We start from the raw sequence: 57,671 nt of genomic DNA, 5'->3' as shown, positions 1-57,671 counted from the left end.
CTGAATTGGGGCGTCAGCTGTACCAACGGTTTAACGACCAGCTACGGGAACATGGTTTGACGGTCGCCACGGGTGAATTCGGGGCCGACATGCAGGTTGCCCTCGTGAATGATGGTCCGGTCACCATCATGCTGGATACGGAGGCGATGTAGCGTGGACGTGATCTGGGATTTCGACGGTACGTTGTTCGATACGTACCCGGGAATGATGGCCGCCCTGCGTGAGGTGCTCGCCGGTTATGGTGACACCCGTACTGAAAATGAGCTACTGGTTGCGGCCAAAGAGGACTCCGTACGCGCTATCCTGCGCGACTTTACCCAACACCACCCGGAAACTACGCTGGCGGGTTTAGATCAGGCCTATCACGCCAAGGAGCACGCAACCAACTTAAATCCGCAGCCGTACCCGGGAGCGCGGGCAGCACTACTAACCGTGGTGCACCACGGTGGGCGGAACTTTTTGTGGACACACCGGGATGACGTGGCTTGGGGCTTGTTGGACCGCAATAATCTCCGCGGTATGTTCGCCGGGGGCACAACGATTAGCATGCACTTTGCGCGTAAGCCGAATCCGGAATCGTTGTTGTACCTGCAACGTGAATTCGGTTTGGGGACGCATCACACCGTTGTTGTTGGTGATCGGGCACTCGATATCGATGCGGGGCGCGCGGCCGGCTTCGCGACCATCTACATTGATATTGACGGTTTGCATGCGGCACCACAAGCGACGGCGACTGCGGACACCCTGCGCGCGGTGCCGGCGGTGCTTCAGCAAATGGTCGCTGCGGGCATGTGACTGGTCGTCACTGGTCGTCGCGGCCCCGTCCAGTGTAGGCATACAAATAGCGTTACGGGATGTTCAGTTGAACGTCGCGTAACGCTAATTTTTGTCCTATCCGTTTTTTAACCAGGCAGCTAATGCTGAGCACCATTCTCAAAGTACGACCGCAGCCCCTCGACGACGTCCGCGGCGACGCGTTGCTGGTAGGCGGTGGTACGAATCTTGCTAAAGTCGGAGTTGTCGTTAATGTAGCCCATTTCCAGCAGTACGCTCGGCTGTTGGTTGTCCCGCAACACTTCAAAGTCACCAAATTCGATGCCCCGACTCGGCGTGCCCACACCTTTAAGCGCGGTATTCAGGTTGCGCGCAAGGCTGATATCCTTTTTACTACTGTAATAATAAACCGTATGACCACTAGCCTCGTTGGTTTGCGGACTGGAATCAAAGTGGATGGAGATGAACGCGTCCGCTTTGACCTGGTGCGCAATCTTGGGCCGCTTAGCCAAACTGACGAAGGTGTCACTACTTCGCGTCATCACCACGTTGGCGCCAGCCGCCGCGAGGGCCGAGCGAATAGCCTCAGCGGTGCGGAGCGTGTAGGTTTTTTCGTACTTATCACCCGTTGATAAGGCCCCCGTGTCGCTGCCCCCGTGCCCAGGATCCAGGACGATGGTCGCTTCGGATAGGCTGGTGGCCGTGGTGGTGCTGGTCCCGTTGCTTGGTGTAGTCACTACCCAACTGGCGACGTAGCCAGTCGTACCACTATTGGTTTTGACCTCGTACCATTCACCGCTTTCACCGATCACGGCTAACTTGGTGTTCGCCGGTAAATTTTTAGCGACGGAACCGTTGATCCCGGCTGAGTTGCGTAGGTTGGCGTTGCGCTTGGTGGTCACGGATAGGTTGGCCGCTGCGGCGGCACTAGCGTTGGCCAGCGCCTGGTCAGAAGTGGAGACATTGGTGCTGGCACCATCCAGTTTGACGTACTTACTACTGATCCAGGCGGCGGTCCCGTCATAAATGATCTGACTCCAAGCACCTTCTTGGTAGACCACTTTGATCTTGGCGCCAGATTTGAGGGTGCCTAACTTGCGCGCATTCGCGGTAGAGGACGCCCGCACGTTCACGGCGGCGGTGGTGACGCCGGTCTTAGCGTCACCAGTCGTGGCTTCATTATTGTTGACGAGCCAGCTAGCCACCCAACCAACTTTGTTACCTGGGAGGCGCACCCGGTACCAGGAATTCTTTTCACCCAGGATGGCCAGACGGGCACCGTGCGTCACTTGGCCCTCGACCCCGTAAGCCAAGCCGGGCCCACGACGGACGTTGACAACGGTGGCATCCACGTCCACGTTACGGGTATTAGCCAGCAATGCGGTCGTGACAACGGCAATGATTAACAAAGTGGTGGTCAAAATGATTAGCGGCCACCGTTTGAGGTGGGAACGTTCCGCTTGGCATTGTTCCTTACGCATGCTACATCGACACTCCTCGCAATAGTGTGCCCGCCACTGGTGCGTGCGGGTCACGTAAACAAGTCCTAGTATAACAAAGTCGTCCCCGTTAGCGCAGGGGGTGGGCGGCGTTGTCCACCAATTAAACATAATATTTATCGTTTGATTGTGATACCAATCCGGGTCTGGTGGGATGACTGGCCGTATGGTGGCTAGCCAGCATGCCGTTATACCCACCGAGAGTACGGAGTCGCCAAGCTACGCAACTTGGTTGACAGACGAAATGAAAATGGTACTATCATTACTGAATACTTTCGTAGCCAGTGATGGACGAGAAGAGACCGCATGCAGCGACCCGGGACAGTGTAAGCCGGGAATGGTCGACAAGACAATCCTGAGGCTGATATTACTCCGGTCGCCACCGTTATGGCTGAGTGAAACAGTAAGGTGGTACCGTGCACGCACCCTTCGTCAATTGGCGAGGGGTGTTTTTTTTTGGTCCCGACCATTGACATGGCTATTAGCGCCACCGACTACGAGAGCACAACAAATACAACGGTTAATGGCTACACTTGAACATTAACCATGAGGAGAGTAAGCAAATGGCATATCAACGACCAAAGGGGACGGCGGACATCCTGCCCGGAGAAAGTGCAGCTTGGCAGCACGTCGAAAGTGTCGCCAGCGACATTTTCAACCGTTACCGTTACCACGAAATCCGTACCCCTATTTTTGAAAACGCTGATGTTTTTGCCCGTTCATCAGGTGAAACCAGCGATATTGTTTCCAAAGAAATGTACACCTTTAAGGACAAGGGTGACCGGTTGATGGCCCTCCGTCCTGAAGGCACCGCGGGCGTCGTGCGGGCGTACGTGGAAAATAAGCTGTACGGCCCTGAATTTGGCAAGCCGTACAAGGTTTGGTACAAAGGCCCCATGTTCCGCTATGAGCGGCCACAATCTGGCCGGCAACGGCAGTTCCACCAGATTGGTGTTGAGGCCTTTGGCAGTAGTAGTCCCGCGCTGGACGCGGAAACGATTGCGATGGCGCGCGACCTGCTGACGACAATGGGGGTCACCAACCTGAAGTTTGTCATTAATACTCTGGGTGACCCGAAAACCCGCACCGCCTTCCACCAGGCTTTGGTCAATTACCTCACCCCTTACCGTGATGAATTGTCGGATGATTCCAAGGTACGTTTGGCTAAGAACCCACTACGGATCCTGGACAGTAAGGATCATCACGATCAGGAGATTGTCGCCAACGCACCATCCATTCTGGACTACCTGACCGACGCGGCGCGCGACCACTTTGAAGCCGTCAAGCAAAACCTCACCGCCTTGGGCATCGATTACGAAGTTGATAGTACCATGGTGCGGGGGCTTGATTACTACAACCACACGATTTTTGAAGTCATGAGTAGCAGTCCCGTCTTTGGCAGTGGTTACACCACGGTTTTGGCTGGCGGCCGGTACAACGGCCTCGTTGAACAACTGGGCGGTCCCGACACACCGGGTGTGGGTTTTGCCATGGGTGTGGAGCGACTGATGCTGTTACTGGGCGACCAGGCAGTGCCGTCACAGTTGGACACGTACATCGTCACCATCGACGCCGCGGCCCAGGCGACCGCATTGCAGCTAGCAACCGCCATCCGGAAGCAGGGCTTTAGCGCCGATATGGACTTCATGGACCGTAAAGCCAAGGCCCAGTTTAAGTCGGCGAACAAAGCCGGTGCGCGGCTGACCATCACTTTGGGCAGCCAGGAGTTGGCTGATCACACCGCCAGCGTAAAGGTCATGGCAACGGGGCACCAAGAAGTGCTCCCACAGGCGTCCTTGACTGATGACTTTAGCGCCGTGTTAGCACGGCTGACCGCGGCGGATTAGTTGCCACACCGGCACAATAGTTTTAAGGAGAATGAATATGAAGAAACGCACAATGTATGCGGGTGACGTGACCGCGGCCAACTTGGGCCAAACCGTCACCCTAATGGGCTGGGTACGCAAGCGCCGCAGCCTCGGTAACTTGATTTTTGTCGACCTGCGTGACCGTGCAGGGTTGGTGCAACTGGTCTTTTCGGCGGACCTCGATCCTGACGCACTGGCCGTGGCGAACACCCTCCGCAGTGAATACGTCATTGCGGTGACCGGTCAGGTTAAGAGTCGTGGTGAAAAGGAAGTTAACCACAACCTGAAGTCCGGTGAGATCGAAGTTGAAGTTCACGAAATTGAGATTCTCAACAAAGCGAAGACGCCGCCATTCACCATTGAGGACAACGTCGACGCCTCCGAAGAATTGAAGTTGAAGTACCGGTACCTCGACTTGCGTCGGCCGGAAATGCAAAAGGCCATCATGACCCGCTCAAAGATCGTGGCGTCCACCAACCGTTACTTTGAAGATCACGACTTTGTGAACATCGAAACGCCGGATCTGACTAAGAGTACGCCAGAAGGGGCCCGGGATTACCTGGTACCTTCCCGAGTATACCCCGGAACCTTTTACGCTCTGCCACAGTCACCGCAGTTATTCAAGCAACTGCTGATGGGGGCCGGGTTCGACCGTTACTTCCAGATTGCCCGTTGTTTCCGGGATGAAGACCTGCGGGGTGACCGCCAGCCCGAGTTTACCCAGATCGACATGGAGACGTCCTTCCTGAGCGCTGAGGAAATTCAGGACTTGACGGAAGGGCTTATTGCCCAGGTCATGCACGACGTCATGGGTATTGAGGTTCAGCGTCCGTTCCGGCGCATTAAGTGGCAAGACGCCATGGACCGTTACGGCAGTGAGAAGCCCGACCTGCGCTTCGGTATGGAGATTCAGGATGTGTCTGACGTGGTCAAGGACAGCGACTTCAAGGTCTTCAGTGGGGCGGTTGCTAATGGCGGTATGGTGCGCGCCATCGTGGTACCTGGTGGTGCTACCAAGTATTCCCGTAAAGCGATTGACAAGCAGGCCGACTACATCAAGCGTTTTGGTGCCCGCGGTTTGGCCTGGATGAAGGTGACGGACGACGGTATTTCCGGTCCTATCGCCAAGTTCTTTGGTGATGGTCAGGCCTTGACCAGTGCGCTAGGCGCCAAGAGTGGTGACCTCGTGCTCTTTGCCGCCGATAAGTTCAAGGTCGTCGCCGACACCCTTGGCTACCTGCGTTCCTTCTTCGGTAAGGACCTGGGTCTGATCGACGAGCAGCAGTTTGCCTTCTGCTGGGTCGTCGACTGGCCACTGTTTGAATTTGACGAAGGGGACCAGCGCTGGGTACCAGCCCACCACCCATTCACGATGCCAAACGAAGAGGACGTGCACTTGCTGGACACGGATCCACACAGTGCCCACGCCCAAAGTTACGACATTATCCTAAACGGCTACGAGTTGGGTGGCGGTTCCATCCGTATCCACACCCGGGAGATCCAGGAAAAGATGCTCAAGGCGCTAGACTTTACACCAGAACGGGCCAACGCCCAGTTTGGCTTTCTGTTGGATGCTCTGGAGTACGGCTTCCCGCCGCATGGTGGCCTGGCCATCGGTTTGGACCGTTTCGCCATGCTGCTGGCGCACAAGGACAACATCCGTGACGTCATCGCGTTCCCGAAGAACAGTAAGGCTAGCGAACCAATGACTAAAGCCCCGACGGCGGTTGATCCTGACCAGTTAGTACCACTAGGTATTGGCGTGACGGTTGATCCAAGCAAGGAACAGGATGATCCTGAGGCTTAAGTAGCTGCAGCGCGAGCTCAATTATCAATATTTAATCTGCCCGTGCTGCCCGCACGTAGTGATTGCGGACAACATTGAACGAGCCAGGTACCGCGAATTTGCGGTCCCGGCTCGTTTTACGTTGGGAGGGTCCGCCGAGATGGGACGCGTACGCCCGCTCCTGTGGATGCCGTACTGCCACCGTGATGCACCCAGACAACCAGGTTACCTCACTAACTTACGTGGACACGGCAGCTCAACATTGAGTAACCAGAAGATTTACCGATTGGGCCAACGTGGTATACTAAAAACACTAATTATCGTTGGTTCCGAAATGGGGAAGGAAGCATTATGCAAGAGCTTGACCGTTTGATTCGCCGTCATCAAAATTGGAGTCGGTTATCCGCTGCCTTTTTGTACGCCGTCTGTGTGTCTGTCGCACTGAACATGTTCTGGGAACCAGGTGGGGTCTACGCCTCCGGAATCACCGGGGCGGCCCAACTGATTGCGGCTGTGGTGCAACGTTGGTTCAACTTTGCCCTACCAGGTGGTATCAAAATGACGGACGTATTTCCTACCGGGACGTGGCTCTTCCTGCTAAACGTGCCGCTGTTTATCCTGGCTTGGCGCAAAATTGGCCACCGGTTCACGATGTTCACGTTCTTGGCCGTCGTCTTCTCTACCATCATGTTACGGCTGATCCACGTGCCCACGCTGACGACCGATCCCATTATTTGCGGGATCTTCGGGGCCGTGGTCAACGGCTTTGGGACCGGCTTTGCCCTGCGGAACAATATTTCCACTGGGGGTCTGGACATTCTGGGGCTCGTCATCCGTAAACGGACCGGTTCGTCGATTGGTCAGGTCAACATTGCGTTTAACATCATCATCGTGGTGCTGGCAGGGGCCATGTATAGTTGGCCGCACGCACTGATTTCCGCGTTGTCCATCTTCATTAATGGGCGCATCATTGACTCGTTGTACACACGTCAGCAGCGTTTACAGGTCATGATCGTGACCGCCAAACCCCATGAGGTCATTAACACCATCCAGAGTGAGCTACGGCACGGCATTACGATCGTGCATGACGTTGAGGGTGCCTTTAAGCACCAAGAAAAGACGATTCTGTTTACCGTTATCAGTCGCGCGGAAATGAATGATCTGGGTAGTGCCGTTAAAAAGGCGGACCAATACGCCTTTGTGTCCATGACCGAGGCGGTCAAGATTATGGGTCGGTTTTACGAACCGCAAATTCGCTGAGGGTATTTCAAAGGAGCCAGTAACCATCGTGTGGTTGCTGGCTCCTCTATTATTGCTGGTAGTTACTTATTGTTGTCGAACACATCCATCCCCAGGTGCTCCATAATCAGGGTGGCCGTTTCTTCGATTGAACGGTGAGCGGTATTGATTACCATGCATCCGAGCTTGGCGTAGAGCTGGTTAGCATAATCTAGTTCCTGCATGACCTGTTCCCGGGCCGAGTAGGTGGTGTCGGGGCTCAGCCCGTAGGCCAGCATGCGTTGCCGGCGAAATTCCATTAAAATTTGCGGGTCGGTAGTCAAGCCAACAATCTTTTTGGGGTCGACCTGGTAAATTTCGTCCGGAATGGATGACTTGGGCACAATGGGGAGGTTGGCGACCTTGATGTTGCGATTTGCCAAGTACAGGGACAGGGGCGTTTTACTGGTCCGTGAAACCCCGAGTAGCACCAGGTCCGCTTTGAGAAAGCCGGCCGGGTCCTTACCGTCATCGTACGTCACGGCAAACTCAATGGCGTCGATGCGGTCAAAGTACTGTTCATTCAGGTCGTGTACCCCGCCAGAGATGCCACTGGGCTCCTCCGTAAACTTCTGACTAATTCCCCGTACAATTGGGGAGAAGACGTCAAAGTTGAGGACGCCGATTTTTTCGGCGTAAGCCACCGAGTCGGCGGCCAGGTCGGAAGTCGCCAGCGTGTTGATGACGACCCCGTCATCCTCCTTGGCTTTGTCCAATACCTCGTGTAGCTGGTGGTGGGACTTAATGAATGGATAACGGAGGTACCGCGGGGTCAAACGCGGGAACTGGGCGGCAACAGCGTGGGCCAGTTGCATGGCCGTTTCGCCAACCGCATCGGATAAAATATAAAAGTTAATTGTTCGTGCCATGGGCGCATCTGCTCCTTCTGCATGAAAATACGTGCATCTTTGATACCGCTATCATATCATAATGCGTAGGCACACCGAAATAATGCGGACCATCTGGTGTAATTTTCAATTTTTATGCAGGATAACATTGACGATGGGGCCGTGTTTAGCTATAATATTTAAGAATTGTTGGGCCGATTCGTCCGCAATTACACCGATCCGGAGGGAGGGATAGCACATGGCAAAGACAGTTGTTAAGAAAAACGAATCTCTCGACGATGCACTCCGCCGGTTTAAGCGGACGGTTTCTAAGTCTGGCACTCTGGCCGAATACCGCAAGCGTGAATTCTACGAAAAGCCTAGCGTTAAGCGTAAGCTTAAGTCTGAGGCGGCACGTAAGCGCAAGAAGCGTAAGTTCTAATCAAGTTTAGAGTGTACGTCGCAACCACCCACATGATTACATGCGGGTGGTTTTACTTTGCCCACCGCTACCGGTTTTATGCGCCAGGCGCACAACAGTGTTAAAGTAGTGTACGGGTACTAGACGTGGTGCACTCGCACCAAATAAACGTAAGAGGATGGAAACGTAATGGCTCTCAATGATAAGTTGATGGAAGATTTGAAGACCGCAATGAAGGCACACGATAAGGTGGGCCTGAACGTGATCCGCTCACTCAAGAGTGCGTTGACTAACGCCAAGATTCAGGCCGGTCATGATCTCAGTGCTGACGAAGAAATCGCAGTACTGTCGACCCAACTCAAACAGCGTAAGGAATCACTCGATGAATTTACTAAGGGTAACCGCCAGGACCTGGCTGACGAGACCCAGCAAGAAATCAAGATCGTTCAGCGTTACCTACCACAACCGCTGTCAGAACAAGAGGTCAGTGATATTGTGGATGCGGCTATTACCAAAACTGGTGCCACCAGTGCTAAGCAGTTCGGTCTGGTAATGAAGGCCGTCATGCCCCAGGTGAAGGGGAAGGCCGATGGCGCTGTAGTTAGTCGGTTGGTAAAGGCTAAGTTGAACTAGTCGGACCACTAATTTGGCCAACGAAGCGGTTGCATACCAGTGAATGATGGCGCAATGGTGTGGGTTGGCGCACATTTTGTGGCTACCAACGTATCAATTACCGTGGATCAGCATAGTTTGGTGCTGGTCCACGTTTGTATACAATGAGCAAATTGCTGACACGCCCCACTTTTTCGTGGTCGTACCCGTCGGATTGCGGTTTGCCCGTTGTCTTTGTGTGGTAAACTTGAGCTACAAATAAATTCAGGAGGCATGTTCTTGGCAACAGACTCAGTTACGAAAACATTATCTATTGAGTCGGTCGATCAGATGATCAACTTGATCGGCGTAAACAACTCAAACCTCACCGTCATCCAGGAAGGACTGAACGTGGATACCGCCGTGATCGGCCAGGACATCCGCATTACGGGCAGTAGTGCGGACACCAGCGCCGCCTACCAGGTCCTGCAAGCCCTGTTGTCACTGCAACAACAGGGAATTCAGCCGGCCGGCCAGGACGTGGTTAGTGCCGTCAAAATGGCGCAAAAGGGCACCTTGGAATACTTTGCCGATTTGTACTCTGAGTCGTTGATCAAGGACGTCAAGGGTAAAGCCATTCGGGTCAAGACCTTTGGCCAGCGTCAGTACGTGGATGCCATCAAGCACAATGCCGTAACCTTCGGCATCGGCCCGGCGGGGACGGGGAAAACCTTCCTCGCGGTGGTCATGGCCGTCGCCGCACTCAAAGCCGGTGAGGTGGAGCGTATTATCGTCACGCGGCCGGCTGTTGAAGCCGGTGAAAACCTGGGCTTCTTACCGGGGGACCTGAAAGAAAAGGTCGATCCGTACCTGCGGCCGATTTACGACGCGCTCCACGCAGTTTTGGGTACCGAGCACACGAATCGCCTGATGGAGCGCGGTGTGATTGAAATTGCACCATTGGCTTACATGCGGGGCCGCACCCTTGATTCCGCCTTTGCCATTCTGGATGAAGCCCAGAACACCACGCAGATGCAGATGAAGATGTTCCTGACGCGGTTGGGCTTTAATTCCAAGATGATTGTCAACGGTGACGTGTCGCAAATTGACTTGCCTAGCAAGGGTCGGAGCGGCTTAATTCAGGCTGAACAGATTCTGACGCGAGTACCACATATCCGGTTCGTCCACTTTGGCACCGATGACGTGGTTCGCAACCCCGTGGTGGCCGATATCATCGCCGCGTATGACCGGGGTACAAACGGTCCGGGTAGCCGGCAAGCAGCTCGGCAAGCAGAACAACGGGCACAACACCACGAACACAAGGACGAGAATTAAGGAGAAAACATGGACCTGAGCTTTTTTGATGATGACCACTTGTTGGATGATGCCGACGCGCAGTTGGTTCCTAAACTGGTCGACTTTGCGGCCAAACAAATCGGTTCCGCACCGGACACCGAAATGTCGATCACCATTGTCAGCGATGAAGAGATTCGGCGCATTAACCGCGAGTACCGCAACACGGATCGTGTGACCGACGTGATCAGCTTTGCCATTGAGGATGGGGAGCAGGAGGACCTGAGTGGGTTCGAGGGCATTCCGGAAAATATCGGTGACTTGTTCATTGCGCCCGGTAAGGTACGGGCACAGTCCGTGGATTACGGGCACAGTTTCCAACGCGAACTGGGTTACACGGTCGTGCACGGTTTCTTACACTTGAACGGTTACGACCACATCAAACCAGAAGATGAAGCGGTCATGATACCGTTACAAGAAAAAATCCTGTCCGCCTTTGGGCTGGAACGGTAATAGGGGTCACTAAACGATGAATAAGACTGAAATTGAACGATTAGTTGCCGAAGCTAAGGATGCCCGCATCAACGCTTACACCCCGTACTCCCACTTTAACGTGGGTGCGGCCGTCGTCACTGATGGTGGGCAACACTATACGGGGGCTAACATTGAAAATGCTTCGTTTGGCCTGACTATGTGCGCTGAACGCAACGCAATTTTTGCGGCCGCTAGTGCCGGTGTCCGCCACATTCGTGCCATCGCGGTCATTGCGGACACGCCTAACGGGGTGTCACCATGTGGTGCCTGCCGCCAGGTGATGACCGAATTTGCCGACGCGGACACGCCGGTGTACCTCAGTAATCTGCATGGAGAAGTGGACGCCACGACGGTGGGTGAACTGCTGCCAGGATACTTCACCAAGGGGGATATGGACCATGACTGAACATCATTCCGGCTTTGTAGCCATTATTGGGCGGCCTAACGTGGGTAAATCCACGTTTATGAACCGCATTCTGGGTGAAAAGGTGGCCATCATGTCACCCAAAGCGCAGACCACCCGCAACAAAATCAACGGTATTTACACCGCCCCTGACGTGCAAATCGTCTTCGTGGACACCCCGGGGATCCATAAACCCCAGAATGCTCTGGACGATTACATGGATCAGGCGGCGTTGTCGACGCTTAACCAGGTCGACGCGATTCTGTTCATGGTAGCCGCCGACGAACAGCCCGGCAAAGGTGACCAGTGGATCATCAACCAGCTGGCACACGTGACCAAGCCAGTGTACTTGTTGGTCAACAAGATCGACGCGGTACACCCGGATGACTTGTTGCCATTAATTGATAAGTACAACGGTATGTACGACTTTGCCCAAGTATTCCCAATTTCTGCGACCCAGGGCAATAACGTGGATGAACTGTTGCAGCAGTTAACGGCTGAACTGCCCGTGGGCCCGCAGTACTACCCAGATGATGAATTAACCGACCATCCCGAATACTTCGTGGTTGGCGAGCTGATCCGCGAAAAAATTTTGGCCCTAGTACACGACGAGGTGCCCCACGCCACCGCGGTGGTTGTTGAGCGGATGAAGGACTATGCGGGGGGCAAGCTGCAGATTGAAGCGACCATCTTCGTTGAACGTCCGGGACAAAAGGGCATTATTATCGGCAAGGGTGACTCCATGCTCAAGCAGATTGGTATCAAGTCCCGCCAGGATATTGAGGCCTTGCTGGGCGAACCGGTTAATTTAAAGCTGTGGGTCAAGGTCCAAAAGGATTGGCGTGACAACAATGCCTACCTGAAGACTTTGGGTTACAACACAAAGGATTTACGTAACTAGACAGGGTGTACACAGGTACGCTGTTGTTATGGGTGTGCGGACATGCGGCTGAACTAGGAGCGGCAGCCCGGGCACTTTTTTAATTGAGACGTAGGGGGTGGTCAACATGAAGAGTGCGCCACAAAAATTCCGGGGAATCGTGATCAGCCGGCAGGCCTACCGCGAATCTGACTTACTGGTTAAGATACTGACGGACCGCTTTGGCACCAAGATGTTCATGTTCAACCGCGCCCGCAGGCCGGGCTTTAAGTTGGCTGCGGCAATTTTACCGTTCACCAGCGCCGTGTACGAGGGGACCATCCGCGCTGATGGTTTGTCCTACATCCGGCAGGCAGCGGACGTGAGTGCGTGCACGCATATCAGTGCCGATATCGAAACGGATGCATACGCTACGTACATTTTGGCCCTCATTGATATGGCGTACCCCGATGGTGAGCCCATTCCGCAATGGTTCGACTTTGCGGCCACCGCATTGCGGCGGATGGATGCAGGGCTGGATGCGGCCATCTTGACCAACATCGCGGAGGTGCAGCTGCTGGGCGCGTTCGGGGTGGCACCACACTGGCAAGACTGCGTGGTTTGTCACCGTCGTGATTTGCCGCTAGACTTTTCGGAAAAGTATGGTGGGGTGTTATGCCAGGATCACTGGACGCTAGACGGGCGACGGTACCATGCGTCGGCTAAGGCCATTTACCTATTACGGTCGTTTGCCGCGGTCCCGTTGGCCCGACTCGGCAAGGTGCAGGTGGCACCAGCGACCCGGCGGGAATTGCGCGTGTTGCTCGACCGTATCTACGATGACATGGTGGGGGCCACGCCCCGCGCCAAACGCTTCATCGACCAAATGGGTCAGTGGCAACAACACCTACAATAGCGTCATCCTGGTATGGCAAGCTTAATTTGGGCCCGAACGAAACAGCTCAGGCTTTACAGTCTAGCTGACTGTATGCATAGATATGCCGTTTCTTGTTGAAGAACGCGAATCGTGCTATACTTTTACTAACAAAATAGGCGATGAGAAAAAGGGTCATCAGCCGCTGTGGCAGCGAATCCGGGATCGTGGAAGCCGGAACACACAAGCTGATGATTGGCGTTTTTGAGCCACTAACTAAAGAGCATTGGCGCACCATGTCAATGAAATAGGGTGGAACCGCGCGCAAGCGTCCCTATGCCGTTACTGGCATAGGGACGCTTTTTGTCTCGCACCGTCAATTCAAAGGAGTGCATCATGGTCAAAAAGATGAACGTTCAAGAAATGATCCAAACCCTCCAGAACTTCTGGGGGTCCAAGGGTTGCATGCTTATGCAGTCCTACGACGTGGAGAAGGGGGCCGGCACCATGAGCCCGTACACCTTCTTACGCGCGATCGGTCCAGAACCCTGGAACGCAGCCTATGTTGAACCGTCGCGGCGTCCGGCTGACGGTCGTTACGGGGAAAACCCGAACCGGTTGTTCCAGCACCACCAATTTCAGGTGGTCATGAAGCCGTCGCCTGAAAACATTCAGGAGTACTACCTGGACTCATTGCGGGCCCTGAACATCGACCCACTGGAGCACGATATCCGCTTCGTTGAGGATAACTGGGAGAACCCGTCTATGGGTTGTGCCGGTGTTGGTTGGGAAGTATGGCTGGACGGCATGGAAGTCAGCCAGTTTACGTACTTCCAGGTCGTCGGTGGCCTCGAAGTTTCCCCCGTCACTAGCGAAATTACTTACGGGGTTGAGCGTTTGGCATCCTACATCCAGGACGTGAAGTCCGTCTTTGACCTGGAATGGGGTGACGGCGTCAAGTACGGCGATATCTTCAAGGAACCCGAATACGAACACTCCAAGTACGCGTTTGAGGAAAGCAACCAGAACATGCTACTCAACTTCTTTAACGCTTATGAAAAAGAGGCTTGGCGCCTGATGGACCTCGGTCTGGTCCACCCAGCGTACGACTACATCCTGAAGTGCAGCCACACCTTTAATTTACTTGATGCTCGTGGTGCCGTGTCCGTGACGGAACGGGCCGGCTATCTAAGTCGGATTCGCAAGATGGCGCACAAAGTCGCCCGGGCCTTTGTCGATGAGCGCAAGAAGTTGGGCTTCCCACTGCTCGATCACGCGGACGCAGAAACTACGGAGGTAAAGTAACTCATGCAATATTTACTGGAAATTGGTCTGGAAGACATGCCGGCGCACGTGGTGACGCCCAGTTTGCAACAATTCGCCGACAAGACCGCAGCGTTTCTACACGACCAGCAGTTAGCGTTCGATGATATTCAGCAGTACGCGACGCCGCGGCGGTTGGCCTTACTGATCAACGGGCTGGCGGCCCAACAGGCTGACCGGGCTGAGGATTTACGTGGCCCAGCGAAGAAGATTGCCCAGGACGCCGACGGCAACTGGACCAAAGCCGCCATTGGTTTTACTCGCGGTCAAGGAATGACGGTCGATGACATTGAGTTCAAAGAGGTCAAGGGTACGGAATACGTCTTCCTGCACAAAGAAATTGCGGGCAAGCAGGCAGCGGACATTTTGCCCGGCCTGGTGGATGTCATTAAGGGGCTGACATTCCCGACCCGGATGAAGTGGGCCCGGTACGACTTTGAATTTATTCGCCCGATTCACTGGCTGGTGAGCCTGCTGGACGATCAAGTAGTACCCATGCAAATTTTGGACGTGCAGGCTGGCCGCACGACGCAGGGACACCGGTTCCTGGGCCACGCTGTTGAACTGCAGCACGCGGCGGATTACGTCGAGGCCTTGCGGGCGCAACAAGTCATCGTGACTCCAGCAGAACGAAAAGCGATGATTACCGACCAAATCAAAGCCATTGCCGCCCAACATGACTGGCAGGTCGACCCAGATGCAGACCTCCTTGAAGAAGTTAACAACCTGGTCGAGTACCCGACCGCCTTTGCGGGTAGTTTCGACGCCAAGTACTTGGCCATTCCGGAAATCGTGCTGATTACGTCCATGAAGGACAATCAGCGTTACTTTTACGCTCGCGACCGTGGCGGCAAGATGGTCAACGCCTTTATCGGAGTCCGCAATGGTAACGCCGAGCACATAGAAAACGTGATTGCTGGGAACGAAAAGGTCCTCACGGCGCGCCTCGAGGATGCCGCATTCTTCTACCAGGAAGACCAGCAGCACACAATTGCGGATTACGTGGGTCGGTTGAGCAACGTCAGTTTCCACGACAAGTTGGGATCACTGGCCGACAAGATGGCGCGGGTCCAGACAATTGCCGGCGTACTGGCGCAGCACTTTGGTCTGAACGCGCAGGACGCGACGGATCTGCAGCGGGCAGCCGGCATTTACAAGTTCGATCTGGTGACTGGTATGGTCGGCGAGTTTGCCGAACTGCAGGGCACCATGGCGGCCCACTACGCACAGTTGGCGGGCGAAAACGCCAACGTGGTGACGGCGCTAGGCGAACAGTACATGCCGACCTCAGCTGAAGGACCACTCCCCACCAGTCGGGTCGGAATGTTGCTGGCGATGGCGGATAAGCTCGATACATTGATGAGCTTCTTTGCCGTCGACATGATTCCTAGCGGCAGTAATGACCCGTACGCATTGCGGCGCCAGGCATACGGAATTGTGCGGATGTTGGCCACCCACAAGCAGGCGTTGCCACTACGGCAGTTACAAAACGAATTAGTCGCGCAACTGCAAGCAGCAGACCAGTTAGCTGGTCGTGACTACAGCCATAACATCGACGCGGTGAATGACTTCTTCCAGGATCGTATCAAGCAGTTACTCCAGGGTGAACAGGTCAGCTACGACATCATCGATGCCGTGACTGCTACCGCTGACCCTGATGTCAGTGCCGAAATTTCTGCGGCTCAGGTGCTCACGACTGCCGCACAACAAGCGGACTTTAAGGAGCACATGGAAGCCCTGACGCGGGTTATCCGTATTACGAACAAGAACACAATGAGTGGGACGGTTAATCCCGACCTGTTTGAAAATGATAGTGAGCGCGAGTTGCACGCGGCAGTCTCGCAACTGGCTGACTTTGACGGACGGACCACGGCGAACAACTTTGCCCGCCTCACCAACCTCGCACCAGTGATCAACGCCTACTTTGACGCCACGATGGTCATGGCCAAGGACGAGCAGGTGCGCACCAACCGGTTACGTGAACTGAACCAGTTGGCGAGCTACATTAACGTGTTTGGCGACTTAACCCAGGTGCAAACGCAACGGAACTAACTGCCACCACGATTCCTAGTAACTTGAAGGATAATTGCACAGAATAAAGGTAACTTCAACCGCAAGGGCCACGAGGACTTTGTGGTTGAAGTACGTTATACGGTCATTAACGGTCATAAAAAGTTTAAAACTATCATGCGTTATCACTTATCGTTGCTACCGCTTGCGTTTTCAAAACATTCGCGCTACAATATAATTTGCTATTTTTATACCCATGAATGGATCGACCAGTGGAAATGGGGGTGATGATGTTGGCCAGAATGATTCCCGAAGCAACGATTGATGAAGTGCAAAATGCGGTCAACATCGTCGATTATGTTGGTCAGTTTGTACAACTGAAGAAGCAGGGACAGAACATGTTTGGCTTGTGTCCCTTTCACGATGAGAACACGCCCTCGTTCTCGGTAAACGAAGACAAGCAGATTTTTCACTGCTTTTCCTGTGGCCGGGGTGGCAGCGTTTTTAAGTTCGTGATGGATCTGGACGGTGTTAGTTTTCCGGAGGCCGTCGCCAAAGTAGCGGCGTTTGGGCATGTCGACGTGAACATCAACACCACCGACAACCGTCCCCGTGAGTCAGCCACGGTGACGCGGCAAAAGGCGATTCTGGCGCAGGTCCAAAAGCTGTTTAACCACCTGCTGGTCAACACCGCGCAAGGTGAGGCTGCATTGACCTACCTGCACGGCCGTAAGATGACAGACAAAACCATCGAGCACTTCGGCATTGGCTTTGCTCCCGGTGACGACCAAATGTTACGGAAGTACCTGACCAAGGAGGGCGTTTCCTACGAGGAACAGCGGGCTTCCGGCCTGTTCGTGGATCGTGACGGTGGGCAACTAGCGTCGCGCTTTACCAACCGGGTCATGTTCCCGCTCCGTAATGAGCGGGGCGAGACCATTGGCTTTTCCGGACGCGTCATTGGCCACCAGGACGGCGTCGCCAAGTATTTGAACAGTCCGGAAACCGAACTATTTAACAAACGCGACACCCTTTTTAACCTTGATCAGGCCAAGGCAGCCGTTAATCCGGACAAACGTTTTTACTTGTTTGAAGGGTTTATGGATGTCATTACGGCCTACGAGGCAGGTGTTCCCACCGGCATTGCGTCCATGGGGACTAGCCTCACGCGTGAGCAAATTACCATCATTAACCGCGTGGCGAAGGAAATTGTGGTCACCTATGACGGTGACCTGCCGGGGCAGAAGGCGGCTGACCGGGCGCTTGGCATGTTGCAAAACACCCAGCACCTACAATACTCGGTGTGCCTGTTACCAGACGGGATGGATCCTGACGAATTCATCCAAAACCGCGGTGCTGATGCGTTTAAGCAACAATTACAGCACGTGCTCACACCAATCGCCTTTCGCATCATGTTCCTGGCCAATGGCGTGGACATGACCAACGACCACGATAAAATCGCGTACGTTGACGCGGCGCTGACAGAGATTGCTCGTGAAACCGAGGCGGTGCCACGGTCACTGTATCTGGACCAGTTAGCTGAACGGTCCGGGGTACCACGTGATGCCTTGGCCCAGCAATTGGCCAGCACGCAAGCCGGTCCGGCACCGGCAGCGTCGGGACAGGATGACCCCTTTGCGGCGTGGGATGATAACGATATTCCCCCGGCCGCACCTAGTGGTTGGGTCGCTGAGCCGCCGGCAGCGCCAGCGGATTACGGTCCCAGTGCGTCGGTGGCAACGACCCGCATGTCCCGGTTTGAAAAAGCCGAGCGGGCGTTGTTATACTACATGCTCACTGATGCGGAAACGGCCGACCTGGTGGGTGCTGATGCGGTAGAGTTTCCGCACGGGCTTTATCAGGGAATTGCCGACCAGTGGCAAGACTATCGGGCCACCAATAACGATGATTTGAGCAACTTTACCACCCGCCTCACTGATGAGGAGGGGGAAACAGTGGCTGCAATTTTGGCCACGTCCTGGCCGCCAGTCAACACCGACACGACGGAAGGATTGATCAAAGTACTCGGGGGCAATGACCTGCGCACGCAGCTCAGCCACGTCAAAGAACAATTGCAGCAGGCCCAACGCCTGGGTGATCAGGCGGGGCAGACCCGTTTAGCCAACCAATATTTTGAGTTAATGCGCCAATTAAAGGCATAATCACGATTACAAACGGAGGAATGTACATGGCAACTACTAAAAAGACCACGAATACTAAGTACAATGCAGCGGTTAAAGCTTTGATCAAGGAAGCAAAAAAATCCAAGCAGGTAACCGACGCTGAACTGGCCGAAAAGATCGTGAAGCCGTTCGCACTGCAAAGTGATGCCGTGGACGAACTGATGCAAAAGTTCGAAGACTCTGGAATTAGTATCGTTGATGATAAGGGTGAACCGGCTGCTCGGGCCCTGAAGAGTAAAAAGAACGTTGTGACCAAAAAGGAACTGAAGGACATGTCCGCACCAAGTGGGGTGAAGATCAACGACCCCGTACGGATGTACCTGAAGGAAATTGGCCGGGTCAACCTGTTGACCGCCCAGGAAGAAGTTGACCTCGCCCTCAAGATCGAACAGGGTGACCAGGTTGCCAAGCAGCGGTTAGCCGAAGCCAACTTACGGTTGGTGGTTTCCATTGCCAAGCGTTACGTTGGCCGTGGGATGCAATTTCTGGACTTGATCCAGGAAGGTAACATGGGCTTGATGAAGGCCGTCGAGAAGTTTGATTACCGCAAAGGATTCAAGTTCTCGACCTACGCTACTTGGTGGATTCGTCAGGCGATTACGCGTGCCATTGCGGACCAAGCCCGGACGATTCGGATTCCAGTGCACATGGTTGAAACCATTAACAAGCTGATTCGGATTCAGCGGCAATTGCTGCAGGACCTGGGGCGTGAACCAATCCCCGAAGAAATTGGGGCCGAAATGGATATCCCCACGGAAAAGGTACGGGAGATCCTCAAAATCGCTCAAGAACCAGTTTCGTTGGAGACGCCAATTGGGGAAGAGGACGACTCGCACCTTGGTGATTTCATTGAGGACCAGGACGCCACGAGTCCTGAAGACCACGCTAGCTACCAGATGTTGAAGGAACAGCTTGAAAACGTGCTGGACACCCTGACGGAGCGTGAAGAAAACGTCCTGCGCCTGCGCTTTGGGCTGGATGATGGTCGGACCCGAACGCTTGAAGAAGTCGGCAAGGTCTTTGGCGTGACGCGTGAACGTATCCGTCAGATTGAGGCTAAGGCGTTGCGGAAATTGCGTCACCCAAGCCGTTCCAAGCAGTTGAAGGACTTCCTGGAATAATGAGTATGAGGCAGTCATCAAAGTCGGTCAACGGACCGGCTTTTTTGCTACCCTAAATTGGACCGGGTTTGCGCGGGAGCAACCGTGACACCTGCAACAACCCGCAACCTCGTGTATACTGTATAATAAGAGCAATAAGTGAGAGGGGTACCACCATGGAAATAACGTTACGACCATTAACACACGACCAGCTAGGGGCCTTTTGGCAGGTGGCCTTTAGCGATCCCCACGCCGAATGGACCAAGTGGAATGGACCCTACTTTCATGAAGAGACCCCTACGCGGCGCGAATTTTTGGAAGACATTGGTATCAACGAATTTCAGGACAACCCCACGCGTCAGGTGATCTGGCTTGACGACAAGATGATCGGCATGGTGTCGGCGTACTTTGACGATGGTGCATTACTACGCTGGCTGGACGTTGGCATCACCATCTACGACGAGCGGTTATGGCACCAAGGCATTGGTACTGCCGCGTTACGGTTATGGATCACCCATATGTTCAAGGTGATTAACCTACCCCACATTGGTTTAACGACCTGGTCAGGTAACGAACGCATGATGGGGCTGGCAGAAAAGTTGGGCCTACAGATGGAGGCGCGCGTTCGCCAAGTCCGCTACTGGCAGGGACGTTATTGGGATTCGATCCGTTACGGGGTCCTACGTGACGAATGGTTTGCGCGGCACCCAGACACTGAAGGCTAACTGGTAACTGTACCAACGGTCTCCTCCGTGTAGTGTATACTAGGCTTATCTAGTGACACTTCCGGAGGAGATTTTTTTGACTAATCAGACAGTACACCTTAGTAAACGTCTTGCGGCCATCGCCGCGTTTGTGGATTCCGATGCGCGGGTGGCGGATATCGGGACTGACCACGCGTTATTGCCCATCGCGTTGGTGCAGGCCCACCAAGCCAACTTTGTGGTCGCCAGTGATATCGGTGCTGGGCCAGTCGGCATCGCACGCAAAAACGTGGCGGCGCATGGCCTGACGGCACAACAAATTGACGTGCGTCAAGCTGATGGCCTCGCTGGCTTAAGCCTGAATGACGGCCTGGATACCATTATTATTGCCGGAATGGGTGGCGAGTTAATTTGCAAAATCCTCACGGCGGGGCAGACGCACCTGGACGGTACCGAAACGCTGATTCTCAGCCCACACCGTGACGAAAATTTGGTCCGCCAGTGGTTGGCCGACCATCAGTGCGCAATTTTACAGGAGGCCATTTTGACCGACGAGGGCCACACGTATGAAATTATCGTGGCGGGTCAATCACAGCCAGCGGTGCAGTACGATGCCGCCGACATTTTGTGTGGACCATTCTTGCGCCGCGAACGTAACGCTGCATTTGTTGCGAAGTGGACCCGGCGTGAACGTAAGCTCAAGGGCATCATCGCCAGTATGGCCGCCGCCCAACAGCCGGTGGAAACGCAACTAGCCGCTGCCCGTAAGGAACTGCAGATTATTCAGGAGGTGCTCGCATGACCAGTGCGCAGACGATTATTGACCGGTTTGAACAGTTTGCACCGCTGAACCTGGCGCTACCCGATGATCCCAGTGGTTGGCAAATCGGGGACCCACAAGTCGACGTGCAAGGTGTGTTTGTGACGTTGGATGTGCGTCCCGCAACGGTAGCCGCCGCGGTGGCCGCGGGGTGTAACCTGATTGTGGCGCATCACCCGGCCGTCTTCCACGCGCCACACAACTTGGTGTTTACGGATCCGCAGGTTGCTATGTACGGCGACATTATTCGCCATGGTATCACGGTATACGGAGCGCATACGAGTCTGGACAACGCCCACCCCGGCATGAATGACTGGCTGGCCACTGCACTCGGGTTGACGCAGGTCCAGCCGCTACGGCTAGCTGGGGAGTTGGACGGTATGGGTTGTATCGGCCAACTTCCCGCACCAATGAAGCTGGCCGACTTTGTGCGTCAAGCCAAAGGAGCGCTGGAATTCGAGCATGGGCGCTTAATTGCCCGGGACCCACAGCGGACTATTCAAACCGTGGCGGTCCTTGGTGGTAGTGGTAGTGCAGCCGCGGTGGGGACGCAAGCCGCCGGGGCGGATATTCTGGTCACGGGTGACGTAACCTACCATACGGGACACGACATTCTGGCGCGCGACTTTGCCGTCCTGGATGCGGGCCACCACATCGAACACATCATGGCTGCCCGCGTGGCGGACCTGTTGCGGCAGTGGAACGACCAGGCGCGGTGGCACGTAACCGTGCACGCCAACACGATTAGTACGGATCCGTTTACTTTCGTCTAGTGCGTAGGTAAACGCGGCGTGATGCCTGCTTTCCTGCACCAAGGCACGCCGTTGTAACCAAAAAGCCGCCAACTACACGTTGACGGCTTTTATGCACACATTAAACTGGTCAAACTATTTCAGTAGTGGGGCAATCCAGTTCGTCCACGCCCAACTGACGGGCATAGCGAAGACCATTGCCGGAATCATATCGGCGGTCGGGAACATCTTGACTTGCACCATCCGGAAACCGGTGGCCAACATCAGGAAACCACCAGCAGCCTTGAAGTCGGCGATCATTGCTGGGGTGGTCAGTGGGAACACGTAGCCCGCAATCAAGTACAGAATGAACAAGACGATAAATTGCGGGATTGCAATCACTGACACCACGGCACCCAAGTTCGTCGCAAAGATGGCGGCGGTAAAGAAGTCCAGGATAGCCTTGGAAATCAGGATGGACGCATCACCGGTCATCCCTTCAGTCAGGGCACCATAGATCCCGGTACCACTGGCACAGAAGAGCACGATGATGGTCACAACACTGGCCATAAATTCTTCCCGCGACATCTCGCCGTTTTCACTACCGTGGATGAACTTAGAAATACCGCGCTGCATCAACGCCGCACCTTTGTTCACACCGTCACCGAAGTGAATTACTAACCCAAACCCGGTACCGATAATCAAAGCAAAGATAACCGCGGGCATGTTCTTCATTGGGGCGATGGCATAAATCCCCATCCCCATGGAACACGCACCAAAGATCATGTTGATCTGCTTCTTAAAGTTTTCGGACATGTACTTGCCCGCAATGGTACCAAATATACCGCCGACTAAAACCGACAGTGCATCGATAATTACACCAATTGGCATAATTCGAGGCCTCCTTTAAATGTTGAAGTACGCGGCGCGGGGAAGACCTCCCACGTGACCTGTAGGTACGTCGATTCAGAACTCGGCTCGCAACCACGCCTTATGAGTAGTAGTGCTCATACGGTAGACACGGGCCCAGCCCGTGGCAACGTTGAATAGTCTACAATGCGACATAGTTCGGAAACAATTCAGTTTTATGGTAAAGTTATTCGCAAATGGAATACCAGTGACGCATACCACTGGGGAATACTAGATTGAAAGTGAGGGTGTCTATGGACATTCGTAAATTACGGACCTTTGTTAATTTGGCCCACACCTTAAACTATACGGAAACCGCCGCGGCGTTGTTTACCACCCAAGCCACCGTGTCAAAACACATCCTCTCGATGGAAAAAGAATTAGAAACGCAGCTCTTCGTGCGGGCGCACCGCACCATCACGTTGACCCCTGCGGGCACGACGGTATTGCAGTACGCCCGGAACATTTTGAACAATTACGATGAAATGACGCGTCAACTCAACGTGGACCGCGACGTGGCAAATCAAACACTCAACATTCGTGCCATTCCGTCCGTGTCCGATTACCGTGCGCTGGGCATGATTACTGAATTTCAGCGGGCCAACCCTGATATCGAATTACACTTCACGGAGGGGGAAAGTTATGCCCTCTTACCGTCATTAGATGACGGCACGAGTGACATCGTGTTTTTGCGCACCTTTGTGGACCACCAGACGGACTACGCCATGATTACGGGTGAGGTGGACCACTTCGTCGCCGTGGTACCGGATACTAGTGAACTCGCCACGGCTAAGCACATCAGCGTGAGCCAGTTGCGCGGGCAAAATTTTTTGATGCTGGGCAAGGAAACCAACCTCTTTAGCCCGATCATGCGGTTGGTTCGTGACGCCGACTTTAGTCCGACCATTACCTATGAAGGACAACGCATCGACTTGGTCTTGCAACTCGTTAACAAGGGGATGGGGGTATCCATCATGATGAACAAGACCGTGCGAACGGAGGATTATCCGCACGTCGTGAAAATTCCTTTAGATGAAAAAGTTGTCAGTCATTTAGCCTTCGTGCGGCGCCGTGTGGGACCACACTCACAGGCCAGCGACCGGTTTTGGCGTTACGCAGAACAACACCGCCAGGATTACGCTGAGTAACGAGCTACGGCCATTATTCCAATCCGGAATAAGCGGGTTGCCAAGATGAATTGTTCGGTTGATGATGCGGGCAGATAATAACCAGTGCAAACAGCAAAACATTCCATTTTGGAGGCAAAGAGTATGACCACAAAGAAATACGATTTGCGTTCAGCCCTCGAAGAACTGAAGGCCATGCCAGGTCAGTACCTGGAGACCAACAAAGAAATCGACCCTGAAGCGCAACTAGCCGGCGTTTACCGTTATATCGGTGCCGGTGGGACCGTGAAGCGGCCCACTAAGGAAGGTCCAGCCATGATGTTCAACAACGTCAAGGGCTTCCCGCACTCACGGGTGCTCATCGGGGTACTGGCCAGTCGTCGTCGTGTTGGTGCCTTGATGCACCAGGACTGGCACAACTTGGGCCACGTGCTCAACGAAGCTGTCAAGACACCAATTCAGCCCGTGACCGTGGGTAAGGCCGATGCGCCCGCCCAAGAAGTCGTACACCTGGCTACCGACGATGACTTTGACATCCGGACCCTGCTGGCCGCACCGACCAACACACCCGACGATGCCGGCCCATACATCACGATGGGGGTTGTCCGTGGGTCTTCGCCTGATGGTACCCAGCACGACGTGACCATTCACCGGATGGTGCTGGAAGACAAGGACACCATTGGGATGTACATCATGCCGGGTGGCCGTCACATCGGCGCCTTCCTGAAGGAATACGAAGCCAAGAACGAACCAATGCCAATTACTATTTCGATTGGTTTGGACCCAATCGTCCCAATTGCCACGACCTTTGAGCCGCCGACCACACCACTTGGTTACGACGAACTCTCAATTGCCGGTTCGCTGCGTCAGCAGGCTGTCGAACTGGTTGATGGGGTAGCTGTTCACGAACAGGGAATCGCCCGTGCTGAATGGATCGTGGAAGCGGAAATCATGCCTAACACGTCCATGCAGGAAGACATCAACACGAACTCCGGCTTTGCCATGCCAGAATTCCCTGGCTACAACGGTCAGGCTAACCCGGCCGTGCACGTAGTGAAGATCAAGGCCGTGACGCACCGGAAGGACAACCCAATCGTGCAGACCACGATTGGTCCATCCGAGGAACACGTCTCTATGGCCGGGATCCCGACGGAAGCATCCATCCTGAACCTGGTCGACAACGCTATTCCTGGCGTGGTCACGAACGTTTACAACCCGCCAGCTGGTGGTGGTAAGCTGATGACCATCATGCAGATTCACAAGGATAGTGATAACGACGATGGGATTCAACGTCAGGCAGCCCTATTGGCTTTCTCCGCGTTCAAGGAACTCAAGACGGTCATCCTGGTTGATGAAGATGTCGACATCTTTGATTGGAACGACGTTATGTGGACCATCAACACCCGGTTCCAGGCCGACATGGATATCCAGGTATTGACGGGCTTACGGAACCACCCGCTGGACCCATCCGAACGTCCTGAATACGACCCGAAGTCGATCCGGACACGGGGGATGAGCTCCAAGTTGATCCTCGACGGTACCTACCCACACGACATGAAGGACCAGTTCCAGCGGGCACCATTCATGGAAGTGGCCAACTGGGAAGACTGGACCAAAGAATAACTTGACCACGCAACAAATAACCGTTAACAAATGAACGTCGCGCGGCGTGTTGTTTGGTGGCCCCACCTTTGTGGATTCACCAAACAATCGGCAGTGCGCAGAAGCTATTGCTAACCCGAGCGGGTGAGCAGTAGCTTCTTTGCACATGACCGGCACGCTGCGTCTACATAAAATACCGGCGTGCGTTGGGATGACGGTGCTGGTATGATTAAGATAACGAGTGTAGTTGGTCCCACTGCGACCGGTAGCACTCATTCAAAGGAGCGCATCAACATGAAGAAAATCGTTATTGGGGTTTCGGGTGCATCAGGCACCATCTACGCGTTATCATTACTGGCAGCTTTGCACGCCGAACCCGACGTGGAAACCCACCTCGTGATGAGTAAGTGGGCTCGGGAAAACCTGTCCGTCGAGGGTACCGGCTACACGTTGACCGACGTCGAGCAGTTGGCGGATTATACGTACAATCCCAACGACATGGGCGCCACTATTGCCAGCGGCAGTTTTATGCATGACGGCATGGTCATTGTGCCTGCCAGCATGAAGACCATCGCCGCGGTGGCGACCGGGCTGGGTGACAACCTGATTGCTCGGGCGGCTGACGTGACCTTGAAGGAGCGGCGTCAGTTGATTGTTGTGCCGCGTGAATCACCGTTTAACCAGATTCACCTGGAAAACATGCTCAAGTTGAGTCGAATGGGCGTGGAAATTATTCCCCCGATTCCGGCCTTTTACAACCGCCCCAAGACTATTGATGACTTGATCAACCACAACACGATGAAGTTGTTGGACCACCTGCACATCCGTAATGACGCCGGTGACCGGTGGCAGGGGTTAGCTGCAGCTAAGCAAGCCGCAAAAAAGGAGGCCCAGAACCGTGACTAAACTGGGAGAGAGTATTACCTTTAGTGTCACCATGGAAGACTACACGATGTTCGCCGTCGTGGAACGCCAAAGTCAAGACCTGTTGATTCAACTGGTTGGTGGCGATGTGTTGCACTACGGCGTGGTGACCGCCGTCAGCCAGACGCAGGCCCCCCAAGACATCAACATGCCGAGTCGGCCGGGCCACGTCCACCAAGAACGGGTGCTGACCCACGCCCTGGCTAGCGTCATTCGGCCTGTACTGCAAAGTAACGCCTTCATCGTCAGCGGTATGCACGTTAACAGCATCACGCCGGCCCAAATGAAGGTGGCCACCAAAATGGCCCGGACTTTGGGTGAAGAGGTGCGGGACTGGATTGTGGCACATCCAGTCGCGAAGCCAGTGGAAACCTTTGCCCCTGGCCACCATCATGGCGACCACAAGCAATAAGCTGAATATGCCAAAGAAGCCTGAACGGTGTGTGCCGTTCAGGCTTCTTTGATTATTACATCAGTGCTGACGTTACAATTGTGGGTCCACCGTGAAGTTGAGTGGTGCGTCATCCGTGCTGTCACTCAACAGCCCCATAGTTAGGTCCCGCCAAGCGTGTGCCGCCAGTTCTGCGCGTTCCGCATTGCTACGGTTCGCCAGGACCGTCAGCGCGGTGTTGTCGGTGAGTTTGGCCGCAGCCACATCACTGGCGTGCAGGTGGGCAAGTAGCTGGGCCCACACAGTTTCTTGCGTTTTGACCATACGCGAACTGAACCGTTGCCAGTGGGCGTCAACCAATACTCCCGCCAACTTGTACTGCCAATACGCTGAATCCAAACTGGCGGGTAAGGCACCGCGCTGGTAGGAGTCGGGTGTGGTATCGGCACCAGCGTAGAAGGGCACGTACTGACTTTCAGCCGCAACGCCCATCGCCAACCAGTGAATATTCGCCACGGCCGCCGGTAAGTGCTGACGTAACTGCAGGACGTGGCTTTCTTGGGTCTTCGCCAAGCTGATGGGGCGATAGCGGTGTGCGTTCACGGGGTCGGGAATGCGCGCGACCGGGTCAAACGGGGTGTCCTGAAAGTGAGCCGACAAGACAGCCGCCGCATCCTCCACGCGTAGCGGACGGTCCGCTCGCATAATGAAAGGTTGGTCAAAACTTTCAGGATCGGAGCCTACCTGGCTGGGTGTCAGCAAGCGGTGGCCATCCCAGACCCGCGGATTATTGTACATCCGGTCCTGACTTGAACGCGTACCAAAAATTTGCCGCCAGTTAAACGGCGTGCCCGCCGTCCACAAGTGGTTGCTGGTTGCAAAGGCTAGTAAGCTTGCATCCAGAATGAAGTCGTCGCTGTCCGGATCCACGACCTGGATGCTCAGCTGGTTGGATGCTACGGCATAAGCGTCATCAGGAATGCGCTGTGCGAGCCAATGGTGACCGGTCGCAATCTCCATGTACCAGGCTTCATGATTGTCAGCAAATAAAATACCATTAGCTTCACCAGTACCATACTGCTCGATCAAGGCACCCAGCCGCTGCACGCCAGCCCGGGCTGAGTCCACGTATGGCAGGACGATGGTGACCATTGCTTCTTCGTTGATTCCATGCTCAACAAAGGGGTCGTAACTCAACACCCGCGGGTTAGCGTAGGCACTTTCCGTGGCACTCATGGCGACCCCGGCCCCGTTGATGCCGTCCTCCTCAAACAGACCGTACTGGTCAGTCCATTCGGGCGTGGCAGTATACTGTTGGGCTGTCGCTGGCAACGGAATGGTGACCCCAGTCTCCTTAGAAGTGAAGGTGGGGCTATCAGTGCTAGTGCGCGCTGGGTGAACCACAAAGTGTTTGGGCCAAGAGGCCTTCGCATCCTCATTCCGGCCGATCATGACCGACCCGTCGGCGGATGCACCTTTACCAATTAAAATACTGGTACATGATGATCGTGGTTGTAGCATAACTTTACCTCGACTTTGCTGATAGATTAGACTAGATGCCTTTCATTATAGCGCAACGTCCCTAAAATCTGGAAAAGGGTAAAGCGTGTGCGCATAGGTCGCCAATACTAAACCACTTTAGTATAATAGTAGCTGATGTGGGTGTTGTCGCCATGACGATGCCCCAAATATGAGGAAAGTACGCGACGCTACTACGCGTTCGTAAGGGGTTAGGTCATGCCATTAGTACACATTGAGTTGGTTGCTGGTCGTAGCCAGGAACAGTTGAAGCAGTTAGTCCAGGACGTCACGGCCGCCGTAGTCAAAAACACCGGCGCACCGGCTGAACACGTGCACATCATTTTGAACGAAATGGCCAAGGATCGTTATGCGGTCGGTGGCGTGTTGAAGTCGGACGAACAGTAGGCATGGAGTACTGGCCACGATTACAGCGCCTCGTTGCCCGCTATCCTGACGTGACCGCGTTGCAAGCACAGTGGCGCGCGTGTTGCGCTACCCGCGACGCCATCATCCAGCACCAGCTCCCCGCGACGGGGTTGCCGCGTTTGGGGTTAGCCCCGACCGACTGGATGTTTCGCCCAACGTCAAATGCCCGGGAGTTGCGCGCAACCAGCCATTTGTTGACGCATTTTCGGTGGTACATTGCTTACCACTATGGCGTTTGGGCCTTCATTACGGCCGATTTGATGGACGCCTGGGTGCACGAATTTCCGCATTACCGTTACCTGGAAGTCGGGGCGGGTAATGGGCTGATTAGCTTTGGCTTACGGCAGCGGCACGTTCCGGTCATCTGCACTGATACCCTCAGTTGGACCCGGGAAAACGCAACGGGCCGGGCACCGTGGACCAAAGTCGAACCACTTGCTGCCAGTGCGGCCCTGTGGCGCTACGGTGATCAGGTTGACGCCGTCATCATGTCCTGGATGCCCGATAAGGATCCCAACGACGCAGCGTTATTGCGACAAATCCGCACCTATTTTCCCCACCTACACATTTTCTGTGTCGGTGAGCGGGCCGGACTGACAGATAGTCAACTATTTTGGTCGCTGGCGCACCGCACTGCGGATCGGCGCTTGCTCAAGTTGAATCGGTACCACCGGCAATTCGACGGTGTGAACGACAAGATCTATCTAATTTCGTAATTTTAGAACTAACTGACAAGGAGGCGTCGTCTTGCTTAGACACACCGTGGTCAACGTATTGCTCATTCTGCTAGCAGTTGCCGCCGGCTTGGTTTGGAGTGCGCGCGACCAGTCCGAGTACGCCGATATTTTGGACCACGGCGGCTTATCCGCCACGGCCCGTGTTTACCCCACCAAGAGTGGCGCGAAGATTAGTAGCGTGGTTTACGCGTTGGCACATAACCCCAAAATCGATAATATCCAGGTCCAGTTTGGTGTAAATAAAACCACCTCGTACATTTATGAAAAGGGACAGGTACAAAAATTACCATTGGATTCAGGCCAATTCTTTAGTACCGCTGACTACAATTCGACCATTCCCGTGGCCGTAGTTGGACGCACTGCGGCCGAGAACCTGTACGTTGGGAGTAACCAAAAATATTTGCAGGTGAACGGTCAGTACTTATCGGTTATTGGGGTAATTGGCAGTGATGCTAGTCCACGCCTGAACAACCATGTTTTTATCAATGCCTCAGCACGGGGCACGACTTACGACCCTGAACTCAAAAACGTCGAAGTGTTGGTGGATACCGACAATTGGCATAGCGTTAACGCACCGCTCAAGCGTATTTTAGGTGCCACTTCGTACCGGCATCTGTCCGCCGCCAAAACGCAGGTCAATAGTAACCGTGATCGGCATTTGGGCGTGTACCTGACCTACCTGGCGCTGATCACACTTGGTCTGGTTCTGGTCGCAGCGCTCAACGTGTGGTTGACACCGGCCATCAAGGTGGCTGCGGTCGACCGGCCATTGCGCTACCATTATCTCTTTAACATGGTGGGTAGTTACCTTCCCGGTGCCATTTTGGCACTGGCCGTGGGTACCGGAATCGCCTGGTGGCGTTTCTACATCACCAACTACATCCGGTTGGTGGGCAGCGCGCTGGTCATGCTGGCTATCTTCACAATTGCTAACCAGATACTGCTATATTGGCGACTGAAACGAAAGGAGCACACACGTGCAATTACCTGATGGCTTTGCAACTAAATACCGCGCACTTCTTGGTTCGGAGGCCGATGCGTTTCTCGCTACCTTTGACGAGCCTGCCACCACGGGGTTTCGCCTCAACCCGTTACGACCAGATCCCACCAACGTGGCACTGGATCTGCAAGCACCAATCAGTTATTCCCAGTGGGGGTACTACGGCAAAGTTGCTGGCAACGCGATCGACCACGTGAGCGGGTACGTGTACAGCCAAGAACCCAGTGCGCAAATCGTCGGGGCGGTGGCCAACGCGCAGCCCGGCCTGCGCGTATTAGACTTGTGCGCGGCACCCGGCGGTAAGTCCACCCACCTAGCCAGCACTATGGCCGGGCAGGGGCTGCTCGTTAGCAACGAGATCAACGCCGGACGAGCGCGCGTATTGAGCAGTAACTTGGAGCGATTCGGCGTGACCAACGCCATCGTGACGAACAACGATCCGGATACGCTCGCCCAAGCCTGGCCGGAAACCTTCGACATGATTTTGGTCGACGCACCGTGTTCCGGAGAGGGTATGTTTCGCAAGGATCATGATGCGGTCCAGTACTGGACGCCGACGTACAATGCGGAGTGTGCCACCCGGCAACGGGAGATTTTAGCGGCAACCGTTAAAATGTTGGCGCCAGGCGGAACGCTGGTGTACTCCACCTGCACCTTTGCGCCCGAGGAGGACGAACAGATCATTGCCTGGTTACTCCAACAGACAGACTTGCAGGTCGTACCGTTGGATCACCAGGGACCGCTACAACCCGCGCACCCAGAGTGGGCCGATGGCAACCCGGCAATTGCTGGCGCTGGGCGACTATGGCCACAAAGCCACCGTGGGGAAGGCCACTTTGTGGCTCGTCTGCAACGGCCGGGCACGTTACCCGCGCATGTTGCGGGCCGCAACCGGCTCCAGTTGCCGACACGCGACCAACAAACGTTGTGGCAGGAGTTTGCCGATGCTACGCTGACGGACGGCGCCATTACTGGCACGCTGGCGGTATTTGGCAATTACCTGTACGCTTTACCCGCTGACCTGCCGAACCTCAAGGGTGTGCGCGTCATCCACCCTGGCCTACAACTGGGTGAGTTTAAAAAGCGCCGGTTCGTACCAAGTCACAGCCTAGCGACCGCGTTACCACCGGCTACCTTCAAGACGGTAGTAGCGTTAACTGATGATGAATACCCGCGGTACCGCCACGGCGAAACCGTGCGACGTGCAGAGCCATCCGGCCGCCACTTTGTCCTGGTCACTAACCGGGGTAAAGGGTTTGCACTCGGCCACCTCGTGAACGGCACCGTCAAGAACCTGTTGCCCAAGGGGTTACGGGTTTAGCCCGCCAGCAACCTGATAGCGGCATGATTGACCACCAAAATACCTCTGAATCTACAAGTTGGATTCAGGGCGCTTTTGGTTGTCAAGCGGTGGGCAAACTGAGGCAAATTGTAATGCAAAAACGGCCACACTAGCGAAAACTCGTAGTGTGGCCGTTTTGGTTGTCTCATTGGATGAATTGATTGACATTTTCCAGACACTAGGCTTGGTGGTTGGACGTGTACAGGGTACGGTACTAAATTGAGTCCACCGCTAACTTTCTTTGTTCAACCATGACCTTATGGCATTGGCAGCCCCCGCTGCTCCAGGTAATTGCGCAGGGTCGGGCTGATCACAATAGGCACCGTGCGTAGCTCGTCCACGTTGTGCGCACCGAGTAATGCCATGATGCCGCGTACTTCATTGAGGAGGTGTTGCAGGCGGGTGGTCGTCTCATCCAGGTCCCCCCGGGTCAGCCAATGGAGAATCAATCCCGCAATGCCCACCACTTGAGCACCTAACCGTAAGGCCACGACCACGTCCAAGGCGGACCGCACGCCACCCGTTGCCCATAAGTGCAAGCTCTGTGCGTCATCACTTTGAGCCTCCAGAAGGGATTCAACCGTGGTTTGCCCAAAGTCGAATAAGTCGGTGAAGTCACCGGCCTGCTGTTGGTGACTACGGACATTTTCAATTTGGGCAAAGTCGGTGCCGCCACGGCCGCCGACATCGACGTACTGGACGCCCAGCCGGGCCAGCAGCGCAAAATCATCGCTACGCATCCCCGCACCAACTTCCTTCACGATCAGCGGCACGTCGACGGCCGCGCGCATGTGCGCAATATTATCGGCCCAGTGGAAATCCCGGCCACCTTCCGGCATGACTAGTTCCTGGACGGCGTTCAGGTGGACTTCTAACATGTCGGCTCCCAGCGTGCTGACCGACGTTTGGGCCACCGCCACGGGCTTGTCCGCACCCACGTTAGCAATAACCACACCACGACTATTTTCGTCGCGCAGGGGGGTGAAAGTGGCGGCTTGTTCAGGCTCGACCGCTAAAATCGATTCGCTACCGCTGGCGACGGCTAAACCTGTGCGGACGGCTAGTTTGCCCAGTTGCGCGTTTAGTTTACCCGTGGTGGGTGAACCACCGGTCATCGCGTTGATCACCACGGGCCACTGCCACGTGTGACCGGCAATGGTCTGTACCAAATCAACGTCGGCGACCGCTAACTCGGGTAACGCTGGCCGCACGAAGCGTACGTCCTGAAACCCGGCACGAGCCTGCGCCTGAAAAAATTTTTCGGCTAAAAAGACGTGTTCGTCTTTGCGGTGAGATTGGACTGATTGCATCATTGCACCTCATTCTTCAGTTGTGGTCAGTATCCGCGCGGCGGGGCCGGGGGCGCACACGACCAGTTCATTATCCAGCTGTGCGCGTAACCCGGCAACGACCGCATCCACGTGGGTAGCGTCGGTCAATACCTTCACATTCGGGCCGGCGTCCATCGTGACGTATGCCGGCAACCCACCGGCACGGACTGCCCGCACGACGGCCCAGGCAGCCAAAGTGGCCGGGGCAAAATACGTAAATGGTGGCTGGGCGGCAAGTGTTGCCCCGTGCATCATCAACGCGCTACGTTCCGTCAGTTCACCGATTTGCTCCAGGTCCCCAGCAGCTAGAGCGGCAACCATGGCCTGGCTATCCCGCTCCGCCGTGGCGGTAAAGACCGGGAAGTAGGGCGAAGTCGCTACGGTGCGGGCCATGCCGTTACGCGACGACACGTCCTTTTGCTGGGCGTCGATCAGGATGGCCACCATGCGTAAGTCCAGGTTGGGCGCCGTAGTTACGGGTTCCGCAAAACTAGACGCGTCGTCCGTCCCGCGATGCCAAATGACGGTACCGCCAAAAATTGAGCGGGTCGCCGAGCCGGAACCGCGCCGGGCCAACCGCGATAACGCGGTGGGGTCCAGGCTGAGGCCGGCCGCGCGACTAGCTGCTAGGGCCAGTGCCGCAAAGGCGGACGAAGAGCTGGCCAATCCTGCGGCGTTCGGCACGTGATTGGTTGAACTTACCCGTGCCGCACCGTGGATATGGGCCTGCTGGCGGACCAGGTCAAGAAAAGCGTGCACCCGGTGCGTTGCTGCCGCATCTTGGAGTCGACCGTCCAAAACAAACCGATCGGGCCCGGGCTGGTCAGTAAACCCGACCGTCGTGTCCGCATAAAAACGGTCGAGGGTCAGGGAAACGCTGCTGTTAGCGGGGAGAATCAGTTGCTGATCAGCTTTGCCCCAATATTTGATCAACGCAATGTTCGTGTGGGCGCGTGCTGTTACTTTAAGCATGTTTTGCCCCCTGATCGTCGTTAGCACCAAAGTCATGAATCCAGGTTTGTGGGGCGCCAGCCGCCTCTAACTGCTGGGCGACGTGCTGACCGGTCGCCATGTCGGGCGTCAGGGCGATAATACATCCACCCATACCACCGCCAGTCAGCTTGGTGCCGTAGCTACCAGCCGCATCGGCCACGGTGATCAGCCGGTCCAACACGGGGGTGCTGACACCTAGCCGCCGCAAATGCACTTGTGCGGCGGCCATGATCTTGCCCAAGGTGGGGACGTCCTGGTTGGTGATCGTCAAAGCCGCCTGCCGGGTCAATTGTCCCAATGCATGAATGGCCGTATTAGCCATGTCTGGATCCTGTTCGCGCAAGCGCGTGACAGCGGTGACAGCTGCCCGCGTCTGCCCCTGAATGCCGGAGTCTGCAATGACCAGGGCTCCTTGGTGTAACGATGCGATGGGGCGGGGTGCTTGGCCCTTAATGATCCACTGCGGATGGTCCGCGCTGGCCGTGGCCGCGTCGATGCCGCTGGGGTTACCGTGAATGATGTGCTCGCTCACGTCCGCCCACCGCAACACGGTGGCACGGTCAATGGCGGCCCCAAACGCATCGTAGAAGGCCCGAACAACGGCAATCGCCGTGGCCGCACTAGAGCCCATTCCGCGCTCCGGTGGTAGGTCACTAACAATATCCAGCACAAACGGCTGATCGATGGCATCAAAATTGTGTAGAAGTTGCCGCATCAGGGTGGCAATCCCGACAAAGTTAGTGTCAGCAGCCGCCGCTAAACTACCATTGTAGAAAGCGGAGGTCACCATTTGCCCATGCGCCGCCGGGGTCACAGTGGCGCGGAGCCGAATCGTCGGGATCGGTAGGGCAATGGCCGGTTCACCAAAGACGACGGCGTGCTCCCCAATCATGATAATTTTTGCGTGGCTAGTACCAGAACCCGTGTGCACAACAACTCACTCCATCCATTAATAATCTGTTCTCATTATAGCAGAAAGGTATCGCGACAGGCGGGGCAGGGGTGATAGACTAGAAGTCGAAGCCGCAACGCTCTCCTGACAGGCCTGACAGGCTTGCATGTTCACTCCCAAGTTGTTGCAAATCACCGTCACCATTGCGTACCAGTACATAATTATGCCCACACCCCGTTGAACGTATTAAACCCATGGAGGTATCACCATGCCACTACACTTTATTATTGGCCCGGCTACAGCCGATCACGACCGGGCGCTAATCGACCAGGTCGCCCAAACGTTACGGACCCATCCGGATGCGGACGTTTTGTATCTAGTGCCCAACCACATTAAGTTTGAATCCGAAGTCCAGGTCCTAGCAACATTGCACCAGCAGTTGCGACCGACCGACCGCGTCTTTGCCCAAAGCCGGCTGCAGGTCATGAGTTTTTCGCGGTTAGCGTGGTACTACCTCAACACTGACGCCATTTACCAGCAGCCACGGCTGACCCCAGCCGCGGCCGGAATGCGCGTGGCCAAAATCATGCGCAACCACGAGGACGAGCTGCGCATCTTTGCCGGTGAACGGAACCACCAGGGGTTTACCGCGCGCCTAGTACAACAGCTCAACGAACTCCAAATGGGTGGGGTCACCGCCGCTGATCTGGACGCCGCCCTCGCCACGATGCCTGCTAACGACCGGCACCTGCCCAAGTTACGGGATCTTGCCACCATCTTGCGGTACTACGAAGGCGACACCGTCAACACCACTAGCAACGCGGACCTGCTCCAGGCGCTGGCAGAGCACTTGCACCAACGTGATTTGACCAACACGTACGTTTTCATTAGCCACTTTAACGTTCTCGCGGCCCGTGAAGAAGCCATCGTGGTGGAGTTGATGCAGCGGGCCGCTGCGGTGCATGTTGCCATCACGACGGATCATGCCGCCACCACTGCGCCGACCGCACCCGACCTGTTTTTCCCGGGCAAGCGACTGTACTACCGCTTGTACCAGGCAGCACGCACCCACGGGGTGCCCGTACAAACGGACACGAGTGCGCCGGCCCGCCTGGTCGCCAGTGGGATTCATGCCACCGAACGCTACTGGATCAATGCCACGGCACTCAAAGACGTGCCGGTTGGGGACGACTTTACCGGGGTGCGCCTCGCCAAGGCGAGCGACCCGTACAGCGAATTACGCGCAGTGGCGCGGTCCATCCGGCAACGCGTTCAGCAAACCGGGGCCCGTTACGGTGACTTTCTGATTGTCGCCCGTCACCTCAAGCCCTATGAAACCATCCTCGAAGCGGTCGCGCATGAATTTGCGCTGCCCGTTTTTATCGACCATGAACGCGCGATGACCAACCACCCGCTGTTGGTGTTTATCGACAGCCTGTTTGGTATGCTCGCGCATAATTATGACTACCAAAATACGTTGCAACTACTACGGACGGAGTTGCTAGTGCCAGCGGGCATGCCCATCGCGACCTATCGGTATGACGTGGACGTAACTGAAAACCACATTTTGCGGACGGGAATGTACGGTTCACAGTGGGTGCAAGCCACTCCTTGGCAGTATTTCCGCGTGCATGCCAACCCCGACAACGACGACGGCCAGGTGAGTGAAGCCGACGCGGCCAACACGGCCCGCATCAACACCATTAAGGACCTGGTGGCCACCAACATTCCACCGTTCTTTCACGCACTGCACCAAGCCCAAACTGGGCGCGAGATGGCCACGGCCTTATACCAATTACTGACGACCAGCGGGGTGATCGACCAGTTGACGCTTTGGCGTGACGCCCAAAATGATGCGGGTAACCTCGTGCAAGCGCAGGCGGGGGAACAGGCTTGGCAAGTACTGTGTGATATTCTAGACGACTTTGTGGGCACGTGGGGTGACGAACCCACCACCGTCGAACAGTTTAACGAGATGATCGACGCCGGGTTCGCCAACGCCACCTACACGCAGATTCCCTCCACCTTGGACCAAGTGATCGTGTCGGAAACCGGGTTGACGCGGCGCCAGCACGCAAAGTATGTCTACGTTATTGGGGCCACGAGTACCGCAATGCCCGACGCCGTGACGGATAACAACCTTTTATCCAGCGACGACCGGCACGTATTAGCACCGTACCTGCCGGCGGGGACCTTTTTACCCGACGCGGGTGCTGACACCGCACTGACCGAACCGTTCCTGAATTACCTTGCGTTTGTTGAGGGTAGTCGGGAGCTGACCATCAGTTATCCGGTCCACAGTGATAGCGATAATGACCCCTCACCGTACGCAGTGGGACTACAAGCGGCAGGACACCTCCAGTGGACCATTTGGCAAGCCACCAACCCCACGACGCCGTTGAGTGCCGTGGTGGGTACGCCGCGCAGCACCCTGACCGATGCGGTGCAAGTTGCGCGGCAACTACGCGACACCCACAACCACCTGGGAGCGGCCTGGCAACAAACGATTGATGCCATTGGGCAACACGGCTTGGCGGCGCTGTCAGCAAAGTTACTAGGTAGTCTGGATTACACCAACGCGGTGGGGCACCTGTCGCCGCAACTCGCGCACGCGTTGTATGGCAATCATCTCGAAGTGTCCATCTCCCGATTGGAATCGTTCTACCGGAACCCGTACGAATACTTCCTCAAGTACGGCCTGGGTCTCGCACCCCGGCCGGAGTTTGAATTAACACCGGCTGACACTGGGACGTTGTTCCACGCCGTCCTGGATGAGCTCAACCGCCAGGCTGCTGATGTTGGCGGCATCGATAATCTGACCGATGAACAACTGGACACCATGGTGCGGCAACTGGTCGCCGACCATAGTGGTCAGCCCGGCTTTGAAGTATTGACCAGTAGTCAGCGCATGTTGTTTATCCGCGACCTGTTGACGCGGTTGTTGACCCAATCTGCACGCGCGGTCCGCCACGAACAACAACGGTCCGGATTCAAAGTTCACGATACCGAGTTGACCTTTGGCTTTCCTGGTAAACCCCACGACCTACCGGCCATCCAGCTGCCGTTACCGGACCACCAGTCCGTGTTGGTCCGCGGCCGGATTGACCGGCTGGACACCATGATGTCCGCACCACAACCGGGGTTCGTGATCATTGACTACAAATCCAGTAAGCATTCGTTCAGTGCCCAGGACGCCTACTACGGGTTGGGGATGCAAATGCTAACGTACATTGACGCGGTGCTACGCGGATACGAGCCCCATTTGGCACCCGCTGCGGGGGTCTTCATGCACCTGCAAAACCCGCGGCTGAAATTCACACCGGAGCGCCAACCTGACTTAGCAGCGGCCTTCAAGCTGGACGGTTTGCTGGTCAACGGAACGGGGATCACCAACCTTGATACTGCGGTGACACCAGACCAGCCGGGAACATCGGACATTTTTCCGTTGAATTTCACCAAGGCCGGAAAGTTGGGCGCCCGCGTGAAGGCGGTCAGTGAACAACAGTTGGCCGACCTGCTTTGGCACAACGAACAGCTCATTATCGCCGCGGCCGCAGCTATTCTCGCCGGGCACCTCGAACTGGCACCGGCGCGGACCGACCAGCAGGCGACCGTCATCACCAGCAGCGACTACAGCGCCATCATGCAGTTTGATTCAACGTTACGCGACAACCGGTACCGGCAGTTGACGCCGATGTCGTTAGACGAAGTATTAGCTAAGCTAGCCCAGGAACGGGCCGCACAGCAGGAAGGGTAACCAACATGGCAAACTTTACAGCAAGTCAACGAGCCGCCATTACGCACCACGGGCATAACGTCCTCGTGTCAGCCTCCGCGGGTTCGGGTAAAACCACCGTCCTGGTGGAGCGGGTCCTCCAATCCGTGTTACAGGGACAAGACATTACGCGGCTGCTGGTCGTGACCTTCACTAACGCCGCGGCCGCCGAAATGAAGGACCGGATCACGACAGCCCTCAAGCACGAGCTCACGGCGCACCGCCAAGAGATGGACGACAGCACCCGTCACCATCTGGCACAACAAATTGGACTGGTGGCCAGTGCGCCAATCAGTACCATCGACGCCTTTGCCCTCCAAGTCGTGCAGCAATATTACTATACGATCGACCTCGATCCAGGCTTCCGCATTCTGGCGGACCCCACCGAAGCCATCATGATTCAGGAGGGGGTCTGGTCCGACCTGCGTGAGGTGTTCTTTAGCTCCGCATCGGCCGCACAATTTCGGGCCCTGAGCGCTAACTTTGGTACCGACCGCTCCGACGACCCACTCGGCGACCTGGTCATGCGCGTGTATGAATACGCGCAGACTACCACGGACCCTGACGGTTGGATTGCGGGTCTCGCTGATAATTACGCGCACAATTTGGGGGCAGACGGGCCGTTAATGACCCAATTACGGCAGGCAGCAACCCCCATCATGACGCAGGTGGAGCAGCTGTTACGCCAAGCGGCAGACCTGGTAGGGGCGGAACCCACCCTGAGCAAAGTGGCGGATAACCTCGCCCAGGTTCAAGCCCTCACCGCCATCGCCACGCGGACATTACCAAGTGAGAACTACGCAGCCGTGCAAAACGCCATCGACGACGTCGACTGGGGCCGCTGGCCGGGGGGCAAAGTCACGGACGAAGTAGTCAAGGCAACGAAAAATGATGCCAAGGCTCTGCGTGACCAGGCCAAGGAGATTTTTGAGCAGCGGCTGGTGCCGTTGTTTGGCCTCAACACCGACGACTTGGCTACCGCCCTGGATGCCGGGCACGACCTGGTGGCGGAACTCAGCCATGTCTGCCTGGAATTCAAGCACGCTTACTGGGCGGAAAAGCAACGGCGTCACGTCCTCGACTTTGGCGACATCGAACAGGCCGCCCGCACCATCCTGGACCAAGCGGACCCTGATACCGGCACGACGGTCGGCCAGATCTACCGCGACGCGTTTGACGAAGTTCTGGTGGATGAGTACCAGGACACCAACCCCCTGCAGGAAGCCATCCTCAGCGGCGTGTCCACCCCGGCACCAGGCAACCGCTTCATGGTGGGGGACGTGAAGCAAAGTATTTACGGGTTCCGCTTAGCCGCACCACAGCTATTTTTGGACAAGTACGCCCGTTATACACCCAGCACCGCGTCGGCGGACAATACCCGCAACGTCACGGACGGCGAACGGATCACGTTGGCGGAAAACTTCCGTTCCTCGCGCAACATCCTGGACTTCACCAACCTCATCTTTCGGCAGGTTATGGACCGAACGGTGGGGGACATTGATTACCAGGGTGGGGAGGAACTGAAGCTAGGCGCGACCGACATTCCCAGTGACTTTGCCCCCGCCACCGAACTGTTATTGTACGTTCCGGATGATGCAGAGGACGCAGCGGCCAACGCTGATCTCGACAAGGATATTGGTCAGGTCCGGATGGTGATCAACCGCATCCAGGCGTTGATGGCCCATCCAGAAAAGCAGCTCTACGACCGTAAGCAGGGTGCCTACCGGAACCTGGAATACCGGGACATCACTTTGCTGGTGCCCACCCGTAGCCAAAACCTTCAAATTCAGGAGGAGTTTGCCGCGGCCGGTATCCCCATCGTGATCAATGATGCGCAAAACTACTTCAAGACCACCGAGTTACAAGTGATGCTGTCACTGCTCAAAGTAATCGACAACCCACTCCAGGAGATCCCGCTGGTGGCCGTGTTGCGGTCGCCCATGGTGGGGATGACGGCGGACGAACTGGCAGTCGTCCGCCTGGCGGATCGGCACGTGCCGTACTACGACGCGGTGACGCGTTTTATTGCCCAGTACGACGCCGCCACCGCGGACGCGACCACCACGAGCGCCTACCATAAGTTGATGCAGTTTCGGGAACAATTGACCGGGTTCCGTGACCTGGCCCGCAGTAACCGGCTGGTGGACCTCATCTGGGCCATTTACCAAGAAACTGGCTACCTCGACTTTGTTGGGGGGATGCCCGGGGGGCCACAGCGGCAGGCCAACCTGCGTGCATTGTACGATCGGGCCCACGCTTACGAAGAGGGTGGTTTCCGGGGCCTGTTTGCCTTTGTTCACTTCATCGAACTGATGCAGCAACGGGATAAAGACCTCGACACACCGGTTACCATTGATCCGGATACCAACGCGGTGCACCTAATGACCATTCACGGGAGCAAGGGGCTACAGTTCCCCGTGGTCTTCTTGATGAATAGTAGTCGCAGCCTGCACGGCAACAGTAATCGTGGTGATAGCAAAGCCATCCTGTCTGGTGGCCAAATTGGCATTCAATGGCTGCAGGAGGATACCCGCGTACAAATTCCGCTGCCACAGTACGAATTGGCGCGCCAGGACCGTGATGGGCGCGAACAGGCGGAAGCGCTACGGGTCTTGTACGTGGCGCTCACCCGAGCGGAACAACACCTGTATGTCGTGGGTTACGGTGCTACCCGGGAACGATTAGAGCAAAGTTGGCGTAAGTTGGCTAACACCAACGACCTCGTACTACCGGCTTACAACCGGTTAACGGCCGCGTCACTGCTGGCGTTGATTGGGGCCAGCCTCGTACGGCACCCTCACTATCCCGACCAAACGGACCCGTTAGTCGGTCTGGTCGATGACCCAACTATGTTCACCATTAATTGGGTCACCCATCCCAAAGTGGCGGGTGGGGCGCAAACCCAACTGGCGGTAACCCAACCACCACTGGACGTTGATGTTGACCAATGGTTTAGCTTTCAGTACCCATATGCGGCCGCAACCCAGACGACCGGGTTCCAGGCGGTCTCGGAAATTAAGCGACTCTTTGATGACCCATCACTAACTGAACTCCACGCGGATCCGCAAACGAGTGGCCATCAGGTGCTCAATGATGGCCAAGCGGCCCGACGTTACGTTGAACCGTTCGCGACCCCGCAGTTTATCACCGGGGGCGTGGAAGCGCGGCCGAGTGCCGCGGCGATTGGGACCGCGACCCACCAGGTCATGCAGAGCCTCGACTTACACGTTGCCATTACGCCCACATATGTTGCGGGCGTCATTGAGGACCTTGTCGACCGGCAACTAATTACCGCTACGGTCGGCCGGAACGTCAACATCGACCACATTGTGGCGTTCTTCACCACCCCACTGGGGCAAACGCTCTTGCAAACGCCGGACACCGTGCAGCGCGAAGTGCCATTTGCGATGCTCATGCCGGCGGGGGACGTGTTCCCGGCCATGCGCAACGACGAACAAAACCTGTTAGTTCACGGGATCATGGATGGCTTTGTCACCACACCGGACGGGGTCATCCTTTATGATTACAAAACGGACCACGTCGGCCACCAGCAGGACGCCATCGTGACCAAGTACAGCGGCCAACTGAACCTGTACGCACTAGCATTGCGGCAAATCCAACCCGCACCGGTGATAGGGTTACGGCTGGTGCTGCTCGAAACGAACACCGTGGTAGCACTAGCTGTACAAGGGGCGTATGATATAAATAGTAATAACAGCTCACGTGAGCCTTAACTGTGGACCACGGGCTGCTTTGATTTAGGTGATAAATATATGGATGCAGACACCATCTACGCAGTAATCGACCTTGAGACTACCGGCACCGACGTCGAAGCCGGCGACCGGATCATTCAGATCGGTTGTGCCCTAATTCAGCACCACAAAGTCATTCAGACGTACTCCCAACTGGTGAACCCCGATTCGCGGATTCCGGTCGCCATTCAGCGCTTGACGGGGATCCACCCACAGGACTTGGTCTCCGCGCCTTACTTTGACGAAATTGCACCAGTCCTGAGGCAAATGCTCAGCGAAACGGTGATAGTGGCGCACAACGTTAACTTTGACTACCCGTTCTTGAACGCCGAGTTCGCACGGGTTGGTTTGCGTACCCTCGCGAATGATGCGCTGGATACTGTCCAGTTGGCGCAGATTTTACTGCCTAACTCGGTCAGTTACCGGCTGTCCGACTTGACGCACTTACTGAACATTCAGCACAATAATCCGCACCAAGCGGACAGCGACGCGGTCAGCACTGCCAAGTTGTTAATTGAGCTAAGCCGCCGTTTCCGGCAATTACCGGGACCGACGCAGCAACAACTCGCCCGCCTGGGGCAGGGGTTATTACGACAGACCGGTAAATACTTACAATACCTGGCTCGTGACGCCCAGCCACTCACGGGTCACTACCTGATGAAGCGGGGGGTCGTCATTGCCAACCCCGCACCCGAACGGCAAAGTCGCGCTGCTCGGGCTGGCCGTGGTTTACAGGAATATCCAGCTAAGGAAGCTGCCAAGCGCAAAATGATCAAACGTGCCGGGGGCCAGCTGCGCTTCCGTTACGCCCAAGCGCGGATGATGGATCGCGTGTACGCTAACGCGACGAACGACCAACAGCCACTAGTGATTGAAGCCGGTACGGGACTAGGCAAGTCACTAGGCTACCTCATTCCGTACAGCTTTGTGGCCACCCCCGATAACAAGGTCATCATCGCCACGTCGACCACGGTGCTCCAAAGCCAGTTGATGAATAGTACGATTCCGTTAGTCGAACAGCTGGTAGGGCACCCAGTCGACGCGGTCACGCTCAAGAGTCCGCGGCATTACATTGACTTAAATAAGTTTGCGACCACACTGCACGACAGCGAGGTTAAGGGTATCAGTCTGGTACTACAAATGCAGATTCTAGTGTGGCTGACTAGTACCAAAACGGGTGATCTGGACGAATTGCACACCGCTAGTACGCAGAGTGCCTTCTTCGTCCGGATTCAACATACGGGTAATTTTGGTACCGAATACAGCAACCCGTTCTACAAGGTGGACTTTTACCGCAACGCACTCCGGCGGGTGGATGCGGCGGCCATCGTGGTCACCAACCACGCGTACCTGGCGGCCCACTACACCGACGACGCTTTCAGTGGTCAACCATTCTTGGTAGTGGACGAAGCCCAGCACTTCGCCGAAAATGCTGCCAACGCGTTTACCGTGCGCCTGAACCTGAAAAAGTTACACTACGCGCTCAACCAATTTGACCGCATCATTGGTGGCCCGGACACCCGGGGGTTGGCCGCAATTTACGCGGATAACCAGATCATGAGTTACCAGTTACGCAGTTTGCAGCTGGCCACGGACAAAGCCCTCAATCTGGTCGCCGGAATCCAAACCCGACTGTTCCACCACTACTTTGCCCACCAGCAACGACCCCACAACGGGTTTATGGAATTGAACCTGTCGCACGCCGACATCCAAACGATTATTGACCGGTTTACTCCGGTCGCCCAGGACATTTTAGGCCTCAGCAACCAGATCCTGACGATTGCCGACACGTTACTGACGGACTACACCCAAAACGAAAACCACTTTTTGACCAGCGATATTCGCACCTTCCAGCACCTGGAGGACGTCGCCGCCGGCTTATCCGAGCAGCTAGGACCCATGACCGCGCTCACGGAACACAATCCGCTCCTGACGGACGCCCAGGTGGCCGTACCAAGCCTGACGCTCCGGCACCCCGACGATCTGACTAGCCTTAACGTCAACTGGCGGGTATTTGACGTCCGCGACCACTTGCAGAACCTCTTGCGCAACTTCACCGCGCCTGTCTTTACCGGCGGTACGCTGACGATTCGCAAAGACGCGCAATTTTTGACCAACCAGTTGGGCTACCCGGCACTACCGGACACCCAGGTGATGACGTTGCGTAGTCCGTTCAAATACAAGCAGCAGGCACGCGTGATGATTGCCGCTGATGCGCCGCACATTAACGACCTGAGCGCGAAGCAATACGCGGATTATCTGACCAACGCGATTGAGCGGCTGGCTGATAACGAACACCAGACGTTGGTACTGTTCAATTCACTGACGGTGATTGGGCACGTCTTTGCACGGCTCAACCGTCGGCCCATTGCCGACCGTAAGGAGATCCTCGCGCAGGGGGTCACGGGGTCGGCGGCGCGCATTGCGCGGCGCTTTGCCGTCAGCCGCAATAGCGTACTGCTTGGCGCTGCTAGCTTCTTCGAGGGCGTCGATTATCCGGACAAGCAACTTGAAACCGTCATTTTAACAAGATTACCTTTTGATATGCCTAACGACCCCGTAATTAAGGCCCGGTATGATAATATAAAGGCTAGTGGCGCGGATCCGTTCACACAGGACGCCGTACCGCGCGCCACATTACGGTTGCGGCAAAGCTTCGGGCGGCTGATTCGGCGCGAGAGTGACCGGGGGGTCTTCATCGTGCTGGACGACCGGCTGACGCGGACCAGTTACGGGCGGGGGATGCAGAAATCCCTGCCGTCCGTGACAACCGACCTGTTACCGCTGGCCGCCATGCCGGACGCGTTGGAGCGTTGGCTGACCCCCGACGAGGAGGAACAGGCTGCCGCCAAGAAATTGTTAGAGGAGCATAAGGCCACCCCTAACCGCCGGCCGCGCCGGCGCAACACCAAAAAGGCGGCGGCCGTGACCACCAAGGCGGATGAGGCACGCAAGAAGGGGGCGGACAAGCAGTCCGCACGCACTCCGGCCAAAACCACCACACGTAAGCCGCGCACACACAAGCCTCAGTCCGCCGTTAAACAACCACAAACGGGGCGGGGGACCAAAGCCAAGCCTACTCAGGCTACAGTCAAGTCAGGCACAGCACAGAAGCAACCCACCACGACTACCAAGAAGCGACGGCCGCGGCGGCGCACAACTAAATCCGCAACCAACCACAAATCAACACCAAAAAAGTAGTATCATCGGTTCATAAGCCGATGCGAAAGGAATTTGTTCATGCACAATCGTAGTTCTGAACGTTGGCGGAGATGGGCCCTAGTAGCCGGCATCATCGTTGTCGTACTGTCGGTCATCATCTTCTTCCAACAGGCCATGCATCCCTACAACAAGTTACGCAGCCAGGCGGAAAGTATTGCGACCCGTTCCGCGCAGGTCACGCACATTGATGGCTTCTGGTGGAATACGCGCGATCAAAGCTACCTCACCGTCGCGGGCCAGCGCAACCACCACGCCGTGTACGTGATCATTAAGCAAAAGAACGGTGCCATCCACGTTGTCCGGCAAAATGCCGGGACGACGCGCAACCAGGCGCTTAGTGCAACCTGGAAGCAACATGACCCGCAACGGGTGATCAGCGCAGCTTTGCGTTATCAGGGCAAGCGGCTGGTCTGGGACGTCGCCTACAAGACCAAGCAAGGCCGCCTTGGTTACGTCTCGTATTCCTTCCGAACCGGTAAGCAAGTTGAATTAATTAAAAACATATAGGGTCAACCATCATTTGGAGGTGCTTTATGCAAGTTTCGAACCGCTTAGCCAAAGTCAATCCCAGCGCAACGCTGGCAATGAGCCAGAAGACCAATGAACTCAAAGCCGCCGGGGCTGACGTCATCAACTTGACCATGGGCCAGCCGGACTTTGAGACGCCGAAGTTCATCGAACAGGCGGCCATTGACAGCATTAATGCCGGCCAGGCCAGCTTTTACACCCAGGCCACCGGCTTACCGGAACTCCGTACCGCCATCAGTCACCGAATCGAGCGGCGGACGGGTTACCACTACGATGCTAGCCAAATCGTGGCCACCAATGGGGCTAAGTTTGCCCTGTACTGCTTGTTTAACGCCATCCTCAATCCCGGTGACGGGGTCATTGTCCCAACGCCGGGCTGGGTTTCCTACGTTGAACAAGTGCGGTTAGCCGGTGGGGTTCCGCAGGCGGCCCCCGCTAGTGATGGCTTCAAGGTCACCGTTGACGACCTGGACCGCGTTGTCAATGACCACACCAAAGCCATCATCATTAATAGTCCCCAGAATCCTAGTGGGACAATCTACAACAAGCAGGAACTGACGCTCATTGGCAATTGGGCTCTGCGTCACAACATTATGATTGTGAGCGACGAGATCTACAGTGATTTGGTCTACAATGGGGCAAAAGCGACATCGATGTTGTCCCTCGACCCGGCCATCAGCGCCAACACCATCCTCATCGGTGGGGTCTCCAAGTCCTTTGCCATGACTGGTTGGCGTATCGGTTACGCTGCGGCACCGGCACCAGTGGCTAAAGCCATGGCCACCATCTGCAGCCACGCCACTGGTAATCCGGCGGCGGTTAGTCAGTACGCCGCCATTACCGCCTTCAATAGTGACGGCAGTAGCACCGAAAAGATGCGGCAGGCTTTTGAAGACCGGCTGAACACAATTTACCCGCTATTCAACCGTATCCCGGGCTTCAAACTGGCAGAGAAACCAACTGGGGCCTTCTACCTGTTCATCAACGTGAAGGACGCCGTGACTAATTTGGGTTACGATTCCGCCGACAGCTTTGCCATGGACCTACTCGAGAAGACGGGCGTCGCCGTTGTTCCTGGGCGTGCGTTTGGTAATCCAAACTACATCCGACTTAGTTACGCCGCCGCCAAGGACAATTTGCTCGAAGCTGCAAAGCGGATTGAGGACTTCGTCACGGGTTCCAGCACACCACATACTGCAAACGATTAGGAGAGATTAGCAACATGCCAGAACAGATTACGATCAGCGAAGCACCACAGCACGTGAACGAAACCGTCAAAATTGGGGTTTGGCTCACTGACAAGCGCAGTAGCGGGAAAATTGCCTTCCTGCAGTTGCGTGATGGGACTGCCTTCTTCCAGGGCGTCGTTCGGAAGAATGACGTGAGTGAAGCGGTATTCCTGCAGGCCAAAGAATTACGTCAGGAAACCAGTTTCTGGGTCACCGGCGAGATCCATGAGGATGCGCGTAGCCACTTTGGCTACGAAATTCAGGTCCAGGACATTGAGGTCGTCGGCACCAGTGAGGACTTCCCCATCACGCCAAAGGAACACGGTATCGAATTCCTGCTGGACCACCGTCACCTGTGGCTGCGGAGTCGCCGGCCCTTTGCCATCATGCACATTCGTAACGAAGTCATTCGGGCCACCTACGAATTCTTCAACCAGGAAGGGTTCATCAAGATGGACCCACCAATTCTGACTGGGTCGGCTCCTGAAGGCACGACCGAGCTATTCCACATTGATTATTTCGACCACGATGCCTACCTGAGTCAAAGTGGCCAGTTGTATGAAGAAGCGGGGGCCATGGCGTTTGGCAAGGTCTTTAGCTTTGGTCCGACGTTTCGGGCGGAAAAGAGTAAGACACGCCGGCACTTGACCGAATTTTGGATGATTGAGCCAGAAATGGCGTTCATGCACCAGGATGAAAGCCTGGAGATTCAGGAACGCTACGTGGCTTACCTGGTCAGCAAGGTCATCGACAACTGTGGCTACGACTTGAAGTTGCTGGACCGTGATCCAGAAGACTTGAAGAAGTTCACGAAGTTGCCGTTCCCCCGCATCAGTTACGATAAGGCTATTGATATGTTGCAGGAGGGTGGCTTTGACACCAAGTGGGGCGATGACTTCGGTTCACCCGAAGAAACCTACTTGTCCGACCAGTTTGAACAGCCCGTCTTTGTTCTCAACTACCCCAAGAGCATCAAGCCATTCTACATGTTGCCTGCAGAAGGCCGTGATGACGTGTACGTATGTGCGGACCTGCTAGCGCCAGAAGGCTACGGGGAAATCATTGGTGGTTCCGAACGTGAAGTTGACTACGATAAGCTTGCCGCGGCCATCAAAAAGGCCGGCCTGAGTCAGGAAGACTACCAGTGGTACCTGGATCTGCGCGAATATGGTAGCGTGCCGCACTCCGGCTTTGGGATGGGACTTGAACGGTTCCTGGCCTGGATCTGCAAATCAGACCACCTGCGCGAAACGATTCCGTTCCCACGGATGTTGAACCGTTTGCAGCCGTAATTATTAATGACAGTAGTGGCCGCAAAGTTAACGCTTTGCGGCCACTGTGACATTTGAGGGGGAGTTAGTAATGAGTTCCATTGATGATTTGCTTACGGCAGGAAGTACTAGCTTTTCAGACTTGCTCTTTAGCCAGTTTGCGGCCTCCTCGCTGACCCGGGACGAGTTGCTCGCTTACCTGTACATTGACCGCTACGTGCAACATCACCGGGACGCGCCAAACTTGCAGGCACTAGCCCAGGCCACCAAGATGACCACGACCGAGTTCAACCACTGCGTGGCCAACCTGGTCAGTAAGGGGGCCATCACCATCAGCACCGGCACTGATGCTCGCGGGCGGATGACCGACGTGTACGACACCAAACCGTTGATCAAACACTGGTTGACCAACGCTGAGCCGGCCGCCGACCACAGTGCGGGCGCTCCAGCAGCGACCACCGTCGACCCAGTTCGCCACCTCCAACAGCAGGTGGAAACCGAATTTGGGCGGATGCTCACACCGATTGAGCAACAAACCATCCGGGCGTGGCTCAACGAGGACCATTACGACCCGGAAGTTGTGGCGCTGGCATTACGCGAAGCGGTGCTCAATCAAGCTTACTCGCTTAAGTACATGGACCGCGTGCTGATTACGTGGGAAAAGCGTAATCTACGCACGGTACAGGCAATCAAGCAGGCGCAGCGCGAGTTCAATGAACTGTAGAAGATTCAATAATTAAAAATGCAGATAAACACATAAATTTACTGCGATAATCCCTTTATGGTTATCAGATGAAATACAATAATTCATTTGACGACTGTGGAGGGATTTTTGTTATTCACAACGAGAGCAATCAGAATTTCGACGTCTATGTATCAGTATCATTTTGAAAAACTAGTCAACAGTCCTTGAAAATAGTGTCGTAAGCCGACCTCACATAGTTCGGTAATGCGCCCCAGCTGGTGATCTTCCAAAAAATTTGCGTTCATGAAAGTATTTATATAATTGTTATTGACTTATAACGTCAATGCCGTATTCTTTGCGATAAATAAGGATGTTTGTACCTTGCTCAACCGTACTTTTACCTGTTTTTACTGTATTTAACTGTTACCATTTCTTGATCGGTTAAATAGTGATTTAGGAAAATTATCACCTTTTTTGTAATTATTATCGTACATACAATAAATAAGTGAAACAAGATTATCAGTTATAGGGCCTTTATGCTAATCCTTGCACTTCTTTGTGCAAACAATTTTCTGTTATAAATGGTAGCTAGCTTTTACTATGAATGTAGACAAAGGAGTCGACGGTAGATGCGCACATACGTAATTTTAAAAAAATTATCTCAAACAAAGTCGTTTCTTCCCTTAAATTATTTTGTTGAGTCTCTACAAGTTTCTCGACGCACCGTGCAAAAAGAATTATCGTTCATTAAAAAATCAGGACCAAGACATGGATATCAGTTATTAAGTGAATATGGGCGTGGATATTCCTTGGAGGTGATAGATAAAAAACAGTTCAAACAATTTCTAGCAACCTTATCGTCAGAGGAATCGGTAATTAACGAAGAGCAGCTGGTTGTAGACATCTTAATTAAGTTATTAACGATTCCAAAATGGGAATACGTCGCAGTCAGTGAACTAGTGAGGACTACCGGATTCAGTAGCACATTTCTTTACTCCAAACTGAATACAATCGATAAATTTGCCGAATCGTTTAATCTGCGTCTGGAACGAAAAAGTCATTTTGGAATTCGTCTAATCGGTTCAGACCACGCAATAAGAAAATTGATGTTGGAGTTATACCAAAAGGGAGATAACTCATTAGACAGTTTAGTCAGTGAACGTGTAGGTAATTTTAGCGAATACGAACGTGTTGCTGAAGATTGTATTCGCGATCACCACCTACGAATTGGATATTACGAATTTCAAACAATCCTATCCTGGCTTAAGATACTCGTTTTACATGAAACAACTAACCAGTTGTATGATATTGAGTCAAATATTTTTTCCTTGCAAAATGTTCCTCTGAAAAAACTAGACCGAGTGCTCAAGGATGTGGCCAAAAATTTTCAGATTAATATTTCCCAAGAAATTCTCAAAGAGTTTGAGATGCTCGTTAATGAATCGGTGCAAAGTGAAACATTCGTTCAACCAAACGTGAACAAAACCTATCTTAAAGCAAAGATAGTCTCCTTTTTCGAAGCAACAGACGCTAAAAATGGTACAGATTACAGCGATGACACAAATTTCGTTGATGGCCTAGTCACACACTTAGTATTTTTGTTGGAGCGAATCGATAAAAAAGTTGTTTACAAAAACCCGCTATTACTTGAACTTTGCATCCGGTATCCGCTCGTTTTTGATTTGGTCCTCAAGTTTTCTAAGTTCCTTGAAAAGGTATTAAACATCAAAGTCTCAAACGACGAATTAGGCTTTATCGCCGTACATTTCCTCAATCATGAGGCAACAGAAAAAAACAAACGCATTCGTAAGTATGAGCGCGTTGCAGTGATCTGTACAACTGGCGGAGGTGTGTCTAATTTAATTAGGACGCAAATTATCGGTATTTTCCCAGAAGCAAACGTCAGGGCATTTTCATTTTGGCAGGAAAATGATATTGAAGCATTTGGACCAGATTTGATTTTTTCAGTCATACCCCTAAAACACAGTTTGAAAGTGCCAATACTTTACATCAAGGAACTATTAACAAGGAGCGATATAGAGAATATCAAGCAAGTTTTGTTTCTCAACGAATCAAGCCAAATAGCGCCAGAAAAGATTTCGACTGATCAGAATTATCTAACACTATTTAAAGCAAACCTGTTTACGACACAGCAACCTCTTGATTATTCAACAATCATACAATCAATGTCCAAACAAATTGTCGAACAGGGTTATGGTGATTCAGATTTCGTTACGAATGTGCTCAAACGGGAAAAATACATGTCAACCGTTTATAACAATGGAATTGCGATGCCACATCCAATCGAGATGAAAGGTGTTAGTAGTGCAGTAGGTGTACGCATCGTAAAGCCAAGCATTTCCGAAAAAGGGAAAGATGTAAAACTTGTCTTCATGGTTTGTTTGGCGAGGGATGATTTCCGATATTACAGCCGAATTTCTGACTGCATATTCAATCTAATGCAAAATGAACAAAAAATTATCGAGATATACAACAATCCGACTTTTCCAAATTTAATAAGTATCTTAAAGGAAATGGGTGAATAGTAATGGATTATGGATTATTAAAAGAGCTTTCAAACGCAGATGGAGTTGCATCAAATGAACAAGCAGTTCGAACCATCATTAAGAAAGAATTGGCTTATTATAGCAATACTTTTATGTTCGACGGAATTGGAAGCCTGATGGTCACCAAAGCTGCAGCGGTGAATGATGCACCGACGATTATGTTCGCCGCTCACATGGATGAAGTAGGTTTTATGATCCGCTACATCTCTGAAATAGGTATTGGTTATCTTCAATCGCTTGGCAATGTGGAAGCACGAGCCGAACACAGTCAAATTGTTCGCGCAACCACGAACCACGGAAAGGTTGTAGAGGGGGTGCTCAACTCTACTCTTGATGCAAGCGGGAATATTGACCAAATATATGTGGATTTTGGGTTTAATTCAAGGAAAGAATTCTTAAAGTCAGGGTTGAATGTTGGGAACATGGTCGTTTTTTCATCTGAGTTTAGAGAATTATCATCCCAAAACATCGTAGCTGGTAAAGCCATGGATGACCGGACGGGTTGCTTCGCACTAATTAAGGCGATGCAATCCATCGAAGAGGACGATTTACCAGTGAACGTCGTAGCAGCCTTCACGGGAAGTGAAGAGGTAGGCACACGTGGCGGAAGGCTAACTTCAAACATTATCAGTCCAGACATATTCTTTGCTATCGACGTGGCAAAAAACCCGGAGCTCGATCGTGGCTTTATGAATACTCGCAAGGTTGGTGGTGGCCCTATGATTGAGTTTTATGACAAAACAATGATTCCAAATCCCAAGTTACTCCATTTTCTCCAAGTGACTGCCGACAATAGCAAAATTCCGTACCAGAAGGATATGTTTAAGGGCGGTGGTACGGATGCTGGTACGGCTCATTTGGAGAATGGTGGCACTGCATCAGCAGTTCTTGGTATTCCGCTAAGGTATTGTCACGATCCATACTCAATTGCGTCAGAAAAGGATTTGCAAACAATGAGTATACTAATTGAAATCTTAGCACATAAATTTAATCAGGACGTAGTGGATAAAATTTATCAATTCTAGTAAAGGGTGATTGGAATGGACGAATCAGAAAAACAAATCATGGGTTTAATTTCTGCTTCGGGAGAAAGTAGATCCAAAGCTTTTGAAGCACTTCAGAAAGTACGCAGTCACGATTACGACGCAGCAAAGCAATTATTACAGGAATCGAAAGATATGGACGTTGCCGCTCACAATATTCAGACGCAGATGATCCGTAAGGAACTCAATGAAGGAAGTGATGCAAATCCTATAACACTACTGATGGTTCATGCACAAGATCATTATATGACAGCCCAGTTATCGCGTGATTTGATTGAAGAATTGATTGAAATTTTCCAAAAGAGGGATAAAGAGGGGTAATCAAAATGAAAATTATTTTAGCCTGTGTTGCCGGTCTATCAACCACCATGATGATGGACAGTATGAAGAAAGTGATCAATGACAGTAAAAAACTAGATTTAAAAAATTTTGAGTTGGAAGCAATTCCAGCGGAGCAGTTACCTGCCGAAATTGAAGGAACGGACGTCGTTCTAATTGCACCTCAAATTTCTTACAAAAAAGACTTTGTTGAATCTGTGACTAAACCTAGAAACATTCCCTACGTTATCATTCCACAAGAGACCTATGGCTCTATGGATGGTGCGACGGTAGTTAAGGAGGCATTAATTGCTCAGCGTAAACAAGAAATAAAGAATAAAGAGCAGGACGGGGGGAGTAAGTGATGTTCGATAAATTTGAAGCATTTATGAACCGATACTTCACTCCTGTTGCAGACTGGATGGATCGAAACATTTACCTAAGCGCGGTAAAAAAGGCTATGGTTGCCATGACACCGCTCCTAATTATTGGTAGTTTTGCTCTGATTCCATCTGCAATTCCCAACATGATTGGCAAAAACAATATTATTTCTCAATGGATTATCCATTATGGTGATGTAATCACAATTCCATCCACAGTCGGAATGAGCATGATGGCGCTCTATGTGTCTGCCGTAATTGCCTATCATTTGGCTGAATCCAAACATCTTGACGTTCCCGGTTGTATTTCAATGGCCGTGATGAGTTTTCTCATTTTGGCGGTTGATTTCACTAAGGCTGGTGCCGTTGATGTTACCTATTTCGGTACCAAAGGGCTTTTTGTATCAATGTTTGGCAGCATTTTGGCGGTCGAAATATTTGGATGGTGCAAGAAACGCAATTTTACAATTAAAATGCCTGATTCGGTTCCAGATTTTGTATCTAAATCATTCGAAATGATTCCAATTTCGATTATTACCGTTGCTGCGTTCGTTATCCTACGTGTAATTTGTGTTGATTTTCTACACACACTACCACCAATGATTTTCACAAATATATTAGCACCACTTGTTGGCTCCATGGACAACCCGTTTGCGTACACTTTTGTGAAATTCTTGCAGGCACTACTATTCTTCTTTGGTATTCACCCAGCAGTACTTTCGCCAATTACTTCGCCAATTTCAACCCAGTTCCTTGCCGAGAATATCGCAAACGCAAAAGCCGGTCTGGCTTTGACCCACTTCTTTACTCCTGGTCCCGATTCCGCTTTTGGTAATTTTACTGGTACAGGGGTTACGTTTGGGTTGGTATTCTGGTTCATGTTTTCCAAAGCGGCTGCGCAAAAGAAGATTGGACGTATTGCTTTAATTCCCGCTTTATTTGGTATTAACGAGCCAATATTGTTTGGCGCACCAGTTGTATTAAATCCTCTATTTTTCATTCCATTTGTAATTTTAGGACCGATTACCTCATCGTTTGGGGCCTGGGCAATGAGCCTTGGGTGGCTGAAAATGTCAGTATTCACCCCACCTTACGTTGGTGTCTTCTTGGAAGGATATTTAGCAACGTTTGACTGGCGCAGTTTACTTGTTAACGGTGCACAGATGCTCTTCTCAATTCTGATTTGGTATCCATTCTGTAAGATGGCCGAGCGAAATGAACTGAAGAAAGAAAAGGAACGTTCCCAAAACAAGAAAGCCATTTCAGACGAAGATGAAGCCCTTATTGATGATTTGGATCTAGACTTTTAATTGCGGAGAAATCAGGCATGGGTAACCTGCCTGATTTCTTTGTTAAAGGGGATATGTTTTATGTCAAAAAGGAACTCCAAAAAATCTCATCTGACAGTCACACCAAAACGCGTAAACACCTCGGTGCAACCAAATTACGGAAATGCACGAGTGTTAGCCAGTATATTCGATTGGGTAGTTGGAGGTATTGTGAGCGGCTTACCAGGGGTGGTCGTCTACGCCATCTTCAGTGGAAGTAGTAAACCAATGACCAGTCTTTATGTATTCGAGGATGCCGGAATTGGGAGAAATATCACCCTAATGACCAGCTTATTGTGCCTAGCCTTTGGCTTTCTTTATTACGTGGTTATACCGTGGCGAGTTTACCCAGGTCAAACAATTGGTAAAAAAATTACGCATATCAAGATTGTACGCCGTGACGGTAAGCCGCTTAATTTAGGTATGTTAATCTTGCGACAATTCGTCTTTTTAGTTTTTATTGAGGGCTTAGCAACCGCGACATCTACTTACGTTAAGGTGTTTTTAACCATAACCACTAAATTCTATGTTGATGGGTATCTGACTATAATTTGGTTTGCTTTAACCGTGATGTCTATGTTTTTGCTTTTTTGGAATCATCAGCATTTAGCTCTTCATGACCGAGTACTAGGCACTACGGTCATATTGCTAACGGGAAATAAATAAAATAGCAGGAGGGACTATACTTTGCAAAATAATAGAATAAATGTGCTTCGCAACAAGATGAAAGAGAATAACTTGGATGGCTTTCTCATCAACAGCAAGGCAAATCAGTATTATTTATCGGGTTTTACAGGATCCTATGGTCAAGTCCTAATTACTCAGACCGGGCAATACGTCATCGCTGATGGCCGTTACTTTGAGCAACTAAAAACACAATCACCGGAATTTACTGTTGTCGATAACCACATGCGCATGAATGAAACCGTGCGGGATTTAGTTTTAAAGCAAAATTGTAAAAATCTGGGTATTGAGGAGGAGGAAATGGATGTCGCCGAATACCTTACTTTAACCAACGGTAACAACTTGATACATCTTCTTCCGACGAGGGATTGGATTGAAGGTCAGCGTATGGTTAAAGATACCGAGGAGAGAGACAAAATACGTGAAGCTGGTAAAATAGCGGATGCAACTTTTCAGCATATATTGAACTATATTGAGCCCGGGATGACCGAAAAGCAGGTTGCAAATGAAATTGACCAGTGGGGTCTAGATCATGGTGCGGACGCTCGATCATTCGAAACCATAGTAGCTTCTGGGATTCGCTCTGCGCTTCCGCATGGACACGCATCAAATAAAATCATAGGAACTAATGAGATGATTATACTTGACTTTGGGTTCGAGAAAGATCGATATTTTTCTGACATTACCCGAACCATTGCGCTAGGGCATGTGGACCCTGAACTAAAGCAAATTTACGATGTTACGCAGACCGCCCAAAAGAAAGCCATTCAAGCATCCCACGAGGGTGTCCCACTTAAAGAACTTGATCGTGCAGCGAGGGATTACATTGATGATGCTGGCTATGGTGATAAATTTCTACACGGTACTGGGCACGGTTTAGGTTTAACTGTTCATGAATATCCATTATTGAATCGTGATAGTACTGAAACGCTCACCAAGCATATGACCTACACGGTTGAGCCTGGAATTTACTTGGAAGGAATTGGTGGCGTTCGTATTGAGGACGACGTTTGGATAAACGACCAGGGTGAGCCAGAACTGATGACCCAATCGCCACTAAACATGATAGAAATTTAGGAGGGCAATGAAAGTGGATAAAATTAATTTTGATGCCGTTATTAACCGCTACGGAACGTACTCAACGCAGTGGGATTATGTTAAAGATCGGTTTGGCGAAGCTAATTTACTTCCATTTACTATTTCCGATATGGATTTTAAAGCGCCCCAAGGGGTGAGCGATGTTCTGATTAAAGCAGCCGAAAGGGGAATATTTGGGTATACTCGCTGGAATAATGGAGATTTTAAGGGAGCCATAACAAATTGGTTTTCTCGGCGTTATCACTCAAATGTCAGTCAGAATATCGTAGTTTACAGTCCTAGCGTTATCTTCAGCCTTGCCAAACTAATTGAACAATTTAGTGCACCGAATAAAAAAGTCCTGACATTTAGCCCTTGCTATGATGCATTCATTAACACTGTAACGGCAAACAATCGGGTGCTTTTACAATTCAATATAGACGGCGGCGTGAACTGGTCACGTCTAGAACAATTAATAGCCGAACAACAACCCGAAATTTTCCTCCTTTGCAATCCAGAAAACCCGCTTGGAATTGCCTGGTCTGACGATGAAATGGAACGTATTGTTGGGCTTTGCAATGCTTATCATGTTGCCATCATTAGCGATGAAATTCACATGGACGTAGTTCGTGCGAAAACTAAGACCCACACTTTAGCTAATTATTTTGATGAGCTTAAAGTGTCCAGCGCTGTCATTAGCTCAGCCAGTAAAGCGTTCAATATCCCGGCCTTAGGTTGT

49 protein-coding genes (2 of these 49 only partly in view) are annotated in these 57,671 nt (G+C 53.4%); 42 read left to right on the top strand and 7 right to left on the bottom strand.

Annotation, left to right across the window (positions count from 1 at the left end; translation table 11 throughout):
* On the top strand, window positions 1-152 hold the final stretch of the coding sequence (gene dtd / locus FD19_RS02145; RefSeq protein ID WP_054749452.1) for a D-aminoacyl-tRNA deacylase. The gene continues 295 nt to the left of window position 1, outside the view; the window shows 152 of its 447 coding nt (coding positions 296-447); its start codon lies off the left edge, out of view; it ends in the stop codon at window positions 150-152.
* A gap of 1 nt (window position 153) precedes the next feature.
* On the top strand, window positions 154-795 hold the full coding sequence (locus FD19_RS02140) for an HAD-IA family hydrolase (protein ID WP_054749451.1): 642 nt from the start codon (window positions 154-156) through the stop codon (window positions 793-795).
* A gap of 119 nt (window positions 796-914) precedes the next feature.
* Here FD19_RS02140 and FD19_RS02135 read toward each other — a convergent pair whose 3' ends face one another.
* A complete protein-coding gene (locus FD19_RS02135) occupies window positions 915-2,255 on the bottom strand; it encodes an N-acetylmuramoyl-L-alanine amidase family protein (protein WP_056969014.1) in 1,341 nt (446 codons plus the stop codon).
* Between the two features lie 581 nt (window positions 2,256-2,836).
* Here FD19_RS02135 and hisS point away from each other — a divergent pair.
* The 3 genes from hisS (at window position 2,837) to FD19_RS02120 (ending at window position 7,187) form a co-directional block, all read left to right on the top strand.
* Complete coding sequence (gene hisS / locus FD19_RS02130) at window positions 2,837-4,120, top strand: histidine--tRNA ligase (RefSeq protein ID WP_054749450.1); 1,284 nt, start codon at window positions 2,837-2,839, stop codon at window positions 4,118-4,120.
* A gap of 37 nt (window positions 4,121-4,157) precedes the next feature.
* Window positions 4,158-5,948 carry an aspartate--tRNA ligase gene (gene aspS, locus FD19_RS02125; protein WP_056969013.1) on the top strand — a complete coding sequence of 597 codons (1,791 nt, stop codon included), beginning with the start codon at window positions 4,158-4,160 and terminating at the stop codon, window positions 5,946-5,948.
* 330 nt (window positions 5,949-6,278) lie between these two features.
* On the top strand, window positions 6,279-7,187 hold the full coding sequence (locus FD19_RS02120; protein ID WP_056969012.1) for a YitT family protein: 909 nt from the start codon (window positions 6,279-6,281) through the stop codon (window positions 7,185-7,187).
* 62 nt (window positions 7,188-7,249) lie between these two features.
* On the opposite strand, the gene FD19_RS02115 is transcribed toward FD19_RS02120, so the two are convergent.
* Window positions 7,250-8,074, bottom strand: a complete 825-nt coding sequence (locus tag FD19_RS02115; RefSeq protein ID WP_056969011.1) for a pyruvate, water dikinase regulatory protein — start codon at window positions 8,072-8,074, stop codon at window positions 7,250-7,252.
* 217 nt (window positions 8,075-8,291) lie between these two features.
* Here FD19_RS02115 and rpsU point away from each other — a divergent pair, with 217 nt between their 5' ends.
* The 14 genes from rpsU to FD19_RS02045 all read left to right on the top strand — a co-directional run bounded on the left by rpsU (window position 8,292) and on the right by FD19_RS02045 (window position 21,920).
* Window positions 8,292-8,474 (top strand): 30S ribosomal protein S21, encoded by a 183-nt coding sequence (gene rpsU / locus FD19_RS02110; protein WP_054650674.1) that lies wholly within the window; start codon window positions 8,292-8,294, stop codon window positions 8,472-8,474.
* 168 nt (window positions 8,475-8,642) lie between these two features.
* A complete protein-coding gene (locus FD19_RS02105) occupies window positions 8,643-9,086 on the top strand; it encodes a GatB/YqeY domain-containing protein (protein WP_054749449.1) in 444 nt (147 codons plus the stop codon).
* 252 nt (window positions 9,087-9,338) lie between these two features.
* Window positions 9,339-10,379 (top strand): PhoH family protein, encoded by a 1,041-nt coding sequence (locus FD19_RS02100; protein WP_082619476.1) that lies wholly within the window; start codon window positions 9,339-9,341, stop codon window positions 10,377-10,379.
* Window positions 10,380-10,388: 9 nt separating this feature from the next.
* A complete protein-coding gene (ybeY, locus tag FD19_RS02095) occupies window positions 10,389-10,850 on the top strand; it encodes an rRNA maturation RNase YbeY (RefSeq protein ID WP_056969010.1) in 462 nt (153 codons plus the stop codon).
* Between the two features lie 16 nt (window positions 10,851-10,866).
* Window positions 10,867-11,277 (top strand): cytidine deaminase, encoded by a 411-nt coding sequence (gene cdd / locus FD19_RS02090; protein WP_056969009.1) that lies wholly within the window; start codon window positions 10,867-10,869, stop codon window positions 11,275-11,277.
* Complete coding sequence (gene era / locus FD19_RS02085) at window positions 11,270-12,175, top strand: GTPase Era (protein ID WP_056969008.1); 906 nt, start codon at window positions 11,270-11,272, stop codon at window positions 12,173-12,175. Before cdd ends, era begins: the two co-directional genes overlap by 8 nt.
* Before the next feature lie 106 nt (window positions 12,176-12,281).
* On the top strand, window positions 12,282-13,049 hold the full coding sequence (recO, locus tag FD19_RS02080; protein WP_056969007.1) for a DNA repair protein RecO: 768 nt from the start codon (window positions 12,282-12,284) through the stop codon (window positions 13,047-13,049).
* A 354-nt stretch (window positions 13,050-13,403) separates the two neighbouring features.
* Window positions 13,404-14,312, top strand: coding sequence for a glycine--tRNA ligase subunit alpha (gene glyQ, locus FD19_RS02075; protein ID WP_054749448.1), 909 nt, complete (start codon window positions 13,404-13,406; stop codon window positions 14,310-14,312).
* A gap of 3 nt (window positions 14,313-14,315) precedes the next feature.
* On the top strand, window positions 14,316-16,382 hold the full coding sequence (gene glyS / locus FD19_RS02070) for a glycine--tRNA ligase subunit beta (protein WP_054749447.1): 2,067 nt from the start codon (window positions 14,316-14,318) through the stop codon (window positions 16,380-16,382).
* 260 nt (window positions 16,383-16,642) lie between these two features.
* On the top strand, window positions 16,643-18,502 hold the full coding sequence (gene dnaG, locus FD19_RS02065) for a DNA primase (RefSeq protein WP_056969146.1): 1,860 nt from the start codon (window positions 16,643-16,645) through the stop codon (window positions 18,500-18,502).
* Window positions 18,503-18,528: 26 nt separating this feature from the next.
* The gene (rpoD, locus tag FD19_RS02060) at window positions 18,529-19,644 is read left to right on the top strand and encodes an RNA polymerase sigma factor RpoD (RefSeq protein ID WP_156639588.1); all 1,116 of its coding nucleotides are present in this window, start codon (window positions 18,529-18,531) and stop codon (window positions 19,642-19,644) included.
* A 155-nt stretch (window positions 19,645-19,799) separates the two neighbouring features.
* On the top strand, window positions 19,800-20,348 hold the full coding sequence (locus FD19_RS02055) for a GNAT family N-acetyltransferase (protein WP_054749445.1): 549 nt from the start codon (window positions 19,800-19,802) through the stop codon (window positions 20,346-20,348).
* Between the two features lie 76 nt (window positions 20,349-20,424).
* On the top strand, window positions 20,425-21,129 hold the full coding sequence (locus FD19_RS02050; RefSeq protein WP_054749444.1) for a tRNA (adenine(22)-N(1))-methyltransferase: 705 nt from the start codon (window positions 20,425-20,427) through the stop codon (window positions 21,127-21,129).
* Window positions 21,126-21,920: a Nif3-like dinuclear metal center hexameric protein gene (locus FD19_RS02045; RefSeq protein ID WP_054749443.1), complete on the top strand. Its 795-nt coding sequence runs from the start codon at window positions 21,126-21,128 to the stop codon at window positions 21,918-21,920. The genes FD19_RS02050 and FD19_RS02045 overlap by 4 nt, the downstream gene beginning before the upstream one ends.
* 114 nt (window positions 21,921-22,034) lie before the next feature.
* Here the strand turns inward: FD19_RS02045 and FD19_RS02040 are convergent, their stop codons facing one another.
* Complete coding sequence (locus tag FD19_RS02040) at window positions 22,035-22,769, bottom strand: DUF554 domain-containing protein (RefSeq protein WP_054749442.1); 735 nt, start codon at window positions 22,767-22,769, stop codon at window positions 22,035-22,037.
* 272 nt (window positions 22,770-23,041) lie between these two features.
* Between FD19_RS02040 and FD19_RS02035 the strand changes: the two genes are divergently transcribed.
* The 4 genes from FD19_RS02035 (at window position 23,042) to lpdD (ending at window position 26,852) form a co-directional block, all read left to right on the top strand.
* Window positions 23,042-23,935, top strand: a complete 894-nt coding sequence (locus FD19_RS02035; RefSeq protein ID WP_056969005.1) for a LysR family transcriptional regulator — start codon at window positions 23,042-23,044, stop codon at window positions 23,933-23,935.
* Window positions 23,936-24,058: 123 nt separating this feature from the next.
* Complete coding sequence (locus tag FD19_RS02030) at window positions 24,059-25,537, top strand: UbiD family decarboxylase (protein WP_054749439.1); 1,479 nt, start codon at window positions 24,059-24,061, stop codon at window positions 25,535-25,537.
* Window positions 25,538-25,810: 273 nt separating this feature from the next.
* Window positions 25,811-26,422: a UbiX family flavin prenyltransferase gene (locus FD19_RS02025; protein WP_082619475.1), complete on the top strand. Its 612-nt coding sequence runs from the start codon at window positions 25,811-25,813 to the stop codon at window positions 26,420-26,422.
* Window positions 26,415-26,852: a prenylated flavin chaperone LpdD gene (lpdD, locus tag FD19_RS02020; RefSeq protein WP_054749438.1), complete on the top strand. Its 438-nt coding sequence runs from the start codon at window positions 26,415-26,417 to the stop codon at window positions 26,850-26,852. The genes FD19_RS02025 and lpdD overlap by 8 nt, the downstream gene beginning before the upstream one ends.
* A gap of 72 nt (window positions 26,853-26,924) precedes the next feature.
* Here lpdD and FD19_RS02015 read toward each other — a convergent pair whose 3' ends face one another.
* Window positions 26,925-28,352, bottom strand: coding sequence for a C69 family dipeptidase (locus tag FD19_RS02015; RefSeq protein WP_056969004.1), 1,428 nt, complete (start codon window positions 28,350-28,352; stop codon window positions 26,925-26,927).
* Window positions 28,353-28,568: 216 nt separating this feature from the next.
* On the opposite strand from FD19_RS02015, the gene FD19_RS02010 reads away from it, so the two are divergent.
* Genes FD19_RS02010 through FD19_RS01995 form a run of 4 tightly spaced genes read left to right on the top strand, consistent with a single transcriptional unit; the run spans window position 28,569 to window position 31,836 of the window.
* Window positions 28,569-28,757, top strand: a complete 189-nt coding sequence (locus FD19_RS02010; RefSeq protein WP_054749437.1) for a 2-hydroxymuconate tautomerase — start codon at window positions 28,569-28,571, stop codon at window positions 28,755-28,757.
* Window positions 28,758-28,759: 2 nt separating this feature from the next.
* Window positions 28,760-29,494 carry a class I SAM-dependent methyltransferase gene (locus tag FD19_RS02005; protein ID WP_054749436.1) on the top strand — a complete coding sequence of 245 codons (735 nt, stop codon included), beginning with the start codon at window positions 28,760-28,762 and terminating at the stop codon, window positions 29,492-29,494.
* 31 nt (window positions 29,495-29,525) lie between these two features.
* Window positions 29,526-30,506, top strand: a complete 981-nt coding sequence (locus FD19_RS02000) for an ABC transporter permease (protein WP_054749435.1) — start codon at window positions 29,526-29,528, stop codon at window positions 30,504-30,506.
* Window positions 30,493-31,836, top strand: coding sequence for an RsmB/NOP family class I SAM-dependent RNA methyltransferase (locus tag FD19_RS01995; RefSeq protein ID WP_054749434.1), 1,344 nt, complete (start codon window positions 30,493-30,495; stop codon window positions 31,834-31,836). Before FD19_RS02000 ends, FD19_RS01995 begins: the two co-directional genes overlap by 14 nt.
* Before the next feature lie 278 nt (window positions 31,837-32,114).
* On the opposite strand, the gene fni is transcribed toward FD19_RS01995, so the two are convergent.
* The 3 genes from fni to mvk are packed head-to-tail and all read right to left on the bottom strand — an operon-like array spanning window position 32,115 to window position 35,112.
* On the bottom strand, window positions 32,115-33,170 hold the full coding sequence (gene fni, locus FD19_RS01990) for a type 2 isopentenyl-diphosphate Delta-isomerase (RefSeq protein ID WP_056969003.1): 1,056 nt from the start codon (window positions 33,168-33,170) through the stop codon (window positions 32,115-32,117).
* A gap of 6 nt (window positions 33,171-33,176) precedes the next feature.
* Window positions 33,177-34,160 carry a diphosphomevalonate decarboxylase gene (gene mvaD, locus FD19_RS01985; protein ID WP_056969002.1) on the bottom strand — a complete coding sequence of 328 codons (984 nt, stop codon included), beginning with the start codon at window positions 34,158-34,160 and terminating at the stop codon, window positions 33,177-33,179.
* Window positions 34,153-35,112, bottom strand: coding sequence for a mevalonate kinase (mvk, locus tag FD19_RS01980; RefSeq protein ID WP_162205162.1), 960 nt, complete (start codon window positions 35,110-35,112; stop codon window positions 34,153-34,155). The genes mvaD and mvk overlap by 8 nt, the downstream gene beginning before the upstream one ends.
* Before the next feature lie 229 nt (window positions 35,113-35,341).
* Between mvk and FD19_RS01975 the strand changes: the two genes are divergently transcribed.
* From FD19_RS01975 to FD19_RS01905, 15 genes are all read left to right on the top strand, one after another.
* Window positions 35,342-38,830 carry a PD-(D/E)XK nuclease family protein gene (locus FD19_RS01975; protein ID WP_056969001.1) on the top strand — a complete coding sequence of 1,163 codons (3,489 nt, stop codon included), beginning with the start codon at window positions 35,342-35,344 and terminating at the stop codon, window positions 38,828-38,830.
* 5 nt (window positions 38,831-38,835) lie between these two features.
* Window positions 38,836-42,582: a helicase-exonuclease AddAB subunit AddA gene (gene addA / locus FD19_RS01970; protein ID WP_056969000.1), complete on the top strand. Its 3,747-nt coding sequence runs from the start codon at window positions 38,836-38,838 to the stop codon at window positions 42,580-42,582.
* A gap of 39 nt (window positions 42,583-42,621) precedes the next feature.
* Complete coding sequence (locus FD19_RS01965) at window positions 42,622-45,801, top strand: helicase C-terminal domain-containing protein (protein WP_082619474.1); 3,180 nt, start codon at window positions 42,622-42,624, stop codon at window positions 45,799-45,801.
* Between the two features lie 39 nt (window positions 45,802-45,840).
* Window positions 45,841-46,329 (top strand): cell wall elongation regulator TseB-like domain-containing protein, encoded by a 489-nt coding sequence (locus FD19_RS01960; protein ID WP_056968999.1) that lies wholly within the window; start codon window positions 45,841-45,843, stop codon window positions 46,327-46,329.
* Window positions 46,330-46,355: 26 nt separating this feature from the next.
* Window positions 46,356-47,558, top strand: coding sequence for a pyridoxal phosphate-dependent aminotransferase (locus FD19_RS01955; protein ID WP_054749426.1), 1,203 nt, complete (start codon window positions 46,356-46,358; stop codon window positions 47,556-47,558).
* Between the two features lie 14 nt (window positions 47,559-47,572).
* Entirely contained in the window at window positions 47,573-48,871 is a 1,299-nt protein-coding gene (asnS, locus tag FD19_RS01950) for an asparagine--tRNA ligase (RefSeq protein ID WP_054749425.1), read from the top strand.
* Between the two features lie 70 nt (window positions 48,872-48,941).
* Entirely contained in the window at window positions 48,942-49,574 is a 633-nt protein-coding gene (locus tag FD19_RS01945; RefSeq protein WP_054749424.1) for a DnaD domain-containing protein, read from the top strand.
* A 590-nt stretch (window positions 49,575-50,164) separates the two neighbouring features.
* Complete coding sequence (locus FD19_RS01940; protein WP_056968998.1) at window positions 50,165-52,081, top strand: BglG family transcription antiterminator; 1,917 nt, start codon at window positions 50,165-50,167, stop codon at window positions 52,079-52,081.
* Window positions 52,082-52,083: 2 nt separating this feature from the next.
* The gene (ypdE, locus tag FD19_RS01935; RefSeq protein ID WP_056968997.1) at window positions 52,084-53,127 is read left to right on the top strand and encodes an aminopeptidase; all 1,044 of its coding nucleotides are present in this window, start codon (window positions 52,084-52,086) and stop codon (window positions 53,125-53,127) included.
* Between the two features lie 15 nt (window positions 53,128-53,142).
* Entirely contained in the window at window positions 53,143-53,466 is a 324-nt protein-coding gene (locus FD19_RS01930) for a PTS lactose/cellobiose transporter subunit IIA (protein WP_054749421.1), read from the top strand.
* A 5-nt stretch (window positions 53,467-53,471) separates the two neighbouring features.
* The gene (locus tag FD19_RS01925) at window positions 53,472-53,828 is read left to right on the top strand and encodes a PTS sugar transporter subunit IIB (RefSeq protein WP_056968996.1); all 357 of its coding nucleotides are present in this window, start codon (window positions 53,472-53,474) and stop codon (window positions 53,826-53,828) included.
* Complete coding sequence (locus tag FD19_RS01920; RefSeq protein WP_056968995.1) at window positions 53,828-55,153, top strand: PTS sugar transporter subunit IIC; 1,326 nt, start codon at window positions 53,828-53,830, stop codon at window positions 55,151-55,153. The genes FD19_RS01925 and FD19_RS01920 overlap by 1 nt, the downstream gene beginning before the upstream one ends.
* A 60-nt stretch (window positions 55,154-55,213) precedes the next feature.
* Entirely contained in the window at window positions 55,214-55,837 is a 624-nt protein-coding gene (locus FD19_RS01915) for an RDD family protein (protein ID WP_082619473.1), read from the top strand.
* Between the two features lie 21 nt (window positions 55,838-55,858).
* Window positions 55,859-56,932 (top strand): M24 family metallopeptidase, encoded by a 1,074-nt coding sequence (locus tag FD19_RS01910; RefSeq protein WP_054749419.1) that lies wholly within the window; start codon window positions 55,859-55,861, stop codon window positions 56,930-56,932.
* Between the two features lie 7 nt (window positions 56,933-56,939).
* On the top strand, window positions 56,940-57,671 hold the 5' portion of the coding sequence (locus tag FD19_RS01905; RefSeq protein ID WP_056968993.1) for a MalY/PatB family protein. Its footprint extends 453 nt past the window's final position; only the first 732 of its 1,185 coding nucleotides appear in the window; its start codon is at window positions 56,940-56,942; its stop codon lies beyond the right edge, outside the window.

The sequence above is a fragment of the Lacticaseibacillus thailandensis DSM 22698 = JCM 13996 genome (genome assembly GCF_001436135.1).
Taxonomy (GTDB): domain Bacteria; phylum Bacillota; class Bacilli; order Lactobacillales; family Lactobacillaceae; genus Lacticaseibacillus; species Lacticaseibacillus thailandensis.
This window is presented reverse-complemented; position numbering and strand designations above follow the sequence as displayed.

Coding starts and splice junctions, on each gene's coding strand:
- hisS (WP_054749450.1), top strand. CDS start 2,837: ATGGCATATCAACGACCAAAGGGGACGGCGGACATCCTGCCCGGAGAA.
- FD19_RS01945 (WP_054749424.1), top strand. CDS start 48,942: ATGAGTTCCATTGATGATTTGCTTACGGCAGGAAGTACTAGCTTTTCA.
- FD19_RS02030 (WP_054749439.1), top strand. CDS start 24,059: ATGACCACAAAGAAATACGATTTGCGTTCAGCCCTCGAAGAACTGAAG.
- FD19_RS02015 (WP_056969004.1), bottom strand. CDS start 28,352: ATGCTACAACCACGATCATCATGTACCAGTATTTTAATTGGTAAAGGT.
- mvaD (WP_056969002.1), bottom strand. CDS start 34,160: ATGCTTAAAGTAACAGCACGCGCCCACACGAACATTGCGTTGATCAAA.
- ybeY (WP_056969010.1), top strand. CDS start 10,389: ATGGACCTGAGCTTTTTTGATGATGACCACTTGTTGGATGATGCCGAC.
- FD19_RS02100 (WP_082619476.1), top strand. CDS start 9,339: ATGTTCTTGGCAACAGACTCAGTTACGAAAACATTATCTATTGAGTCG.
- era (WP_056969008.1), top strand. CDS start 11,270: ATGACTGAACATCATTCCGGCTTTGTAGCCATTATTGGGCGGCCTAAC.
- rpsU (WP_054650674.1), top strand. CDS start 8,292: ATGGCAAAGACAGTTGTTAAGAAAAACGAATCTCTCGACGATGCACTC.
- FD19_RS01965 (WP_082619474.1), top strand. CDS start 42,622: ATGGATGCAGACACCATCTACGCAGTAATCGACCTTGAGACTACCGGC.
- ypdE (WP_056968997.1), top strand. CDS start 52,084: ATGGATTATGGATTATTAAAAGAGCTTTCAAACGCAGATGGAGTTGCA.
- FD19_RS02040 (WP_054749442.1), bottom strand. CDS start 22,769: ATGCCAATTGGTGTAATTATCGATGCACTGTCGGTTTTAGTCGGCGGT.
- FD19_RS02115 (WP_056969011.1), bottom strand. CDS start 8,074: ATGGCACGAACAATTAACTTTTATATTTTATCCGATGCGGTTGGCGAA.
- FD19_RS01925 (WP_056968996.1), top strand. CDS start 53,472: ATGAAAATTATTTTAGCCTGTGTTGCCGGTCTATCAACCACCATGATG.
- recO (WP_056969007.1), top strand. CDS start 12,282: ATGAAGAGTGCGCCACAAAAATTCCGGGGAATCGTGATCAGCCGGCAG.
- cdd (WP_056969009.1), top strand. CDS start 10,867: ATGAATAAGACTGAAATTGAACGATTAGTTGCCGAAGCTAAGGATGCC.
- FD19_RS01920 (WP_056968995.1), top strand. CDS start 53,828: ATGTTCGATAAATTTGAAGCATTTATGAACCGATACTTCACTCCTGTT.
- fni (WP_056969003.1), bottom strand. CDS start 33,170: ATGATGCAATCAGTCCAATCTCACCGCAAAGACGAACACGTCTTTTTA.
- FD19_RS01960 (WP_056968999.1), top strand. CDS start 45,841: ATGCACAATCGTAGTTCTGAACGTTGGCGGAGATGGGCCCTAGTAGCC.
- rpoD (WP_156639588.1), top strand. CDS start 18,529: ATGGCAACTACTAAAAAGACCACGAATACTAAGTACAATGCAGCGGTT.
- FD19_RS01940 (WP_056968998.1), top strand. CDS start 50,165: ATGCGCACATACGTAATTTTAAAAAAATTATCTCAAACAAAGTCGTTT.
- FD19_RS02035 (WP_056969005.1), top strand. CDS start 23,042: ATGGACATTCGTAAATTACGGACCTTTGTTAATTTGGCCCACACCTTA.
- FD19_RS02025 (WP_082619475.1), top strand. CDS start 25,811: ATGAAGAAAATCGTTATTGGGGTTTCGGGTGCATCAGGCACCATCTAC.
- dnaG (WP_056969146.1), top strand. CDS start 16,643: ATGATTCCCGAAGCAACGATTGATGAAGTGCAAAATGCGGTCAACATC.
- FD19_RS02120 (WP_056969012.1), top strand. CDS start 6,279: ATGCAAGAGCTTGACCGTTTGATTCGCCGTCATCAAAATTGGAGTCGG.
- FD19_RS01930 (WP_054749421.1), top strand. CDS start 53,143: ATGGACGAATCAGAAAAACAAATCATGGGTTTAATTTCTGCTTCGGGA.
- glyQ (WP_054749448.1), top strand. CDS start 13,404: ATGGTCAAAAAGATGAACGTTCAAGAAATGATCCAAACCCTCCAGAAC.
- asnS (WP_054749425.1), top strand. CDS start 47,573: ATGCCAGAACAGATTACGATCAGCGAAGCACCACAGCACGTGAACGAA.
- FD19_RS02055 (WP_054749445.1), top strand. CDS start 19,800: ATGGAAATAACGTTACGACCATTAACACACGACCAGCTAGGGGCCTTT.
- FD19_RS02105 (WP_054749449.1), top strand. CDS start 8,643: ATGGCTCTCAATGATAAGTTGATGGAAGATTTGAAGACCGCAATGAAG.
- FD19_RS02005 (WP_054749436.1), top strand. CDS start 28,760: ATGGAGTACTGGCCACGATTACAGCGCCTCGTTGCCCGCTATCCTGAC.
- FD19_RS01975 (WP_056969001.1), top strand. CDS start 35,342: ATGCCACTACACTTTATTATTGGCCCGGCTACAGCCGATCACGACCGG.
- FD19_RS02135 (WP_056969014.1), bottom strand. CDS start 2,255: ATGCGTAAGGAACAATGCCAAGCGGAACGTTCCCACCTCAAACGGTGG.
- FD19_RS01955 (WP_054749426.1), top strand. CDS start 46,356: ATGCAAGTTTCGAACCGCTTAGCCAAAGTCAATCCCAGCGCAACGCTG.
- aspS (WP_056969013.1), top strand. CDS start 4,158: ATGAAGAAACGCACAATGTATGCGGGTGACGTGACCGCGGCCAACTTG.
- FD19_RS02045 (WP_054749443.1), top strand. CDS start 21,126: ATGACCAGTGCGCAGACGATTATTGACCGGTTTGAACAGTTTGCACCG.
- FD19_RS02010 (WP_054749437.1), top strand. CDS start 28,569: ATGCCATTAGTACACATTGAGTTGGTTGCTGGTCGTAGCCAGGAACAG.
- addA (WP_056969000.1), top strand. CDS start 38,836: ATGGCAAACTTTACAGCAAGTCAACGAGCCGCCATTACGCACCACGGG.
- glyS (WP_054749447.1), top strand. CDS start 14,316: ATGCAATATTTACTGGAAATTGGTCTGGAAGACATGCCGGCGCACGTG.
- FD19_RS01915 (WP_082619473.1), top strand. CDS start 55,214: ATGTCAAAAAGGAACTCCAAAAAATCTCATCTGACAGTCACACCAAAA.